Annotated in this window: 54 protein-coding genes and 5 pseudogenes (1 of these 59 running past the window's edge); 34 read left to right on the top strand and 25 right to left on the bottom strand. The window is 70.3% G+C overall.

The genetic code is table 11. The annotated features are described in order from the left end of the window. Positions 1-157: 157 nt before the first annotated feature. The gene (locus tag JE024_RS42035) at positions 158-280 is read right to left on the bottom strand and encodes a hypothetical protein (protein ID WP_280521592.1); all 123 of its coding nucleotides are present in this window, start codon (positions 278-280) and stop codon (positions 158-160) included. A 55-nt stretch (positions 281-335) separates the two neighbouring features. Then, a complete protein-coding gene (locus JE024_RS42030; protein WP_280521591.1) occupies positions 336-458 on the bottom strand; it encodes a hypothetical protein in 123 nt (40 codons plus the stop codon). 542 nt (positions 459-1,000) lie between these two features. Here JE024_RS42030 and JE024_RS38175 point away from each other — a divergent pair. From JE024_RS38175 to JE024_RS41625, 3 genes and pseudogenes are all read left to right on the top strand, one after another. After that, a complete protein-coding gene (locus JE024_RS38175) occupies positions 1,001-1,273 on the top strand; it encodes a hypothetical protein (protein WP_205378392.1) in 273 nt (90 codons plus the stop codon). A gap of 205 nt (positions 1,274-1,478) precedes the next feature. Then, entirely contained in the window at positions 1,479-1,850 is a 372-nt protein-coding gene (locus JE024_RS38170; RefSeq protein WP_205378391.1) for an STAS domain-containing protein, read from the top strand. A gap of 667 nt (positions 1,851-2,517) precedes the next feature. Continuing rightward, a pseudogene (locus JE024_RS41625) lies at positions 2,518-2,728 on the top strand (hypothetical protein). 70 nt (positions 2,729-2,798) lie between these two features. On the opposite strand, the gene JE024_RS38165 reads toward JE024_RS41625, so the two are convergent. Then, on the bottom strand, positions 2,799-3,170 hold the full coding sequence (locus JE024_RS38165) for a DUF8825 domain-containing protein (protein WP_205378390.1): 372 nt from the start codon (positions 3,168-3,170) through the stop codon (positions 2,799-2,801). A 101-nt stretch (positions 3,171-3,271) separates the two neighbouring features. Here JE024_RS38165 and JE024_RS38160 point away from each other — a divergent pair, with 101 nt between their 5' ends. Then, positions 3,272-4,138 carry an ATP-dependent DNA ligase gene (locus JE024_RS38160; RefSeq protein WP_205378389.1) on the top strand — a complete coding sequence of 289 codons (867 nt, stop codon included), beginning with the start codon at positions 3,272-3,274 and terminating at the stop codon, positions 4,136-4,138. Between the two features lie 106 nt (positions 4,139-4,244). Here the strand turns inward: JE024_RS38160 and JE024_RS38155 are convergent, their stop codons facing one another. The 3 genes and pseudogenes from JE024_RS38155 to JE024_RS41615 form a co-directional block, all read right to left on the bottom strand. Next, positions 4,245-5,126: a hypothetical protein gene (locus JE024_RS38155; RefSeq protein WP_244883559.1), complete on the bottom strand. Its 882-nt coding sequence runs from the start codon at positions 5,124-5,126 to the stop codon at positions 4,245-4,247. A 35-nt stretch (positions 5,127-5,161) separates the two neighbouring features. Then, positions 5,162-5,413, bottom strand: coding sequence for a hypothetical protein (locus tag JE024_RS41620; protein ID WP_244883557.1), 252 nt, complete (start codon positions 5,411-5,413; stop codon positions 5,162-5,164). Between the two features lie 574 nt (positions 5,414-5,987). Beyond that, positions 5,988-6,249, bottom strand: a pseudogene (locus tag JE024_RS41615) (hypothetical protein). A 70-nt stretch (positions 6,250-6,319) separates the two neighbouring features. Here JE024_RS41615 and JE024_RS38150 point away from each other — a divergent pair. The 4 genes and pseudogenes from JE024_RS38150 (at position 6,320) to JE024_RS38135 (ending at position 8,840) form a co-directional block, all read left to right on the top strand. Further along, positions 6,320-6,649: a DUF6233 domain-containing protein gene (locus JE024_RS38150; RefSeq protein WP_205378388.1), complete on the top strand. Its 330-nt coding sequence runs from the start codon at positions 6,320-6,322 to the stop codon at positions 6,647-6,649. Between the two features lie 16 nt (positions 6,650-6,665). Then, a complete protein-coding gene (locus tag JE024_RS38145; protein WP_205378387.1) occupies positions 6,666-7,010 on the top strand; it encodes a hypothetical protein in 345 nt (114 codons plus the stop codon). A 157-nt stretch (positions 7,011-7,167) separates the two neighbouring features. After that, positions 7,168-8,070, top strand: a complete 903-nt coding sequence (locus tag JE024_RS38140; RefSeq protein WP_244883555.1) for a DUF3626 domain-containing protein — start codon at positions 7,168-7,170, stop codon at positions 8,068-8,070. Then, positions 8,057-8,840: pseudogene (locus JE024_RS38135) on the top strand (IS5 family transposase). The gene JE024_RS38140 and the pseudogene JE024_RS38135 overlap by 14 nt, the downstream one beginning before the upstream one ends. 31 nt (positions 8,841-8,871) lie before the next feature. Here the strand turns inward: JE024_RS38135 and JE024_RS38130 are convergent. Beyond that, a pseudogene (locus JE024_RS38130) lies at positions 8,872-9,486 on the bottom strand (transposase); the annotation flags it as partial. Between the two features lie 690 nt (positions 9,487-10,176). Further along, positions 10,177-10,620 (bottom strand): ATP-binding protein, encoded by a 444-nt coding sequence (locus tag JE024_RS38120; RefSeq protein WP_205378593.1) that lies wholly within the window; start codon positions 10,618-10,620, stop codon positions 10,177-10,179. A gap of 512 nt (positions 10,621-11,132) precedes the next feature. On the opposite strand from JE024_RS38120, the gene JE024_RS38115 reads away from it, so the two are divergent. Together JE024_RS38115 and JE024_RS38110 are read left to right on the top strand one after the other, a co-directional pair. Then, positions 11,133-11,459, top strand: a complete 327-nt coding sequence (locus JE024_RS38115) for an STAS domain-containing protein (RefSeq protein WP_205378385.1) — start codon at positions 11,133-11,135, stop codon at positions 11,457-11,459. Positions 11,460-12,680: 1,221 nt separating this feature from the next. After that, positions 12,681-12,884, top strand: coding sequence for a hypothetical protein (locus JE024_RS38110; RefSeq protein ID WP_244883551.1), 204 nt, complete (start codon positions 12,681-12,683; stop codon positions 12,882-12,884). A 125-nt stretch (positions 12,885-13,009) separates the two neighbouring features. Here JE024_RS38110 and JE024_RS38105 read toward each other — a convergent pair. Both JE024_RS38105 and JE024_RS38100 read right to left on the bottom strand, forming a co-directional pair. Continuing rightward, positions 13,010-13,979, bottom strand: a pseudogene (locus JE024_RS38105) (NAD(P)/FAD-dependent oxidoreductase). Further along, a complete protein-coding gene (locus JE024_RS38100; protein WP_205378384.1) occupies positions 13,976-14,398 on the bottom strand; it encodes an arsenate reductase ArsC in 423 nt (140 codons plus the stop codon). Before JE024_RS38100 ends, JE024_RS38105 begins: the two are co-directional and overlap by 4 nt. A gap of 93 nt (positions 14,399-14,491) precedes the next feature. Between JE024_RS38100 and JE024_RS38095 the strand changes: the two genes are divergently transcribed. The 3 genes from JE024_RS38095 to JE024_RS38085 are packed head-to-tail and all read left to right on the top strand — an operon-like array spanning position 14,492 to position 16,964. Further along, complete coding sequence (locus JE024_RS38095) at positions 14,492-14,800, top strand: ArsR/SmtB family transcription factor (protein ID WP_205378383.1); 309 nt, start codon at positions 14,492-14,494, stop codon at positions 14,798-14,800. Further along, positions 14,797-15,909, top strand: a complete 1,113-nt coding sequence (gene arsB / locus JE024_RS38090) for an ACR3 family arsenite efflux transporter (protein ID WP_205378382.1) — start codon at positions 14,797-14,799, stop codon at positions 15,907-15,909. The genes JE024_RS38095 and arsB overlap by 4 nt, the downstream gene beginning before the upstream one ends. Next, a complete protein-coding gene (locus tag JE024_RS38085; protein WP_205378381.1) occupies positions 15,906-16,964 on the top strand; it encodes an ArsO family NAD(P)H-dependent flavin-containing monooxygenase in 1,059 nt (352 codons plus the stop codon). Before arsB ends, JE024_RS38085 begins: the two co-directional genes overlap by 4 nt. A gap of 4 nt (positions 16,965-16,968) precedes the next feature. Here the strand turns inward: JE024_RS38085 and JE024_RS38080 are convergent, their stop codons facing one another. Genes JE024_RS38080 through JE024_RS38070 form a run of 3 tightly spaced genes read right to left on the bottom strand, consistent with a single transcriptional unit; the run spans position 16,969 to position 18,983 of the window. Then, complete coding sequence (locus JE024_RS38080; RefSeq protein WP_244883549.1) at positions 16,969-17,478, bottom strand: GNAT family N-acetyltransferase; 510 nt, start codon at positions 17,476-17,478, stop codon at positions 16,969-16,971. A gap of 26 nt (positions 17,479-17,504) precedes the next feature. Next, positions 17,505-17,879: an ArsR/SmtB family transcription factor gene (locus JE024_RS38075; RefSeq protein WP_205378380.1), complete on the bottom strand. Its 375-nt coding sequence runs from the start codon at positions 17,877-17,879 to the stop codon at positions 17,505-17,507. A 42-nt stretch (positions 17,880-17,921) separates the two neighbouring features. Continuing rightward, the gene (locus JE024_RS38070) at positions 17,922-18,983 is read right to left on the bottom strand and encodes a flavin-containing monooxygenase (RefSeq protein WP_205378379.1); all 1,062 of its coding nucleotides are present in this window, start codon (positions 18,981-18,983) and stop codon (positions 17,922-17,924) included. Positions 18,984-19,091: 108 nt separating this feature from the next. Here JE024_RS38070 and JE024_RS38065 point away from each other — a divergent pair, with 108 nt between their 5' ends. From JE024_RS38065 to JE024_RS38045, 5 genes are all read left to right on the top strand, one after another. After that, positions 19,092-20,465 carry an NAD(P)-binding domain-containing protein gene (locus tag JE024_RS38065; RefSeq protein ID WP_205378378.1) on the top strand — a complete coding sequence of 458 codons (1,374 nt, stop codon included), beginning with the start codon at positions 19,092-19,094 and terminating at the stop codon, positions 20,463-20,465. Positions 20,466-21,630: 1,165 nt separating this feature from the next. Continuing rightward, positions 21,631-22,458, top strand: coding sequence for an alpha/beta fold hydrolase (locus tag JE024_RS38060; protein ID WP_205378590.1), 828 nt, complete (start codon positions 21,631-21,633; stop codon positions 22,456-22,458). Positions 22,459-22,590: 132 nt separating this feature from the next. Then, on the top strand, positions 22,591-23,187 hold the full coding sequence (locus tag JE024_RS38055; RefSeq protein ID WP_205378377.1) for a sulfite oxidase-like oxidoreductase: 597 nt from the start codon (positions 22,591-22,593) through the stop codon (positions 23,185-23,187). Positions 23,188-23,189: 2 nt separating this feature from the next. Then, complete coding sequence (locus JE024_RS38050; RefSeq protein ID WP_205378376.1) at positions 23,190-23,900, top strand: FAD-binding oxidoreductase; 711 nt, start codon at positions 23,190-23,192, stop codon at positions 23,898-23,900. A gap of 31 nt (positions 23,901-23,931) precedes the next feature. Beyond that, positions 23,932-24,201, top strand: coding sequence for a DUF6510 family protein (locus tag JE024_RS38045; RefSeq protein WP_205378375.1), 270 nt, complete (start codon positions 23,932-23,934; stop codon positions 24,199-24,201). Positions 24,202-25,051: 850 nt separating this feature from the next. Here the strand turns inward: JE024_RS38045 and JE024_RS38040 are convergent. Together JE024_RS38040 and JE024_RS38035 are read right to left on the bottom strand one after the other, a co-directional pair. Continuing rightward, on the bottom strand, positions 25,052-25,381 hold the full coding sequence (locus JE024_RS38040; RefSeq protein WP_205378374.1) for a nucleoside triphosphate pyrophosphohydrolase: 330 nt from the start codon (positions 25,379-25,381) through the stop codon (positions 25,052-25,054). A gap of 681 nt (positions 25,382-26,062) precedes the next feature. Continuing rightward, a complete protein-coding gene (locus JE024_RS38035) occupies positions 26,063-28,237 on the bottom strand; it encodes a HEAT repeat domain-containing protein (protein WP_205378373.1) in 2,175 nt (724 codons plus the stop codon). Between the two features lie 309 nt (positions 28,238-28,546). Between JE024_RS38035 and JE024_RS41600 the strand changes: the two genes are divergently transcribed. Continuing rightward, positions 28,547-28,756 (top strand): hypothetical protein, encoded by a 210-nt coding sequence (locus JE024_RS41600; protein WP_244883548.1) that lies wholly within the window; start codon positions 28,547-28,549, stop codon positions 28,754-28,756. Between the two features lie 230 nt (positions 28,757-28,986). Here JE024_RS41600 and JE024_RS38025 read toward each other — a convergent pair whose 3' ends face one another. Further along, the gene (locus tag JE024_RS38025; RefSeq protein WP_205378372.1) at positions 28,987-29,505 is read right to left on the bottom strand and encodes a DUF6879 family protein; all 519 of its coding nucleotides are present in this window, start codon (positions 29,503-29,505) and stop codon (positions 28,987-28,989) included. Between the two features lie 231 nt (positions 29,506-29,736). Here JE024_RS38025 and JE024_RS38020 point away from each other — a divergent pair, with 231 nt between their 5' ends. Further along, entirely contained in the window at positions 29,737-31,374 is a 1,638-nt protein-coding gene (locus JE024_RS38020; protein WP_205378371.1) for a serine/threonine-protein kinase, read from the top strand. Here JE024_RS38020 and JE024_RS38015 read toward each other — a convergent pair. Continuing rightward, positions 31,275-31,853 carry a hypothetical protein gene (locus JE024_RS38015; RefSeq protein ID WP_205378370.1) on the bottom strand — a complete coding sequence of 193 codons (579 nt, stop codon included), beginning with the start codon at positions 31,851-31,853 and terminating at the stop codon, positions 31,275-31,277. The genes JE024_RS38020 and JE024_RS38015 overlap by 100 nt on opposite strands. Continuing rightward, entirely contained in the window at positions 31,835-32,041 is a 207-nt protein-coding gene (locus JE024_RS38010; RefSeq protein WP_205378369.1) for a hypothetical protein, read from the bottom strand. The genes JE024_RS38015 and JE024_RS38010 overlap by 19 nt, the downstream gene beginning before the upstream one ends. Before the next feature lie 481 nt (positions 32,042-32,522). Here JE024_RS38010 and JE024_RS38005 point away from each other — a divergent pair, with 481 nt between their 5' ends. Genes JE024_RS38005 through JE024_RS37990 form a run of 4 tightly spaced genes read left to right on the top strand, consistent with a single transcriptional unit; the run spans position 32,523 to position 33,406 of the window. Next, positions 32,523-32,711, top strand: coding sequence for a hypothetical protein (locus JE024_RS38005; RefSeq protein ID WP_205372895.1), 189 nt, complete (start codon positions 32,523-32,525; stop codon positions 32,709-32,711). Continuing rightward, complete coding sequence (locus JE024_RS38000; RefSeq protein ID WP_205378368.1) at positions 32,708-32,899, top strand: hypothetical protein; 192 nt, start codon at positions 32,708-32,710, stop codon at positions 32,897-32,899. Before JE024_RS38005 ends, JE024_RS38000 begins: the two co-directional genes overlap by 4 nt. Positions 32,900-32,954: 55 nt before the next feature. Continuing rightward, positions 32,955-33,149, top strand: a complete 195-nt coding sequence (locus JE024_RS37995) for a hypothetical protein (protein ID WP_205378367.1) — start codon at positions 32,955-32,957, stop codon at positions 33,147-33,149. Positions 33,150-33,190: 41 nt separating this feature from the next. Further along, positions 33,191-33,406 carry a hypothetical protein gene (locus JE024_RS37990; protein ID WP_205378366.1) on the top strand — a complete coding sequence of 72 codons (216 nt, stop codon included), beginning with the start codon at positions 33,191-33,193 and terminating at the stop codon, positions 33,404-33,406. Between the two features lie 340 nt (positions 33,407-33,746). Here the strand turns inward: JE024_RS37990 and JE024_RS42470 are convergent, their stop codons facing one another. After that, positions 33,747-34,325: a GNAT family N-acetyltransferase gene (locus JE024_RS42470; protein ID WP_205378365.1), complete on the bottom strand. Its 579-nt coding sequence runs from the start codon at positions 34,323-34,325 to the stop codon at positions 33,747-33,749. Positions 34,326-34,564: 239 nt separating this feature from the next. On the opposite strand from JE024_RS42470, the gene JE024_RS37980 reads away from it, so the two are divergent. Continuing rightward, positions 34,565-35,311 (top strand): hypothetical protein, encoded by a 747-nt coding sequence (locus JE024_RS37980; protein ID WP_205378364.1) that lies wholly within the window; start codon positions 34,565-34,567, stop codon positions 35,309-35,311. 266 nt (positions 35,312-35,577) lie between these two features. Here JE024_RS37980 and JE024_RS37975 read toward each other — a convergent pair whose 3' ends face one another. Next, a complete protein-coding gene (locus JE024_RS37975) occupies positions 35,578-35,856 on the bottom strand; it encodes a hypothetical protein (protein WP_205378363.1) in 279 nt (92 codons plus the stop codon). A gap of 1,335 nt (positions 35,857-37,191) precedes the next feature. Here JE024_RS37975 and JE024_RS37970 point away from each other — a divergent pair. Further along, positions 37,192-37,674, top strand: a complete 483-nt coding sequence (locus tag JE024_RS37970) for a hypothetical protein (RefSeq protein ID WP_205378362.1) — start codon at positions 37,192-37,194, stop codon at positions 37,672-37,674. A 149-nt stretch (positions 37,675-37,823) separates the two neighbouring features. Here JE024_RS37970 and JE024_RS37965 read toward each other — a convergent pair whose 3' ends face one another. Then, on the bottom strand, positions 37,824-38,384 hold the full coding sequence (locus JE024_RS37965; protein ID WP_205378361.1) for a hypothetical protein: 561 nt from the start codon (positions 38,382-38,384) through the stop codon (positions 37,824-37,826). Between the two features lie 1,185 nt (positions 38,385-39,569). After that, positions 39,570-41,846 (bottom strand): FG-GAP repeat domain-containing protein, encoded by a 2,277-nt coding sequence (locus tag JE024_RS37960; RefSeq protein WP_205378360.1) that lies wholly within the window; start codon positions 41,844-41,846, stop codon positions 39,570-39,572. Positions 41,847-42,252: 406 nt separating this feature from the next. Between JE024_RS37960 and JE024_RS37955 the strand changes: the two genes are divergently transcribed. The 3 genes from JE024_RS37955 to JE024_RS37945 all read left to right on the top strand — a co-directional run bounded on the left by JE024_RS37955 (position 42,253) and on the right by JE024_RS37945 (position 45,592). Next, complete coding sequence (locus JE024_RS37955; RefSeq protein WP_205378359.1) at positions 42,253-43,035, top strand: hypothetical protein; 783 nt, start codon at positions 42,253-42,255, stop codon at positions 43,033-43,035. 304 nt (positions 43,036-43,339) lie between these two features. Next, the gene (locus JE024_RS37950) at positions 43,340-44,704 is read left to right on the top strand and encodes a tetratricopeptide repeat protein (protein ID WP_205378358.1); all 1,365 of its coding nucleotides are present in this window, start codon (positions 43,340-43,342) and stop codon (positions 44,702-44,704) included. A 207-nt stretch (positions 44,705-44,911) separates the two neighbouring features. Then, positions 44,912-45,592 (top strand): adenylate kinase, encoded by a 681-nt coding sequence (locus JE024_RS37945; protein ID WP_205378357.1) that lies wholly within the window; start codon positions 44,912-44,914, stop codon positions 45,590-45,592. A 489-nt stretch (positions 45,593-46,081) separates the two neighbouring features. Here the strand turns inward: JE024_RS37945 and JE024_RS41595 are convergent, their stop codons facing one another. Next, positions 46,082-46,324, bottom strand: coding sequence for a hypothetical protein (locus JE024_RS41595; RefSeq protein ID WP_244883546.1), 243 nt, complete (start codon positions 46,322-46,324; stop codon positions 46,082-46,084). A 342-nt stretch (positions 46,325-46,666) separates the two neighbouring features. Between JE024_RS41595 and JE024_RS37935 the strand changes: the two genes are divergently transcribed. After that, complete coding sequence (locus JE024_RS37935; protein ID WP_372449905.1) at positions 46,667-46,951, top strand: DUF7003 family protein; 285 nt, start codon at positions 46,667-46,669, stop codon at positions 46,949-46,951. On the opposite strand, the gene JE024_RS37930 is transcribed toward JE024_RS37935, so the two are convergent. Continuing rightward, positions 46,948-47,493: a ferredoxin gene (locus JE024_RS37930; RefSeq protein ID WP_205378355.1), complete on the bottom strand. Its 546-nt coding sequence runs from the start codon at positions 47,491-47,493 to the stop codon at positions 46,948-46,950. The two genes, JE024_RS37935 and JE024_RS37930, sit on opposite strands and share 4 nt — an antisense overlap. 329 nt (positions 47,494-47,822) lie before the next feature. On the opposite strand from JE024_RS37930, the gene JE024_RS37925 reads away from it, so the two are divergent. Continuing rightward, the gene (locus tag JE024_RS37925) at positions 47,823-48,287 is read left to right on the top strand and encodes a hypothetical protein (RefSeq protein ID WP_205378354.1); all 465 of its coding nucleotides are present in this window, start codon (positions 47,823-47,825) and stop codon (positions 48,285-48,287) included. Positions 48,288-49,284: 997 nt separating this feature from the next. Further along, positions 49,285-49,611, top strand: a complete 327-nt coding sequence (locus JE024_RS37920; protein ID WP_205378353.1) for a hypothetical protein — start codon at positions 49,285-49,287, stop codon at positions 49,609-49,611. A 191-nt stretch (positions 49,612-49,802) separates the two neighbouring features. On the opposite strand, the gene JE024_RS37915 is transcribed toward JE024_RS37920, so the two are convergent. Then, positions 49,803-53,840 (bottom strand): GDSL-type esterase/lipase family protein, encoded by a 4,038-nt coding sequence (locus JE024_RS37915; RefSeq protein ID WP_205378352.1) that lies wholly within the window; start codon positions 53,838-53,840, stop codon positions 49,803-49,805. Between the two features lie 342 nt (positions 53,841-54,182). Between JE024_RS37915 and JE024_RS37910 the strand changes: the two genes are divergently transcribed. Beyond that, a complete protein-coding gene (locus JE024_RS37910; protein ID WP_205378351.1) occupies positions 54,183-54,590 on the top strand; it encodes a peptidase inhibitor family I36 protein in 408 nt (135 codons plus the stop codon). Positions 54,591-55,037: 447 nt separating this feature from the next. Beyond that, positions 55,038-55,351: the start of a DUF7003 family protein gene (locus tag JE024_RS37905; protein WP_372449915.1), read on the top strand. Its footprint extends 322 nt past the window's final position; only the first 314 of its 636 coding nucleotides appear in the window; it begins with the start codon at positions 55,038-55,040; its stop codon lies off the right edge, out of view.

Below are 55,351 nucleotides of genomic sequence, written 5' to 3'. Positions count from 1 at the left end.
TTGGCAGCCCGGTTCCGGGCTGCTTGCTGTCGCATGCTGGCAGACTCCGAGCTTGTTGCGGGAAATGAGCTTCCGTCTCGGCACCGTTCTGCACGACGGGGAGGGCCCGCCAGCGAGCTGACGGGCCCATATCAGTCGACCTACCGGCGAGTGACCTCTACGGGAAGCCGGGCGTGCCACCGCAGCAGGCGACGGTCTGGGTCTGGTCGGCGCCGGCGAGCGGTGCCACCGCGAGCACCGCCGCCAGTGCCACGAACAAGCCGAGTACGGCTTTGCGCATTACTTCTCCTTATCGAAGGGGAACGTGGTTTAGCTCTTCGGCTGGCGTCTGCCCTTTACGGGAAGCCGGGGCCGCCGCCGCAGCAGGCGACGGTCTGGGTCTGGTCGGCGCCGGCGAGCGGTGCCACCGCGAGCACCGCTGCCAGTGCCACGAACAAGCCGAGTACGGCTTTGCGCATTTTCTCCTCCTGATCGCCGTAATCCGGTGCCGCTTGAAGCGGTCACCGATTGAGATGCGCGAAGCAGAGATTCGGTTGTGCGGGAGTTGTGGCTCATGCAAGAGCGCGCCGGAGTCGCGTTGGTCCCAAGGGGGAGTCCCAGTGCCGCCTCGGTCTCGCCGACCGCACAGTGGCGTCGGCAGCCGGGCCGCAGTCACCCACAGCGCCAGGAAGAAGACACCTGCTAAGGGCCTGAAGGTCGAAGAGCGGGCCCCGCTGGGCACACAGGACGGGACCCGCGCCGAAATGAGGGCATCAGCGGGACTCCTGGTGCGCCCCCACAGGAACAAGCGCACCAGTCACACCCAAAGGGACACGGAAGGGTGCGGCACGCGAGCAACGGCAAAACCGCTGACGCTCTCGTCTCCATGTGCCGCATGCCCACACACGGCACACCTCTATTATCATCCCGCAACCCAGGACATAGCGCCATTATTCTTGCTCTCAGTCCGAGCGCGGGGCGCCGGACGCTGTCCCTATTCCAGCCGAGTGCGGCATAGGAGATGAACGCTATGGAGGCCGTGGTGGTGGGCTACACCGGCCCCTCGGCACAGCCCCGCAAGCTCGTGCTGCGGCTGCCCAGCGAGCGGCTCGTGCTCTCCGCTGACTTGCCCAAGTCGCTGGCCCGGGCCGTAGCGACCTACCTGCCCGACCCCGGACCGGTCAGACGTCTCGCAAACGGCACCATCTACGCCAGCATCCACGAGTCGCTCATCGCCGAACTGGCGGACCGATCCCGCATCAACGGCACGGTCGAGGTCCTGCGCGTCTACTGACCGCACACCGCCGCCGGTGCGCTGCGGGAGTGAACACGACTGCGCCGCACCCCGGAATGGTCCTCATCTGTGACTTCACGCGGCACGATGGCGGCGCTGTCACATCAAACGTCTCCCCGGGTGACGTGACACGTCCCGAGGGTGCCCGCACCTCCCCGTGCGGGCATCCCGGGCACCCGGCCTGTGCGAGCAGCTTGTCCCGAAAGTGCAGAACACGATGGCCCTGGCCAGCGTCCCTCTCCCGCAGGAACCCGTCCTCGACGCCTACACCGAACACGGCGTCCAAGTCCTCATCCTCTACGGCGCCGCCGACCACGCCCACCGCCGCGCCCTGGAAACCGTCTTCACTGCCGCTTGGGACACGCGGCGCAGGCTCGTCGTCGACGTCACCCGGCTCACCTACGCCGACGAAACCCTCCACGGCCTACTGCTGGCCACCCGCACCCGCACCCGGCTCGTCCTCGCCGGCACCCTCCCACCCGTCCTGCGCCAGCGGATCGCCATCGCCGGAACGGAGCGCTTCCTGCCCACCGCCCCGAGCATCGCCACCGCCATCACCCTGGTCCGCGGCCTGTGAACCCCCGGCGGCAGACGAGCGGCTGGCGCCCGCACCGGACCGGGTGACGCGCAACCAGCCTCCAGGGCGCGGCTCGACACGAAAGCCCCCGCTGGTCAAGACAGCGGTCAGCGCGATACCGAAAGCCCGGTGCAGACCCTCCAGCTCCTCCGAGGCCAGATGGGCCTCGGCCTTCAGATCACGCGAAGGACGCAGCAGATCGTCCGGCTCCCAGCCCACCAGCAAACCCTCGCCGTCGGCATCGTCGTCGGCCAGCAGACGCAGGACGTCCGTCCCCGGCGCCGGCTCCTCGAAACCCGCCCGCTCCAGCGCCCGGGCCACAGCAGTCCTCAGATCAGACCCCACACCAGCACCCTAGGCACACGACCACGCTCCCCCGCGGCGGCATGCCCAGCACCGGCACCGGCCGGACAGCCAGAGCACTTGAAGAGGTGCGCAGCAGGATGTAGAGCATGTCCTCGATGACGAGGGGCGACCGCTGCCCTTGTCCTCACGGGCCAGCGCCACAGATGCCACAGGACAGTGCCGTGCCGGACATGGTCTGGCCCGATGTCCCGGCCTACATCGGCAGGGCCGGGCACCGGGCCAGACCGGGGCATCAGCCATCACCTGCGCGTGTACCAGCTGTCGGGATGCCCGGGCAGCTCGCCGGCCGCACCCTGGAGCTATGGCGACGCCGATAGTCGTGCACCGGCTGTCCCGGACGGGCGGCCGCAGAGTGACGCTCTCCCGCGCGGGCTGGACTGAAATCCTGGGACTCGCACACAGCGATCACGACGTGAGGCCGCGCCGGGATCCTCTATCCGGAGACCATTCTCGACAACCCACGATGGGTGGAGTGGCGTGGCGGCCGCGCCCACCAGTGGGACGCCGCGTAGGAGCGCCTGCCCTCCCGCCCCCGGCAAGGGGGCCGAGCGGGTCCGACAAGCCGGCCCGGGCCCGTGAGCCCTACGCCGCGGTGACCACGTCCACGGCCGGTGCCGCCTCAAGCCGGGTGGCGGCCTTGAGACGCATACGGGCCCTGTAGACGTCCTCGCCGCTCAGCGTCTGCCAGTACGGGTGGGTGGTGACGGTCACCGAGAGCGCGAGGCACTCCTGGCGGAGCTGGGCGACGGCAGCCTTCTGCTCGTCGCTCCACCCGGGGCTGGGCTCCCGGCCGCCGCTGATCTGGCCCGTGTGCGGGTGCTCGGTGCCGGGCCAGCCGTCATGCGGCTCTACCGACCAGGGCAGGGTGCGCACGAGGGCGGCGTGCTCGGCGGTGGCCTGGTGCAGGCGGGTCTGGGCAGCCGTGAGGTCGTCGGGGAAGTCGGAATCAGCCATACCAAGAACCCTACGCATGTTCGATTCCGTGACGCGGGTGACGCGCCGCCCAAGGGCCCCGCTCGGGTGCAGCCCCGCCGGGCCGGGGTGAGGGTAAGCGCATGGAGGCTGTCATCTCGCTCGCGCTGGCCCGGGCCGTGCCGCAGCTCCCACGCGGGCCCGGCTGGTGGTACGAGCCGAAAATGGACGGGCACCGGGTCGCGATGATCCGCACCGCGGAGTCGGTGATCCTCCAGGCGCGGTCCGGCCGGATCGTCACCTCGGTGTGGATGGACCTGGCGGTGGCCGGCATGCGGCTGCCGGCGGGGACCGTGCTGGACGGCGAGGCGGTGATCTGGCGGGACGGGCGCCTGGACTTCTCCGCCGTCCAGGCGCGGGCCAAATCCTCGGTCCCCCGGGCCCGGGCACTCGCCGAGCAGCTGCCGGCGTCCTACCCGGTCTGGGACGTCCTCGTGCACCCCCAGCACGGGAACGTCCGAGGACGCCGGTACGCGGAGAGGCGCGGTTTGTTGCTGGATCTGGTCGGCGATCTCGGGCCGCCGATCCAGGCCGTGCCGGCCACGGACGACTACGAGACGGCGATGGTCTGGTACGAGACCCTCCAGGCCCAGGGCGTCGAGGGCATCGTGGCCAAGCGGGCCGGCGGGACGTACCGGGGCGGTACGCGCGAGTGGCGCAAGATCCGGCACGCGGAGACCGAGGACCTGACCGTCGCCGGCTACACCGGCGCCCGCTCCCGGCCCCGGGCGCTCGCCGTACGCCGCCCGGACGGGGCCGTCGCCCTCTCCCAGCGGTTGACCGGACCGCTCGCGGCCGCGGCCGCGCACTACCTCCAGCCCGCCGGCGCCGGCCCCCGGGGACGCACCCACGACGGCCAGACCTACACCAGCACCCCGGCCGGCTTCCTCGTCGAAGCGCTGACCGGGACCACCCGGCACGCCGTCGTGACGATCACGCGCGTCCGGTAGGCAGCGGGACGACGGCGCCCCGACAGTTGTCGAAGCCGGGCGGGACCCCGTCGCGGCACGGCCGGCCAGAGGGAGCACGTCGGGAACTGCCCGGCGCCTGGTGGGGTCACCGGGCCGGTGGCCAGGCGGCTGGGCTCTGCCGCCGCCGCAGGCTGTTGGAGCGCTGGGCGTACCAGCGGGTGCAGTAGGTGCGGGGGCGGCCTGTGGAGTCGGGTAGTGGCTGGGCGCAGACGGGGCAGTGGCCGGTTTCGATGACGGGGGCCAGGCGGTCGAGGAGTCGGCGGACCTTGGTCTCTTCGTCTGGTCCGTAGGGGATGGCGTCGGCTTGGCAGTTGGTGAGGAGGTCGGCGGTGACGGCGCGTAGGTCGGTCAGGTTGCGTCGGCAGGTGCCGAGGAGGTCGAGGTAGTCCTCCACGGGCCAGGTGGCGAGGACGGCGGAGCGGGTGAGGTAGAGGCCGAGGGTGTCGATGCGGTAGTGGTCGGCGGTGTCGAGGAGGAGGTAGCCGAGGAGTTGGTTCGCGGTCGCCTTGGACATGCCCCGGGCGAAGGGGTGCTTCGTGCTCTTGAAGTCGACCAGCAGGCCGTCGGCCACGAGGTCGGCGTCCGCGGTGATCTGGGCGCCGGGGAAGGTCGGTCCGCCGGTGCAGTCCTCGGCCCGGGTGCGGGTGCGGAGCGTCTCCAGGGGGCTGGTGGTGGCCAGGTAGAGCTGGTGGACGACGTCGTCGACCATGTCCTGGTGCGGCAGCTCCAGGAGCCGTGCGAGGGTGAAGCCGACGGGATCCTCCATGGCGGCGAGGTAGAGCGGGGTGTCGGTGAATCCGTAGGAATTGCGGGCCATCACCTGGTACCAGGCGGCGGCGAGCAGCATGCGGGCCAGGTGCGTCTCTTCGTCGTGGGCGCGGTCCATCGGCAGCCCGCGGCTGTCGAGGTCCAGGGCGCGCACGGTCTGGGTGAGGCGTGCGGCGAGTTCGTTGCCGACCGCGCGCATACGCAGCCCTTCGCCGCCCCAACCGAGCCGGCCGGTCAGGTCGATCCCGGCCTCCGAGGCCAGGTCGACGGGCGCGGCCCGGTGAAGGCGAGGCGCAGGCGTTGGTCGATCGCGGTACCGACCGTGCCTGCCTCGGTGCCGACCCCAGGTCCTGGCAGCAGGACTTGGTCGCTGCGGTGCTGGGCGCGGAAGGACTCGCGCAGCGGCCGGGGGCCGGCCGACAGTTCTCGGTCCAGGAACCGGCGCAGCGGGGTGCGAGGACTGTGCAGCCCCGATGTCAGGCTCATGTGTGGAGCACCGCCCTTGCTGAGGAGGTACCGCCCGAGCGGGGCGGTAGAAGTCGTCAGGCAGGACGCTATGAACGCGCGCTGACACCGTGTCGCCCACACGAGGGACATGCGAGGCGCCGAGGGCGCAGGATTCACCTGGGCGAAGGACAATGCGGCAGCATGCGCCCGCCGTAGCCGTCACGGGCAGGCGTCACCGCGTGACGCCTGCTGAACGCGAACGGCGGCGCCAGGCCCTGGTGCGGCAGCGCAGTGAGCAGTACCGGCTGTCCGCTCTCTTCCGGGGTTGGAGCGGGGCGTCGCTCGCGTACCAGGTGCGGCCGCACTCCGGGCAGCGGGAGCGGGGCCAGGGGTGCCGGCGCCCTTCAATGAGCGCGGCCAGGGCCTCGCCGCCCGCGTCGATCGCCGCCCGGCAGGCCCGGTCCTGACGCCAGGCCCTGCTCCTGCACGCCGCCGACAGTACAGGCGGCTGCGCCGTGCCCCGGCAGGCAGACGCTCACCGCACTTGGCGCAGCGCGGGACGTGTCGTGTGGCCACCCCTCCAGCGTGCTCCCAGCGGCGCCCTGCCGAAGGGTCAGGGGGTGTCGCCGGTCCAGTGGAACCGGTCGGGGTCGGCAGGGCGGGGTTCGTAGTGGGCGCGCCCGCCGGGTCCGTGCAGCCCGTGGGGAGCAATGAGGGCGGCGCCGGTGGCGCGGTCGTCGGCGCTCCAGCCGGTGACGTCCAGGAGCAGGCCGTCGAAGGGCCGCCGGCAGTTCGGCGTAGTCGTGCCCGGGGCGGGGCCCGGATCGGGGGTCGTCGGGATCCGCGCCGTAGACGCGGGGGTGCGGGTCGCTCATGGGCGTCAGAGTGGCAGCCGGGCGCGGCAGGCGGGGCAAGATTCAGCAGCCCTCACCCATCTTCGAATGCGTGAACGACTCCCTGCCGCCTGATCTTGCCCGGTTGCGCGTGGTCGAGACCTTCCTCGATCTCCAGCTCCAGGCGGTCCGCGCGGAGAGCGCCCGCCAGGAGGGCACAGCGGATCCCGTCTCGCCCCCGACTGCGCCCGCCCGGCCGCCGTGGCTTGTCGAGTACGACATCAGCACCGCCCGGCGCCCTCTCCAGGTGCACGTGGAGGACTGCGCCGTCACCGGGCCGCGCACCCGCCGGGTCTCACAGGGTGAGGCGCAGCGGTGGGTGGTCGAGGTGGGGGCGTGCCAGTTCTGCCGGCCGGACGCACTGCTGGGGGTGCCGGAGTAGGCCCGCGGCGCGGGGGATGGTGGGCAGGGTCGTCCTGCGCTCGCCGTGGCCCTGCGGCCCGCTGGTGTTCGGCAGCGGCGGAGGGCTTCTGTCGCGCCTGGCACGAGCGTCGAGTCAGCGGCACGCGGACCGGCATCGGGATGCTGCGGCCGAGACTCTGTTCAAGGCGCGTCTGGAGCAGCACGATCCGGCCCTCGTCTGGGTGAAGCCGGAGGAGTTCGGCGAACGGCTACACCGTCAGGGCGCCATGACGAGCGTGGGAACGAAGTTTGCGCTCAAGCGGTTACGCGACAAGGTGAAGGTGGCAAACCCGATCGACCCGCCGGCCGAACAGCTCACCGACACCCCGCACGAGCGCTGACCTGCCCGACCGCGCGCGCCGGCAGCACTGCCCGGGTGCCGCCGCACCTTAAGAGATCGTCGCGCTTGGTGATCAATCAACGCTCCGTCACGCTGGAAAGGGCTGTCGGTGGACAATCCGCGTGCGCCAGTTGATCAGGGTGCGGAACACTGTGCTGATGAGCTCTGCAGCCTCCCAGACAGCGCAGGAACGGGCCCTTCGGCATGTCGCGGAACTGGCGTCGGGCCCTCCGATGGACCCGGCATTGCGGGTGACCCTCAACTTCCACCCGGACCGTCTGCTGCACGGCAAGCCGATCCTGGACGCTATGGCCGAGGGCGGCGTCTACCACTCGCAGTTCGTCACGGGGACCAGCAACGGCGGCCTGACCGCGCATCCAGGCGGCGACCGGTGGCGCTGGGAGAGCCGGATCTTCGACGGGGCGTACGACGAAGCGACCGCTCATGAGCGGCCCGTCTACGGGGCGTTGAACTTCCGTCGCAAGCCGGTCGGCGGGGCACCGCGGTTCGGCTCGGCCCACTTCCGCCTGACGGCCCAGACGCTGACGCGGAGCACGTTCTGCTACCCGGACAGCTTCCTCGAACCGTCGGATTTCGGTGTCGCGGCCCGCATGGGGCTTATCGAGCTTGCTTGCGCCGATCGTCAGGACGAGCTTGACGACTACATCGAGGCGCAGGTGCACGCTTCGGTCCAGCTGCCATGCGATGTGGAGGCGCTGGTGCTGGACCCCTGTTACCGAGGCACGCGGGTCGAGGACGCGGCTCTGCGCCTTGGCTGCCCGGTGGAGTGGCACCCCGGATTCCGACTTGCGGTGGAAGAACTCCGACGTCACCCCGACTACCGCGGCCAGGAATACGTCGACTTGGGCATGCAGATCGCGGTCGACGGCATGCTCGATCCTCGGATCATAGGAGACTCCGCACGCGCCGGCCTCTATGACCCCCAGGCGGTCAAGAAGGTGTGGCACTACCTGGCGCGATTCGGGGCCCTCTGGAAGGCCACGGACAGGTCGGTGGCTCCGGCACGGACGGAGGAGGCTGTACTCGATGGCCTTCGTTGAGGGGCTGGTGCGGGAGGCGCTGTGGGAGTTGTTCCGGGCTGTGGGACCGCAGCTCCCCACGAGGCTACAAGGCGGGGGCCGTCGACGGGGCGACGATCGTGCTGTGCTCGCCGCGATCATCTTTGTCGCTACGTCAGGGTGCACCTGGCGGCAGCTGCCGCCAGTCTTCGGAACCTCATGGCAGACAGTCCATCGGCGGTTCTCCGAGTGGACCGCGGCGCGGGTGTGGGCGAAGCTCCATCGTCTGGTGCTGGACGAGCTCGGCGCCCGCGGGGAGCTGGCGGGTCGAGGTGCGCGATCGACTCCGTGAACATGCGAGCCCTCAAAGGTGGGAGCTGACAGGCCCGAATTCTGTCGATCGCGGCAAGAAAGGCTCAAAGATCCACTTGATTGCAGAACGGACGGGTCTGCCCATCTCCATCGACATCTCTGCCGCCAACACCCACGACAGCCAGGGTCTCGAACCCCCTGTCCGAGGCATACCGCCCATCCGCTCTCGCCGTGGGCCGCGTCGCCGCCGTCCAGCCAAACTGCACGACGACAAGGGCTACGACTACGACCACCTGCGGAAATGGCTCCGCTCTCGGAACATCACGCCGCGCATGGCGCGCGAAGGCATCGAATCCTCCCGGCGTCTCGGCCGTCACCGCTAAACCGTGGAGCGGACGGTGGCCCGGCTAAACGGGTGCCGTCGTCTGCACCGCCGTTACGAACGCAAGGCCGAACACTTCCTCGCCTTCGCCGGCATCGCCGCCACCCTCATCTGCTAACGCAGATTAACCAACTGAGACGACCTCTGGGGCGGTGGCGATGAGTGCGGCCGGAGGACGCGGGGATCGGGGCGACGCCGGCCAGGTGCGCGAACGCCCCCTCGGACCGCATGCGCTCGGGGTTGTCGCCCGCCGATGCGAGGAGCTGGCCGGCGGTCTCGGGGCCGACGCCGAACAGCTCCAGCAGCTTCGGGGCCGCTTGCCTGACCAGGGGGCTGATCTCGGTGTCCAGCTCGGTGATCTCCTCGTCCAGGGCCTGGTGGCGGCGGGCCAGGCGCCGTAGTGCCGCCCGGGTCGCCGCCAGCGGACGGGACAGGTCGTCGCCGGGACGCAGCCGGGCCAGGGTGCGTATCAATGCGGCCCTCTCCAGCCCCGCGACCTGCTCGCGCAGCATCGCGGGGGCCGACACCAGCAGGCCCCGGATCTGGTTCATCGCCTGCGTGCGGGCCTTGATCGCGCTGCGGCGGGCGGTCCGCAGCACTCGCACCGCCTCGACCACGCCCTCACGGCTCTTCGGTATGCCGGTGGCCCGCCCGGACAGCACGGCCGTCGCGGCGCCGTAGGCGTCGATCGGGTCGGACTTGCCCTTCATCCGCCGGGTCCTGCGGCCCGGCCGGTCCACGTCCACGACCGTGACTCCTGCCGCGGGAGGCGACCTCGGCCTTGCCGCATGAGCCGTTCGCGGTGACCAGGACGAACGACAGCAGCAGCACGGTCATGGTGAGCAGCGGGCCGACGAGGTTCTTGACCGCCATGCCCTCGTCATCGTCGGCGTTGACTAGCCGCGGGCGCAGCCAGCGGTTGGCCGCAAGTCCCGCGAGCAGGGCCAGGGCGGCGACAACGATGACGAGAACCACAGGGGCACCTTCGGCAAGAGGCAGGCAGATTCCTGCGTGCCGGTGCGGCACCCGGAAGGAGGGAAACGTTCACTCGCCCCCACACGAGGGACACCCCATCGCCCAGGCAGCCCACCGAACACGACGGGCCACATGCCGCAACCGGCTACCACTGAGTCCCGGGCCGCCATCACAGACGGAGCGGTCAGGGCCGTCGCTGGGGTGATGCTCTCGGGCCCCTTCCCACCGGGGGATCCTCGCTGCTGGTGGGTGCGTCACTTTGCTTCTCGGCCCTCCCGTGCATCGCGTGGGCTGCCCGGCCGGTCGTCGACATGGAAACCCGGTCGTCTCACCGTGCCAGCGGCGGCGATCCGCGGGCGGGAGGAGGCGGTACGGCCGGCAGGAAGGGCGTCTCGCCGTCGGCAGGGCGGCGCGGCGCCGGACGTCGCGTGTGTGGTGCCGGTCGGCACCGGCTCACCGGAGGCCCGCGAGTCCTCTGCCTAGTGGGGCAGGCGTCCGGTGAGGGCTCCGTCCGGGTCGTCGGGGAGGGCGATGCGGGCGGTGACGCTCTTGCCGACGGTTTGGCGTCGCACCTCGAAGGCCCGGGTGACAGCCATCACGATCTCCAGGCCGTGCTGGCCGACGCGGGTGGGGTCGGGGGCGCACGGTGTCGGCAAGACGGGTTCGCTGTCCCAGACGGTGATTTCGACCAGGTCGCCGAGGATCCGAAGCCCGAGCATCACCGGTCCCGGTGCGTACTTGCAGGAGTTGGTGACCAGTTCGCTGACGATCAGCTGGGTGAGGTCCATCGCCCGGTCCGACACCGGCAGGCCGTGCACGGCCTGGACCCGGGTGAGGAAGTCGGCGGCCAGACGGCGGGCGGTGGCGATGCAGCCCGACTTCCCGTCCAGGGCGGCGCTGAAAGCGGGCTCGCTGGTGGCCATCTCACTGTCGCCGGCTGGTATGGGTGTCGTGTCGTCCATGATCCTCCCCGATCGTGTCTCGGCGTCTACCTGCGCCGAGCCGGAGCAGGCGGGGAGCGGTCCGCGCCGTTGTGCAGCACGAGGAGGCATCCTACGGCCAGGCTGCGCGGCGGTGCGCATGTCGGGGATGGCGTAGTGCGCTGGCAGGGCCGTCTGTCTCGCCTGCGGCCGATGGCGGCAGGACGGCTTCAGCCTCGGGTAACGGCTGCGAGGGGCCCGCGCTTCACAAGAACATGCTGGTCAGGCGGCAGTGGATGTCAGGGAACGGCACCGGCCTGGCGTTCGCGGCGGGGGGTGTGCCACGCTGGGCGGACAAGAGACCGAGTCGGCGCCGCAAGGCCCGGCTCTTTTGGGTTCGTGGACGTTGCCCCCACCCCGGGCATCCACGGCCCGCCATAGTCGTCGGCCCCGGACGTACGGGCCGCCTCGTCTGTGGGCTCACCAACCCCCCGCCGGAAGGGGGCTCGCCCACCATGAACATCACCACCGACATCCACGGCACCAGCGCCACGTTAACGCCGCACGGCGACATCGACTTCCAGCACCTCGACCAGCTGCGCGCCACCCTGCACCGGCTCCCGCCCGCGGTGACCGCCGTCGCCTGGGACCTGCGCGACGCACACTTCGTCGACGTCGCCGGCCTCCACCTGCTCAACACCGCAGACGCCCCCGCACGCGCGACCAGCCTCACCCACCTGCACCCCCAGCCCCGCAGGCTGCTCACCATCGCCTGCGAACTCTTCCCCGACGCGGACTTCGACCGCTACCTCCCGGACGCCGGCGCACCGCACGCTGCCTGACGACGCCGGCAGCCCTCACCTGACCACCCGCCCCGGCCCTGGCCGCGCCGGAAGCAGTTCCGGTTGGCGGGGCGTTCTTGAAGCGGCAGGCCCGCAACGGGCGCGGCCGGAGTGCGGCACGCTGTGGTGCTGGGCTACACCGGGCCCGCGGGCAGTCCGCGGCAACTCGTCCTGCAGCTCCCCAGCGGGAAGCTTGTCCTGTCCTATGTACTCACCGAGACGCTGGTCCGAGCCCTGGCAACCTACCTGACCGGCCCCGGACCCCACGCCGCTCCCCGACGGCAGCACCTACACCAGCATCAAAGCCTCACTCATCGCCGAAGTCGACCTCCGATAGCCGAGCGGCGACATTGTCGACGTGCTGCCCCTGTACTGAACTGGCCCCATCCTCTGCGGTGGCTGCGCCGTGGGGGTGAACACCACCGTGCGTCCCTCCGCGGCTCGCGTCTTCACGCGGCACGATGGCGGCCACATCAGACCTCTCCCGAGTGACGTGACCGCGCCCCGGGGCTCCCCGACCCCCGTGCGGAGGCCCCGGGCACCCATCCTTGTGCGAGCAGACCGTCCCGAAGGCGCAGGACACGATGGCCCTGGCCGGCTTCCCCCTCCCCCATGGACCCGTCCTCGAGGCCTACACCGAACACGGCGTCCAGGTCCTCGTCCTCTACGGCGCGCCGACCACGCCCACCGCCACGTCCTGGAAGCCGCGTTCACCGCCGTCCGGGCCACCGGACGGCGCCTGGTCGTCGACGTCACCCAGCTCACCTAAGCCGGCGAGACCCTCCACGGCCTACTGCTCACCACCCGCACCCGCACCCGGCTCGTCCTCGTCAACACCCTGCCACCCGTCCTGCACCAGCGGATCGCCATCGCCGGCACCCACCGCTTCCGGCCCACCGGCCCCAGCATCGCCGCCGCCCTCTTCCTCGTCCGCACCCTCTGAACCCCCAGCGGCAGACGAGCGGCTGGACCCCGCGCCGCACCGGGTGACGCGCAACCGGCCCCCGGGACGCGACTCCCAAGACCACGGTCAGCGCGATACCGAAAGCCCGGTGCAGACCCTCCAGCCCCTCCGAGACCAGATGGGCCTCGGCCTCCAGATCACGCGAACCACGCAGCAGACCATCCGGCTGCCAGCCCACCAGCACACCCTCGCCATCGGCATCGTCGCCGGTCGACCCGTTCAACCGGCCGCCCCATCGTGGTGACTTCGGGTTGCGGGTGCCTCTTTACACCGGCATGCGCACCGCGTTCGACCAGATCGGCCTCCTGCCCCGCCAACTGTGGACCAACCGGGTGCTCGACGAAGCCCGCGAGACGGCCGACCCGATCTGCCTCGTCCGGCTCTTCGGCATCCACCCCAGGATCGCCGTGAAGTACGTACAGACGGCGCACCCCGACAAGGCGCTGCCGCGGATCCGCTGAAGCTGGGCGCCCCGTTTGGTAACCCGGCGCAAGCGGCCGCGCCCTAGGTTGACGCGGCCCGGCAGCGACAGCGACAGCAACGGGGAGGTCTGGAACATCCGGACGGTCCCGCTCGCGGATGTCGCTCAGGCCGGGACGGTTTCCGTCGCCCTATCCGTCGTGGCCGCGCTCCCGGCGGCGAGGTAGCGCTCGGCGTCCAGGACTGCGGCCGCACCGGTGACCGCGGCCGTGATGGCCTGGCGGTAGGTGTGGTCGACGACGTCGCCGGCGGCGAACACCCCGGGCAGGCTCGTTCGCGTCGTCGGGGACGCGACGGTGACGTAGCCCTCGGTGTCCAGGGCGAGCTGGTCCTTGAAGAGCTCGGTGCGCGGGTCGTGCCCGATGGCGATGAACAGCCCCGTCTCGCTCAGTTTGCGTGTGGTGCCGGTGAAGACGTCGCGCAGGACGACGCCGCCGAGCATGCGTTCGTCTCCTTGATCTCTGTGATCTCGCTGTCGAAGGCGAAGGAGATCTTGTCGTCGGAGAAGGCCCGGTCCTGCATCACCTTGGAGGCGCGCAGGGTGGAGCGGCGGTGGACGACGGTGACGGAGCGGGCGAAGCGGGTGAGGGAGGTGGCCTCTTGCATGGCGGCGTCGCCGCCGAGCACGACGATGTCGCGGTCGCGGAAGAAGAACCCGTCACAGGTCGCGCACCAGGACACGCCCCGGCCGGACAGCTCATCCTCCTTCGGCAGGTTGAGCTTGCGGTAGCCGGACCCGGTCGCGATGATCACGGTCCTGGCGCGGTGCACGGTGCCCGCGGAGTCGGTGAGGAGCTTGATGTCGCCGGTGAGGTCCGCCTCGATGACGTCGTCGTCGACCGTCTCGGCGCCGAACTTCTCGGCTTGGGCCTGCATGTTCTCCATCAGGACCGGGCCGTAGACGCCTTCGGGGAAGCCGGGGAAGTTCTCCACCTCTGTGGTGGTCGTGAGTGATCCGCCGACGAAGATGGAGCTGCCGAACACCAGGGGCCTGAGCTGGGCGCGGGCGGTGTAGAGGGCGGCGGTGTATCCGGCGAGGGTGGAGCCGATGTGACGACCTCGCGTATCTCGCTCACGCCGTCGCCTCCGGCTTCGCCGGGGCGATCTCGGCGATCAGGCCCTCGACGAGGGTCTTGATCTCGTCGCGGATCGGGCGCACGGCTTCGACGCCCTGGCCGGCCGGGTCGTCGAGCTTCCAGTCGAGGTAGCGCTTGCCGGGGAAGACGGGGCAGGTGTCGCCGCAGCCCATGGTGATGCACACGTCCGACTCCTTCACCGCGTCGATGGTGAGGATCTTCGGCGTCTGGGCGGAGATGTCGATGCCGACTTCGGCCATGGCCTCGACGGCGGCCGGGTTGACCTTGTCGCCCGGGTTGGAGCCGGCGGAGCGGACCTCGACGCGGTCGCCGGCCAGGTGGGTCAGCCACGCGGCGGCCATCTGGGAGCGGCCGGCGTTGTGGACGCAGACGAACAGGACGGACGGCTCGTCGGCCATGGTGATCGTTCTCTTTCGTCGCAGGGCGGACCCAGCCGCCATGACTTCAGCCCTCGCTGGTATCAGCGAGCGATGATGTGACAGTATCAGCGCATGCTGACTTCAGTCGATCCTGATGTGATCCGGGTGCTGGGCGATCCGCTCCGCCTTCAGATCGTGACCCTGCTGGCGCGCGAGACGCTCTGCACGACGCATCTGGTCGAGGAGACTGGAGCCAAGCAGACCAACCTGTCCAACCACATGAAGGTGCTGCGCGAGGCCGGGATCGTGGAGACCGAGCCGTGCGGCCGCTTCACGTACTACAAGCTCAAGCCCGAGGTCCTGGCCGGCCTGTCCGAGCAGTTCGCCGCACTCGCCGCCTCCGCCCGCACCGCCGCCGAGAACAAGAGGGCCTGCCCGTGACTTCCACCGAGCCCACCACCGCCTCCGCCCCGGCGGGCGGCGGGGACGCCTCGATCGTCAAGAAGCTTTCCACCCTCGACCGGTATCTCGCCGTGTGGATCCTGCTCGCCATGGGCGTCGGGCTCGGCCTGGGCCGGTTGATCCCGGGTCTGGGCGACGCGCTGTCGAAGGTCGAGGTTGGCGGCATCTCGCTGCCGATCGCGATCGGTCTGCTCGTGATGATGTATCCGGTGCTCGCCAAGGTCCGCTACGACCGGCTCGACTCGGTCACCGGCGACAAGAAGCTGATGGTCTCGTCGCTGGTCGTCAACTGGGTCGTCGGCCCGGCCGTGATGTTCGCGCTGGCCTGGATCTTCCTGCCGGACCTGCCCGAGTACCGCACCGGCCTGATCATCGTCGGGCTGGCCCGCTGCATCGCCATGGTGATCATCTGGAACGACCTGGCCTGCGGCGACCGCGAGGCCGCCGCCGTCCTGGTCGCCCTCAACTCCGTCTTCCAGGTCATCGCCTTCAGCCTGCTCGGATGGTTCTACCTCGACCTGCTGCCGCAGTGGCTGGGCCTCGGCAACGGCCAGGGACTCGACGTGCCGGTCTGGCATGTCGCCCTGAACGTGATCGTCTTCCTCGGCATCCCGCTGGTCGCCGGATTCCTCACCCGCCGCATCGGCGAGAAGAAGCTGGGCCGCGAGCGCTACGAGTCCAACTTCCTGCCCAAGATCGGGCCGTGGGCGCTGTACGGGCTGCTCTTCACGATCGTCATCCTCTTCGCCCTCCAGGGCGACGCGATCACCTCGAAGCCGCTGGACGTCGTCCGGATCGCGCTTCCGCTGCTGGTCTACTTCGCGGTGCTGTTCTTCGGGAGCTTTCTGCTGGGCAAGGCCATCGGCTTGACCTACGAGCGCACCACCACGCTCGCCTTCACGGCCGCGGGCAACAACTTCGAGCTGGCCATCGCCGTTGCCATCGCGACGTTCGGCGTCACCTCCGGCCAGGCCCTGGCCGGGGTCGTCGGTCCGCTCATCGAGGTACCGGTCCTGATCGGCCTGGTCTACGTCGCGCTCGCCTGGCGCAGTAAGTTCGCCCCGGACAGGGTGACGACGGCTCCGTGACACAGCACGCGGATGTGGTGGTGGTCGGCGGCGGCCAGGCAGGGCTCGCCGCCGGCTACCACCTGCGCCGCCAGAGCCTCGACTTCGTGATCCTGGACGCGGAGGCGGCGCCGGGCGGGTCCTGGCAGCACATGTGGGACTCCCTGCACCTGTTCTCCCCCGCGGAGCACTCCTCGCTGCCCGGCCGCCTCATGCCCGCCCAGCCGGGCGGGACGTATCCGGGCGCCGGGCACGTGGTGGACTACCTCGCCGACTACGAGAAGCGCTACGACCTGCCCGTGGCGCACGGCACCCGCGTGCACGCCGTACGCCGTGACGCGGACCGGCTCCTGGTCGAGGCGGACTCTGGCAGCTGGCGGGCACGTGCGGTCGTCAGCGCAACCGGCACCTGGTCGCGGCCGTTCCTGCCCGCCGTCCCAGGCCTTAGCGTCTTCACCGGCCGGCAGCTGCACACGGTGAACTACCGCTGTCCGGCCGACTTCGCCGGGCAGCGCGTGATCGTGGTCGGCGGCGGGAACTCCGGCGCGCAGATCGCCGCCGACCTCGCCCTGGACGGCCGTGTCGAGGTGACGTGGGTGACCCAGCGCGAGCCGCGGTTCCTGGCCGATGACATCGACGGCCGGGCCCTGTTCGATGTCGCCACCGCCCGCCGCCGCGCCCTGGACGCCGGCCACACCGACACCGGCGGGGTCGCCTCCCTCGGCGACATCGTGGCCGTGCCGCCCGTCCGCGCAGCCCGCGGCGCCGGGCTCCTGACCGCGAAGCCGATGTTCGCCCAGCTCACGGCAGCCGGTGTCCGGTGGGCCGACGGCAGCCGGAGCGACGCGGACGCGGTGATCTGGTGCACCGGTTTCCGCCCGGCCCTGTCCCACCTTGCCCCGCTGAACCTGCGGGGTCCGCGCGGACACATCACCACCGACGGCACGCGGGCGCTGGGTGAGCCGCGGCTGCACCTGCTCGGCTACGGCGACTGGACCGGCCCGGCCTCGGCCACTCTCATCGGCGTCGGCCGCACCGCCCGCGACGCCGCCCGCGCCATCGCACAGCTGCCCTGACGGGTCAGGTGATGGCGGGGCTGCGGCGCTCGACGAGGACGACGTCGCGCCAGAGGCCGTGATGGCGCCCGATGCGCTCCCGCGTACCGATGACACGGAAGCCGGCCCGCTGGTGCACGGCGAGGCTGGCGGTGTTCTCGGGGAAGATCCCCGACTGGATCGTCCAGATCCCGGCCCGTTCCGTGGAATCCACCAGCGCCTTCAGCAGGGCGGAGGCGACGCCGCGGCCCCGGGCGGCCGGGTGGACGTAGACGGAGTGCTCGACCACGCCCGCGTAGGCGCACCGGTCGGAGACCCGGCTCGCAGCCACCCAGCCCAGCAAAGTCCCGTCGGCGTCGACGGCGGCGAAGCGGTGCTCGGGCAGCTTCGCCGCGTCGAATGCTTCCCAGGTGGGCGCGACGGTCTCGAAGGTGGCGTTCCCCTCGTCGATCCCGGCCTGGTAGACGGCCAGCACCTGCCCCGCGTGCTCCGGCAGCAGCGGCACGATCACCGCGCTCGCAGATCCGCTCCCCACGACGTTCCCCTCTGGTCCTGGTTCGCTCAGGCCGCGGCCGGCAGGGCCAGCAGCTTGCCCATCGCCGCCAGCACGGACGGCTCGACGCGGTAGTAGACCCAGGTGGCACGCCGCTCGGAGGTGAGCAGCCCGGCCTCCTTGAGCTTCTTCAGGTGGTGGGACACGGTGGGCTGGGAGACGCCGACGTCGGAGATGTCGCACACGCACGCCTCGCCTCCCTCGTGGGAGGCCACGGCCGAGAAGAGACGCAGGCGGACCGGGTCGCCGAGCGCCTTGAACATCCGCGCGGCGGTCTCGGCCTCCTCGGCGGTCATCGGCCGCTCGGTCAGCGGCGGGCAGCACGGCACCACGCCCTGGGCGTCGGCGGGTGCGAGCAGCGGCAACACCTTCGTGTTCGACATGCGTCTATGTTGACACATGTCGAACCAGTGCGGGGAGGCCCGTCACCGGCGCGCGAGGTGGGCGGCCAGGTGCCGGGCGATCCGCCGTGCGTCCCGTCCGACGCCGCGCAGCGAGTTCGACGACAGGCTGCGCTGCCACTCCAGCCCGACGAACGCCAGCCCCGGCACACCGGTGGCGAGGCCCTCGCGGTGCCGGCGATTCCCGTCGGCGTCGAGAGCGCCGTCGAGGCCGGCGAGGTAGGGCAGGTCTGGGCGGTAGCCGGTGGCGAGCACGATCGCGTCGACCTCCTCCCGCTGCCCGTCCGACCAGACGAGCTCGGCCCCGTCGGCGCCGGTGAACACCGCCCGCCGGTCCGGCCGGCCTGCGGCCAGGGCGGCCCGGTAGCGGCCGTCATCGAGGACCGGCTGCGCCGGCGGGCGTAGCAGGAGGCGGCCGAGAGGTGCGGTGTCCAGGCCGGTGCGGGCCGTCCAGAAGTGCAGGTCGCGACCGAGGATGCGCTGGGGCACGAACTTCACCGGGGCGCGGGTGGCGAGCGTGACCCGTGTCGCCTCGGTGAGCTCGGCGGCGATCTGCACCGCGGAGTTCCCGGCCCCGACCACCACCACCCGGCGGCCGGAGAAGGGGGCCTGGCTGCGGTAGTCGGCGGCGTGCAGCACCTGCCCGGTGAACTCCCGAAGGCCCGGCAGCGCGGGGCGGTGCGGGTGTCCGAACGTCCCGGAGGCCGCCACGGCGGCTCGCGCGGAAAGCCGGCCGCCGCCTTCCAGCTCCACTGCGAAGACATCCCCGGTGCGGCGGACCGCGGTGACGCGGCAGCCGGTGCGGATCTCGGCGTCCAGGCGGTCGGCGCAGGCGGTGAGGTAGGCGACGACCTCGCCCCGGTGGGGGTAGCGGTCCCGGTCCGCGCCGGGGAACGGCATCCCGGGCAGGGAGCTGTACCGGGCCGGCGAGAACAGCGTGAGGCTGTCGTAGTAGTGCGGCCACGACCCGGCCGCCCGGTCGGACGCCTCCAGCACCACCAGCCGCAGCCCGCGCCGGAGCAGCGCATGGGCGGTGGCGAGGCCGGACTGGCCGCCGCCGATCACAGCAACATCGATGGGCTCCATCAGCATACCTCTGGTTCGACAAATGTCTATGTTGACGCTCATCAATACAGGTGCCATGCTGGGCCGCGCAAGCCATCGACAGATGTCGAAACACGCAAGGAGTTCGCCGTGAACGCGCCCGCCACCACCGAGCTGCCCGTCCTCGTGATCGGAGCCGGCCCCGCCGGACTGGCCGCCGCCGCCCACCTCCTCGACCAGGGCATCGAACCCCTGGTCCTGGAAGCCGGGCCCACCGCCGGCGCCGCGGTGCGCCAGTGGTCCCACGTGCGGCTGTTCTCCACCTGGGGCGAGGTCGTCGACCCGGCCGCCGAGAAGCTCCTGGCCCCCACCGGCTGGACGCGGCCCGACCCGGCCACCTACCCCTCCGGCGGCGACTGGGCCGAGCAGTACCTGCAGCCGCTGGCCGATGTCCTCGGCGACCGCGTGCGCACCGGCGCCACCGTCACCGGTGTCTCCCGGGCGGGCCGGGACCGGATCGTCGATGCCGACCGCGACGCCCAGCCCTTCGTCGTCCACGTGACCCACGCCGACGGAGCCGAGGAGCGGCTGTTTGCCCGCGCGGTCATCGACGCCTCCGGCACATGGACCACCCCCAGCCCCGCCGGCGCCAGCGGACTGGCCGCACTTGGCGAGCGCGCGGCCGCCGACCGCATCACCTACCGCGTCCCCGACATGAAGGATCCGGCCGTCCGGGCCCGGTACGCGGGCCAGCGCACCGCCGTCATCGGCTCCGGCGCCTCCGCCTTCACCGCCCTCGCCTACCTTGCCGACCTGGCCAAGTCCAAGGACGGCGCGGGGACGAAGGGCGTATGGATCCTGCGCCGCGGCATCTCCGGCTCCACCTTCGGCGGCGGCGAAGCCGACCAACTCCCCGCCCGCGGCGCCCTCGGCCTGGCGGCGAAGGCCGCCGTCGACGAGGGCCACGCGGACGCGGTCACGGGCTTTCGCACCGAGACGATCGAGCGGGCGGACGACGGCCGACTAATCCTCATCGGCGAGGACGGGCGCCGCCTGGACCCGGTGGACGAAGTGATCGTGCTGACCGGCTTCCGCCCCAACCTGTCCTTCCTCGACGAGCTCCGCCTCGGGCTCGACGAACGCCTCCAGGCCCCCGTCGAGCTGGCCCCGCTGATCGACCCCAACCAGCACTCCTGCGGCACCGTCTACCCCCACGGCCACCGCGAGCTGTCCCACCCCGAACAGGGCATCTACCTGGTCGGCATGAAGTCCTACGGCCGCGCCCCCACCTTCCTCGCCATGACCGGCTACGAACAGGTCCGCTCCGTCGCCGCCGCCATCGCCGGCGACCTCGAGGACGCCGACCGCGTCGAGCTCACCCTGCCCGAGACGGGAGTGTGCGGCGGAGCCGGGCTGTTCGACACCGCCGACGCTCAGGAGGGCGATGGTGGTGGCTGCTGCGTGCCCGCACCGCAACTCGTCCGGCTCGGCGCCCCCACCGCGGTCGGGGCGTCGGCCGAGTAGACCCCTGCGGGCGGCTGCTGCGGCTCGTGACCGACCTCAGCACCCCCGCCGGGGCCGCGACCGGAACAGGGGACCGGCCGCGGCCCCGTGCCGTCCTGCCCGCCCTCTGCGCAACGCAGATCGTGAGCTGGGGCATCCTCTACTACGCATTTCCCGTCCTCAATCCCCCCGGTTCCTCAGCATGCTCGTCGCGTGGGTCGCCACGCCCAGGCGCTCGCCCCACACTCCCTGCGCCGAGCCGTCGGGGCGGTGATGGTGCTGGTCACCGCACCTGCCGTCTGCGCCACCCCTGGAGACAACGGGATGAAGGGAGAAGATCCTCGTTCCGGTGCCGGGGGCGGTCACCATCTGCGTAGTACTGATCCCTCTCGTCGCGACGATCGTCTCCTCCTGGGCGTGGCCGACATGGGCAGCGATCATGGTGACGGCCCTGGCCGCAACAAGTCTGTTCCCCGAGCAGCCCCGCTGGCGCAGCCTGCTCGCCGGGTAGGTGTCCAACGACGAGAAGGGGCGCAGCAAGACGCGAAGGAAGACGCACTGGCCTCGGATCACGGTCAGGAACCGGACGATGAGGGCGGCGCGGCGGCGGGGGACGATCGAGCCAAACGTCGAACACTCAGCCGGAGAACCACGCTCCTTCCGCCACTCGGTACGTCGGCGAGAAAGCGCAGGTAGGAGGCATAAACACGATCCGACCGCGTCCCGCACAACGGACATGGCGCGCCCGGGACCGTGCACCGGACGTCGACGCGCACTATCGCGATGTTCACGTCCACCGACAGCACCGCCACATGTCGGACGCGGTCGGTGTGCCTGCCGGCGCAGTGGGCGGCTGAGAGTTCGTCGGCGGTCGTTGCTGCCATCGGTGGGCATGCGCCCCGAGCGGCACTCTGGCTCATGCGCGTGAGGTAGAGCGGAGCGGCTGGTCGTCGCGGGGTTGTGGAGCGGCCTGTCCGGGCTGCTGCGACGTTGGGTGCGGTGGTCGGGGTCGCTGGGCCGCGTGGTCGAGGTGCGGCGCGCGCGGACCCGTGGAAGATGAGAGAGGCGGGAAAGCTGGCTCCGCTGCTGCTGAGTATCCGTGGAGCGGATTCTGTGCCTTCGGGGAGGCCCTTCTCGTCCGACTTCCACCCCCCACTGGTGATTCGCGCACTGAGAGGGATTAGCCATCCCCGTATGCACGACGCGTGACGGTGTCGAGATCTTCTACAAGGACTGGGGTCAGGGACGGCCTGTGGTCTTCATCCACGGCTGGCCGCTGAACGGCGACGCCTGGCAGGACCAGCTGAAGGCCGTCGCGGACGCCGGGTACCGCGGCATCGCGCACGACCGTCGGGGCCACGGCCGGTCTACTCCCGTGTGGGACGGCTACGACTTCGACACCTTCGCCGACGACCTCAACGACCTGATCACCCAGCTCGACCTGCGGGACGTCACGTTGGTGGCGCACTCCATGGGCGGCGGTGAGCTGGCCCGCTACATCGGCCGTCACGGCACCGACCGGATCAGGTCCGCCGTCCTGCTCTCCGCGATCCCGCCGCTGATGCTCCAGGGCCCGAACAACCCGGAGGGCGTCCCGCAGAGCGTGTTCGATGACATCAAGAAGGGCATCCTGACGGAACGTTCCCAGTTCTGGAAGGACACTGCGGTGGGGTTCCACTCCGCCAACCGCGAGGGCAACAAGGTCACTCAGGGCAACAAGGACGCCTTCTGGCAGATGGCCATGGCCGAGACCATCGAAGGCGGAGTCGCCTGTGTCGACGCCTTCGCCGCGACGGACTTCCATGAGGATCTGAAGAAGTTCGACGTCCCGACCCTCGTCGTGCACGGTGACGACGATCAGGTCGTCCCGATCGACGCCACCGGCCGCAAGACCGCGAAGCTGGTGAAGGACGCCACCTTCAAGGTCTATGAGGGCGGCTCGCACGGCATCGCGCTGGTGCCAGGCGACAAGGAGAAGTTCAACAAGGACCTCCTGGACTTCCTCAAGAACTGACTCCGCCACGCACGGCCGTGCCCCGTACCGGCCGTACGCGGCCGGTACGGGGGATCGTCAGGTCGGGCGAGGGTCTTCCCCCACCCTGCGGTTTCTCAGCGGGTCCATGACCCCAAGTCGGACGGACAGAGCATGAGTATCACGCCAGGTTTCCAGGGCCGCAGCCACCGTTTCGAGGGGCGGCTTCCGCCGGGACAGTATCCGACCGAGTCGTTCCCCGTTCTGTCGGCCGGGCCCACGCCCCATATCCGTGCCGAGGACTGGTCTTTCACCGTCACCACGGAGGGCGGGGGGACCCACCGCTGGGACTGGGAAGAGATGATGGCGCTCCCGCAGGAGGACGTCACCGTCGATATCCACTGCGTGACGCGGTGGTCGAAGTTCGACACCGCCTGGCGCGGTGTCTCCCTCGACGCGTTCCTTTCCGGTGTGGAGAGCGCGGCGGACTTCGCGGTCGTACACGGCGAGGGCGGCTACACCACCAATATGCCGCTCGAGGACCTCCAGGAAGGCAAGGCGTGGCTCGTCCACACCTATGACGGCTTCGATCTGTCGCCCGAGCATGGTGGCCCTGTCCGGCTCCTGGTCCCGCATCTGTACTTCTGGAAATCTGCGAAGTGGGTCAACGGGCTCCGCCTGACTCTCCAGGACGAGCCCGGCTTCTGGGAGTCGGTGGGATATCACAACTACGGCGATCCCTGGCGCGAGCAACGAGCGTGGAGCGACTGACCATGAGCGCGTGGCGCAGGGCCCGCCTCGTCAGGCGGCAGGAGCAGTCACGAACGGGCCGGACGCTCCTGTTCGACGTTCCCCAGTGGCCCGGTCACCTCGCCGGCCAGCACGTGGACGTACGGCTGAGCGCGGACGACGGCTATCAGGCCATACGCAGTTATTCCCTGGCCGCGCCGACCGAGGGGGACGGGATAGAGCTGGGTGTGCAGACCGTGCCCGGCGGCGAGGTCTCCCCCTATCTTGCGCGGGACCTGCCGGTGGGTGCCGATGTCGAGGTGCGGGGACCGCTGGGCGGGTGGTTCGTATGGCGACCCGAGCAGAGGGAGTCGGTCCTTCTCGTGGCGGGGGGCTGCGGCATCGTGCCGCTGATGGCCATGATCCGGGCCCACCGGCTGGAGCGGTCGACCGCCCCGATGCGGCTGGTCTACTCGGTCCGCGATCCAGCCCAGGTCTGGTACCGGGACGAACTCGCGGGCGGTGCCGCTGGTGCCACCGTCCCCCGGATCGTCTATACGCGACGCGCGCCACCGGGCTCGTCCCGGCCGCCCGGGCACATCAGCGCCCACGACCTGCAGACGCCCGAGGAGGCCGGGGCAAGTCCGGCACTGTGCTTCGTCTGCGGCCCCACCGGATTCGTGGAGCACGCCGCCGAGGTCCTGACGGGCATCGGCCACGACCCCAGCCGCATCCGCACGGAACGATTCGGCTGACCTTCCTACTCTGCTGTCTCAGGAGAACCCCATGGCCTCTCCGTCCCACCGCGACGGCAACGCTCTCGCCGGACCACTTTCGCGGGTCTTCTCCCTGGACCCGACCACCGCATGGCGGCGCTGTCCGCACTGCGGCCTCGCAGGATCACTTGCCCAACTGCGCGTCTACGGACCGGAACCAGGTTTCACCGGGCGCTGCCCGGGCTGCGAGGCGATGGCGATGCGCCTGGTTGAGCAGCCGGGGCACCTCTGGCTTCAGATGGGCGACGGCGCAGGAGCCTTCCGCTTCCCCTCCCGCTGAGGACCACCGTGGCGCAGCCCTGCGGGGCGTCAGCGTCCGCAGAGCGCGTTCCCCTGTGCCAGGCATCGGGCGAGACGTCTAGCCCGATACCCGGCAGGCATTGCTGCTGCCCCTACGAGGTGGTGGAGTACGGCGGCCGTCGTCGCTGCGATCTCTCGGGTTGGTGTCGGTGGTGGTGAGGGTCGGTCGCGCTTGTCCAGGAGTGGGTGTAGCGGGTCGGCATCCTCGCCGACGGCCCCGACTCCCCGTCCCTCGCGGTCCTGCGCGACTGGCTCACCGCCTGGGAGAACGCCGGCCGCCCCGCGGCCAGAGACCTACACGCCCGCCCTCGCTCAAGGTGCCGACGGCTGGCACCTGCGCCTGACCCGGTAGAAACCGGAAGGCCCACAGGCTCAGGGGTGGGTCTGCGGCAGGCCAGGCAACGGCGGTCGGCCTGCTGCTTGGAGTGCGGGCGAAGGAGCGCACCCTGGTGGTTGGCGGCTACACCGGCAACGGTCGGATCTGGACGTTCCAGCGCGTGAGCACCCCGTCTACCGCGCCAGCAGCCAATGCATCACCGCGTTGGCACCCCGTAGGGCACTGCACCCTGCCGTGGCCATAGCGCCAGGTATCGGATCGTGGTCCAGCCAGGCCAAGGGGACCTTCCAGCGCGGCATCACCCCGGGCGAGATCACCGCTCTCGCCCGCCATGCCGGCCTCCAGCCGACCCGAAATGCCCCCCGTGCTGCCGCTGCCTGGAGTCTGTCACGCCGTCCTGTCCAAGTCAGCGGCGTAGGACGTAGCCGCATACGCCCCCGGCCGCCCGCGGCCAGGTACACGAAGGCGCGTACCCGCCCTCTCGCCGAGAAGACTAGCGAATGCCGGTCCACACGATGCGGTCCGAGAAACCGCCGCGTTCATTCGCCTTGGCCTCGCGGATCTTCTCCAACTGGTCCGTGTCAATTCCCAGGTCCGCAGCGAGCGCACGCACAACCTCGAGCACGTCCGCTAGTTCCTCCGGCGCCCTATCATCGTCGGCCTCCCGAACCTCGGCGGCCTCCTCGCAGAGCTTGTCCCGGAGCCGTTCGCGGTACTCCTGCGAACTTGCGATGTAGGTGAGCGGCTCGGCCCCGCCCTCACGGATGATCTGCGGAATACGGTCCCGCACCAACTTGCCGCGCTTGCCGCCGTAGTGGTCCACCGGTTTGATCTCCCGCGCCTATCTCCACAAAGCGGCCCCGGGCGGCCGCCCCTCATGACAAGGAAGCCTAGGCAAGCGCCTCACCACTCGCCCAGCAAATCGCAACTTGCACCCGATCGGATTCCACCGCGTCTAGGGGCTCGCAGAGACAACGTGTTGCTTCCAGTGGTTCGGCTCTTTGGCGTGGTATGCGCATATAGGGAGAGGTCCGACTCCCGGCCTGACGTTAGTGGTGTTGTTGCCGCACTAGGGCGAGAGAGACACCGTCTGCTGAGGGAGGCTGAGGCCCGGATCCCGGCCACGGCGGGATCCGGGCGGTTGCCCAGGCAGCCCAAGTCAGCGAGACCACGGTCCGCAAGGGCGTGGGCGAGCTGGAGGCCGGACGGAACTCCTGCGCCGGGTCCGCCCCGGCCGTAGCCAGGTGCTCCTCGGTCTCGCCCTCCCCGCCGACGCGGCGGTGTTCCGCTGATTGGCTACGAGGCCGATGTCACCGCCGAGTCCTCCCCGCACGTTCGCGGGGGTATTTCTCCCCGCCGACGCGGGGGTGCCGGCTGACCCGGGTGGGTTCGCCCGGTGGCGCGGTGGGCGAGGGCTGGGGCTGATTCAGGTGACTGTAGGTCAGACAAACAGCAGGGGGCGTCGCCCGTCGAGAATGTACTTCAGGCCGCGGGTCTCGCGTGTTCACCGCTCCGGGCGCGGCCGGTCTGTGAGGCGGGTGAGGATGGCGCGGCAGGCGTGCTCGATTTCGAGGTCGCGGGTGATGGTGTCTGACCATCGAGGGTCGCCGCGGTGGGGTTGCTCGAGTGCTGCGTGGATGTGGGGCAGGGCGGGGTGGGCGGCCGGGCCCATGCGGTTGAGGCAGGCGAGGACGTCGCGTGCGGTGAAGTCGTTGTCCTTCCAGGCGGCCAGCAGGGCCGGTACGACGGTGTCGGCGTCGCTCGTGCCGCCTATGTCCCACAGGGCGGTTGCGACGTGGACGAGGGTCCAGGAGTCGTTCAGGCCCGGCGATCCGTTCTGCTCGTTGCGCGTGTTCTGCTCGATCTGTTCGTGCAGGATTTGTCGCAGGCGCGGCAGGAGGGCTGCTGCGGGCGGGCCGATGCGGCCGGCGAGGTCGATCGCGTCGAAGTTCCGGTGGTTGTCGAGGAGGCGTTCCACGAGCGGAACGACACTCTCGGGGCGCCGCTCGAGTTCCCAGAGGGCGCTGGCCGCGGCGGTGCGCAGGAAGGCGTCGTCTGCGGTGGTGAGGGGGCGGACGATGTCCAGGGCCGTGCCGGCGCGGGGGCCGAACGAGGCAAGCGCCTTCAAGACAGGCTGTGCGGTGTGCGGTTGCTTGTGCCGGACGGCGGATTGGAGGGTCTCGGTCAGCGCGGGTATAGCGGCCGGGTCTTTGAGTTCGGCGAGAGCGGCGGCGAGAGTCTCTGGGCTGATGTCGGGCCATTCCCGGGAGTGGTCGATGTCGGCGAGGCGCTGGATCAGCCGGGGCGTGAGCTGCGCGGCGCACTGGGGCAGATGGGCGACGACGCTCATGGCGCGCCATGCGTCGGTGTCGGTGTCCAGTGCGGTGAGCAGGCTGGGCAGGGCGCGTTCGTCGTTGAGCCTGGCCAGTGCCACGGCGGCCTGCTGGTGGGCACGGCGCACGACATGGTGCGGGCTCGCCCACGTATCGGGCCGGTGCGCGGTGACGTAGGCGGCGAGGGGTTCTCGGGCCGGTTCGGCGAGGGTGGCCAGTGATCCGAGCGCCTCGGCCGCGGCTGCGGCGGTGTAGGCGTCGTCGGGCAGCAGGCAGTCGGCGATGAGGCGCACCAGTGCGGTGTGTTCGCCCCGCAGCGAGGTGATCAGGCTGCGTGCCATGGTGATGGCGTCGTAGCGGGTTCCCGGGTCCGGGCTTCTCAGCTGCTCGGTGAGCAGGGCGGTGCGGTCCTCGGCGCGGGTGTCCAGGGCGGTGTGGAAGGCCGTCAGCAAGGGGGTGGTGGCTGCGTGGCGGCGTCCGTGCCGTTCAAGGTCGGCAAAGACGGCCGCGATGTGCCCGGGGACGTTCGGGTCGGATTCGGGCTCCGCCTCGCACGCGCACGGAGCAGACGCATCCGGGCCGGGCCGCGTCTGATCCTCCTCGGGCCGTGGGGCGGGGGTGACCTGGCGGAGCAGTGCGATCGCGGTCACCACCGTCTGGTCGTCGATGGCTTCGGGAGCGCAGCGGGCCCGGTGGACGAGCGCCGCCAGACGGGTGTCCGGATCGGTAGCGGTGCTCTCCGCCAGTGCGTCCAGCCACGCCCGCGCCTGCGTCGCGGCCTCGGACGGACGCAGCGCCAGGTCGGCCATCGTCCGCACCACCAGCTCCCGCTCAGCAGTTCCGCTCTCCTCGACGAGCCGGTTGTCGAGGAGCGCCATTGCGCGTTCGGCGTCGTCCAGGAAGAGTCCCAGGCTCTCGATCGACGCAGCGCGCACCCGCGGGTCGGCATCGCGGGTGAAGGCGACGAGGTCGGCGGCGTGCTCGCGCATCAGGCGGGCGGTGTCCGGGTAGATCGACGACTCTTCACCGTCCTCGCCGACGATGACGGCGTAGGTTTCTTCGGCGTCGGCCGCTTCCCGCCCGATGTTCAGCAGCAGCGTGACGACTCGCGCGCGGTCGGGAGTCGCAGGATCGTGGGCCATCGCGAACAGGAACGGCAGGCTGGCCACCGTGCTCGAATAGATGCTCCCCTGGTGCAGCGCCGCACTGTAGAAGTCGGCGAACGCCTTCTCGCGTACATCAGAGTCGGGTGACACCATGCCGCGCAGCCATCCCGGTACGTCGCCGGCCGCCCCGTAGGCGTGCCCCAGGGACGCCCAGTCGAATCCGTCCAAGTCGTTGATCATGACCGGCATCATGCAGGCTGGCACTGACACCCGGCACAGGACCGAGCAGGGCATGCCCCTGTGGCAGGGACGAACTTCGCTCAGCAGCCCGGAGAAGCCGGGGGCCGGCCGGGACCGCGGAACAGACCTGCTCGTATGGGCCAAACTTCCGCCTGCAACGATGCGCCTGTGAGCTATGACCTTGTTGTATGGGACGGCGATCGTCCAGCCGATGACCGCCAAGCGGGCTCCAGGTAGGACGAGCTCTACGAGCGCTACCTGGAGTCGGACGATGCCGTCGTGCCTCCGGCGCCGCGCATCGTGGCGTACGTGGAGACCCTCGTCGCGCGGTACCCGGATGACGTCGACCGCAACGTCGTATGGGCCTCACCCCCGGTCATCGATGAGGCATCAGGCCAGACCGTGTACTTGCTCATGTCCTACGGCAAGGCCGAGGAAGTGTCCGAGTACGCCGCTGAACTGGCTCGCGAGCGTGGCCTCGTCTGGTTCGATCCGCAAGCAGAGAGCCTGTACCCCTGAGCCGACTGCTCCTTCAGGGGCAGGGCAGCAGTCGCCGACAGTCGCCGAGAACGAGTCACCAGGCGGCCTGGTGAACTGGCTGCGAGGCGCAGCGACACCCGCTCACAGTCTGCTGGAATGTGTGACTCGTGACTGAGCGGCCTACTTTGCCCGTGCGGCCAACTGCGGCGCTGAGCCTCCGCCGCGTCAGGTACGCCCCAGCACTGCACCGAACCGCTCTCGTCCCGCTGTCACGCTGGCCTCCCAAAGACCTGCGGCGTCGCCGGTCGCCGAGCGGGACTGAAGCCGCTGCTCCTCGGCACTGATGCCGGCACCCGTGAGGTTCTGGTCCAGCATCCCCACCGCGGTGAGTGCCGCGTGGCCATAGGCCACGCTGGGCAAGGCGAGGGTGGAGGCGTGGCGGCGGGGCAGCCAGCGGACCTGTTCGTCGGCGCGGCAGTGGCGTCGGTGATGGCGTGCTCGAAGCGGATGTAGTCGGTGACCGGCTCGGACACGATCCGGGCCCGGCGGACCTGCACGCCGCGGGCGACGGTCCGTTCCACCAGCGGCAGCCAGCCGCTCCAGAACGCCGAGTCGTCGGCAGGCACGCTCCCGTCCCTCTGGAAGGTGTCGTAGACCTCGCGCTCCTCCCCCACGGCGTAGACATCGCGGAGCTCCAGGTGCAGGGCGTGGGTCTGGGCGGAGTCGAGGAGGTCCTCAAAGCTGGGTGCTGGCGGCCTCCGTTGCTCGCCCGCCTGCTGCACTGCCATCGGAACCTCCCGGTCGCGAACGCGGCCTCCCATCGTGGCGCCACGACCTCACCCGGTCGCGGTCGGCGATCGGAGTCTGGGGGGCGTTATGGGGTTCGGCCGCCGTCCGCCGCCGTGTCCGACACGCCGCGGCGACGGCCCCGTTGCCGCGCCACGGGACCTTGGTTTGAATGACCGGCGGGGTGGTGGTGACCAGGTGCCGCGCGTGCGCGTGGCGGACGAGGGGGAACCGTGCGCGGGCAGTTGCTCAACGGGCGGTACCGGATCGGGGAGCGCCTCGGTGCCGGTGGCATGGGCGTCGTCTGGGAGGCCCATGACGACCGGCTGCACCGCACGGTGGCGGTCAAGGTGCTGAGGGACGGCCTCGGGTCGGCCGACGCGGTCGCCCGGCTGACGCGGGAGGCCAGGGCGGCGGCCGGGCTGTCCGAGAACCGGCACGTCGTGACGGTGCACGACGTGGGCCGCGACGGCGACACCGTCTACGTCGTCATGGAACGCGTGCGCGGCCGCACTCTGGACAAGGTGCTCGGGGAGTCCTCCGCGCCACCGCCTCCCGTCCGCGCGGTGGAGTGGGCCGGCCAGGTGTGCGCGGGCCTCGCGGCGGCCCACGAGGCGGGGGTCGTGCACCGGGACATCAAGCCGGCGAACGTCATCCTCACGGACGATCTGAGCGTCAAGGTGCTGGACTTCGGCATCGCCTGGTTCGACCCGGCTCTCGGGCTGGACCGGCTCACCGAGGGCGTTCTCATGGGCACCGCCCCGTGGATGTCCCCCGAGCAGATACGAAGCGGCCCCGTCGACCACCGGAGCGACCTGTATGCGGTCGGCTGCCTGCTGTACGAACTCCTCACCGGACAGCCGCCGTTCGGAAGCCGCTCACGGGAGGCGCATTTCGACGGGCATCTCTACGAGACCCCGGCCGCTCCAAGCACGCTCCGCCCCGGGCTGCCGGCCGCGCTCGACGCGCTCACCCTTCAACTCCTCGCCAAGGACCCCGCCGACCGCCCGCAGCGCGCCGCCGATGTCGCCGCCCGCCTCGGCGACATCGCGACCGGGCTGCGTCCGGCGGCCCCTCCGCCCGATGCTGCGGCTGCCGCCGCCACGCGGGCGGCGGCAGCCCCGAACGCCTCGCCCCGGACCGTCCGGCTGGTGGCCGCCGCGGTGGCGGTCGTCCTGCTCGCCGGGGGACTGGTGACCGCCCTGGTGTGGGCGAACGGCCGCGGCGGCACCCCACCGGGCGCCGGTGCGTCCGACCGGGCCGGCGCCTCCCGCACGGCGTCGCCCGGCACCACACCCCCCGCACGGGCCGGCGGGGCGGGGCCGTCACCGTCGGTCGAGGCGTCCCCGGTCGCCGGTGCCCGCTTCCCCCGCGCGGCGAAGGCGTCCGGACCGCTGCCCCCGGGCTGGCGCGAGGTCCGGGAGGCGGAGCTCCGCTTCACCGTCGCCGTCCCCGCGGACTACGAGCGTTCCCGTGAGCGCGCCGGTGTCCTCTACACGGGGCCGGGCGGTCAGATCGTCGTCTCCGTCTACCACGAGTTCGGCGTCGGGAAGCCGGTCGACGACGACATGCGTGACCAGCTGGGGTGGTACCGCGCGGGCGCCGACGGCACGGTGGACGAGGTCCGCGGCGACGGGCCGGCACCGGCCGACGTGCTCGGTGTGCCCGGCTGGACCATCGAGGCCGACTACCACAAGACCGACTCCGGCGACCCGGGCTCACGGCACCGCCGCGTCGAACTCGCCGCCACCGACGCGGCCCGCGAACAGGTCTACTTCCGCGTCGAGTTCCCCGACGTCCCCGAGCAGGAGCGCCGCGCCCGGAGCGTCCTGGCCACGATGCTGGAGCGCATCGCCCTCCAGGGACGCTGACCGGCCGCCGCCCCGCAGCGCGTGCTGTCCCGCACCACGGGCGCCGCCCCGCGGTCCGGGACGGCACGCGAGTCAGACCGGTGACGCGTCCCACGCGTCGGCTGGAAGCTGCGCAGCAGGGCGATGAGCGCGGCCCCGAGCCGCCAGTCCACACCGGGGGCGTGGAGGAGCAGCTTGTTGCCCCGGGACCGGAACTCCAGCGGGACCTGCCCTTCGGCACGCCACCGGATGCGCCGGGGTGCGCGTGCGAGGCCGCCCTCGTTGCCCGGGACGGTGGCTAGGAGGACCAGCGCCATGAAGGGCAGCAGGGGCGACCACAGCCACCACCAGACGATCCTGCCCTTGTAGTCGACGGCCTCCGGGGCGCCGGCCGGGTGCACCGTCCAGCGGGTGCGCAGGCCCTTGCCGCGGAGCGCCTTCTCGCGGGTGAGGGTGCCGACGGCCTCGCCGTGGGCGCCGATCACCTGGTATCTCGACACGCCGCCCCCGCCGACAGGGTCACCACGGCGGCCGTCCGTTCCCGGCGCCGGTCGTCGGACCACAGGGCGAACGAGCGGACCCCGCTGCGCCGCGCCGCGAGGTACGCGGGCACTCCTCCCCGCGGGAGTTCGCGCTCCACGTACACGGCGGCCGGCGCCGGGGCCGAGCTGTCGGAGAAGGTGACCATCTCGGTCACCTTCGTGGCGTCCGGGCCTCTCGTCCGCTTCACCGCGGAGTGCAGGGTCAGTGTGTTGCCGCTCAGGGGGTGTGCTCCCGGTGTGCTCGTGCGATCAGGGCCGCCCCAGTGTGTCCCGCCCGCATCATGCCGACGTTCGCGCGCTGTGGCCTCCGGGACGGCTGTGACGACAGCCGACTCTCACTCCCACACGCCGGCTGGAGGGGAACGGTTCCCCGACGTTCCGTCAGGTGCCCCTCCCGGGGCGCCCGGACGGCACCGGCGCCGGCGGTGCCGCGCCTGCACCATCCTGCGGGCCGCCGTGCAGCCTCGTGCCAGCCGACGGCCTTCCCCCGGGCCGGTGGCCCGGCCATCGTTGACGCCACAGACGCCAGCGTTCCGGCCGGGCCCCCCGGGGTCCGGTGGGCCGCGCTGCCGTACCGACCTGCGGCGGCAGTCTCCGGGTGCCGTCCAGGCTGACAGAGGAGGGAACGTGCAACAGGTCGGAACACCGGGCTGGGCCGCCGTCGGCCCGCTCGACGAGAGAACCGAGGGGCAGACCTTCGGCGGCGCGGCGCCGATCGCCGCCACCCAGGTCATCGCGACGGTCGCCGCCGCCGTGGTCATCGCCTACGCGGCCGGGGCGATCATCGGCGAGACCACCGAACCCCAGCTCCAGTGACCGGCACCCGCCGGGCGGCGGCCTCCGCCTGCCCCGCCACCCCGGTCACCACGCGAGCCCTGTCCGAGGGCGACGGCGGGCACACCGGACCGGCCACGGGCCCGATGGCCTCGGTGGTCGTCGTCCCGCAGGTCGCCATCGGTCCGGCGATCGGCGACATCGGCGGCACCCAGGAGCCGGGGCTATGAACGGCCCCGCGACATCGCCCCACCACTCTTCACACCCACCACCAGGAGGAAGTCCATGCACGCTCCCGTCTTCCAGGCCGTCCCGGCCACAGCACGCCCCCTGACCGAGCAGGACCCCGGTCACACCGCCACGGGCACGGTCCCCGTCGCGGCCACGCCCATGATCGTGGCGACGGTGTTCGCCGCCGGCGTCGCGGTCGGTGTGACCCTCTGCGACGCCGGCGGCGAGACCGGGCCCATCCAGGCCTGACCGCGCACCACTCCACGAGGAACACGGACAAGGAGAATCAGATGACCGACATCTCCTTCCTGACCAGACCCGGTGCCCTCACCGACATCTCGATCGACGACTCCGAGGGCCAGTACGTCAGCACCCGCACACCGGTCACGGCGACGCCCGCCGTGGTGGCGGGCGTGATCATCGGAGTGGCCCTGGTGAACGCGTTCCAGGCCGGACGTGACGGCGGGACCATGGAGCCCCCCATCGAGGTCGAGATCCCGCGCTGACGCAGACGTCCGGTCTCGTCCGGTGCATGCACCGGACGAGACCGGACGGGGACGGCCAACGTCCTCCAGGCCGAGGCCGGAAGCCGAACGAGCACACCAGAGAGTGCGCATCCGCCTTCGTCTGGAGCTACATCACGGGAAGCGAGTTCGCCCTCGCCGCCCAGGTCGTAGCAGCATGCCGGTGGACGTCCTGGCCAGCCCTGCAAGGCCTGCGTGCGTGGCGCGACACCCGCCCCGGCGTCACCCCACCCCGCCACCGCCCGGACGAACACGAACCCAGCTGGCTTACCAGCCCTCGCCCAGTACGAACACCTCACAGTCCAGATCACCACCACCAGCACTATCCGGCGCACCGGCATCGCCCACAGCCTGCAACACGCAACACAAGGCACCCGCCCAACCAGCCGGGCACCCTCGTCGAGGGCCACAGCCAGCGGCGCCTCTCCCCGGCGACAAGCCAACGCGCCTTCTCGGCCCCCGGCAGGGATACGGCGGCTTCCACCACCAGGATCAACGGGCAGGCGAAGGCAACAGCAGATGCGCCCCCGCTCGCCGCCGTCAGTCGAGGGTAGCGGCGGTCGGTCAGCTCCCGGCGGGTGACCAGCGCAGGCGCAGAACCTTCGGCGCGCTCTGTTCGCTGTCCGGCAGGACGGTGCACTGCATGTGCCGGGTCCAGCCGCACGGCGTCCACACGCTCGTGCTCGACCTCGACAGTGACCCCGTCCGCGCCGCGGGCTGCCTCGTTGAGGACGTGCCGGGCCAGTTGACGTCCCAGACCCGTGCCCCGAGCCCGCCGGTCGATCACCAGATACTCGAGAACCGGCTTGTAAGGGCGCGGCTCATCAGCCGCCTGAACCCCTCTGAAACCATTCGCGACCACAGCCAGCCCGGCCAGGCCGTCGACACCGCCGCACGTCATGATCCAAAACTGCGGCTCGTTGACACTCGACGGCAGATCAGCCCCCTGCTCTCAAGGCGAGGAGCCACCCGGACCGGACTGGGAGTTCATCGGCAACGCCCTGCGGGCCACCGCGGTGTACGAGTAAGCCGTACTCGCGGACCACAGTCTGTGTGTCCCAACGTGCCCGATCAGCCCATGCCGAACGGGAAGCCAGGGCGAGACGGCCACTGCTCTCAAGTCTGGTCTAGGTTTGGCCTGTGAGCCACAGCAGCCTCAAGACCGTAGCGCCTCGCGAGCCTTGCTTGCCTCCTTATCAGGCAGTCCTGGCGGAGACTGACTGGGGTTCGCTCCAGACGGCTTTCGGAAACGGTGAATGCCTTCCCGAAGTCCTGGCGCGGTTGCTGGAGCCTGATCCCAAGGTGCAGGTCACCGCCTTGTCGGAACTGAGTGAGCTGGTCGGCCACCAGAACAGCATCTACGAAGCCACCGCCCCCGTCGCCATGTATGTCGCCGGCATCCTTACTCACCCGGCGGCCATGACGCTTCGGCCATATCGCAACGTCCCCATCCGAGCGACCCTGTTGAACTGGTTGCTTTCCACGGCCTACGACGCCTCGGACGAGACTGTCGACCGCATTAAGTCGTATTGCCCCGGCCTGCTCACCCCAGGCACGCTCGTGGCGGACTTCCGGGACCTGCGCCCGATGCTCTATCGAGCCGTCGCGCCCTTCCTGCAGGACGGTCACGAGGACGTGCGCGAAGCCGCCGTCCTCGCCGCGCTCATCCTTGCCGAACACCCTGCGCTCGCCGAGCACCGCGATCACCTTGCCGTGCACGCGCGCCGCGTCCTGGACACCAGCAGCGACGACCCCAACCGGCGCGTTGCCAGGAAGGTCCTCGAGGCATGGGGCCACGATGTCACCGACATCGAACCCTTTCAGGAGGAGCCCTGGGACTGCGGGCCGCACAGCGATGGCCGCGGCGATCTCGAAACTCCCTTCTGATTGATTGACGCACGACCCAGTGGCCCAAGGACGCGCGGCCAGCGGAGATGCTTCGGAACGAACAGCGGTCGTGCCGCATCCGTGCCAGGTCGTGCGGGCAGCCACGGGGAGCGAGGGGCGTCAGCGCGGGTGCCGGCAGTTCGAAGCCCGTTCGCGCCTATGTGCGTCAAGCGTGGCGCAGGCCACAGGCCACCGCTGGGCAACCGGGGGCGGGCATTCGCCAGTTCGTTTCCGTGCGCGCGTAAGGGCCAGGGGGCCCGTAGGCCTCAGCCTGTTGCGAGCTCCCAAGCGGTGGCCACGAAAGCCCCGCCGCCCACGAGGACCAGCCAGACTCCCCCGAGGCGCTGGAGGTCGTAGGACGACTGGAAACCTGTTCGGCGGTGGGCCGTCTGCCGCTGGTGAAGTCGCTCGGGGATCCCCTTGAAGTTGAAGGTCAAGGCCAGGCCCAGGAGGACCAGGACGGCGCACAGCGGTAGCACCAGCCACGCCGGTGCCCCGCCACGGCTGGCCGTGATCATCGCGTCGTGTCCCACCTCGGGCTGCATGGGCCGATGATGTCACCCACGTGCCCGGCGAAGCAGACTTCGCGGTGCGTTAGTTCGGGCCGCTGCTTCCCCTGCCACATTGATCCCGGTCGTCGAAGTGCGGTGTGCAAGGGGGTGGGCCGTGGGAGCGGCTTTTGGGGGTGGGGTGCTCGGGGTGGCGCTCATAGCGGGCGCGCTTGCGCTGACGGCTGTCGCACTCGGCATCCATGCGCTGATCCTCGGCCGCCTTCCCGGCCATCGGCTTCATCGGCACGTCAGGCGGCCCAGGATCTGGGGGATGGGTGCCCTCCTGCTCGCGAGTGGTGCGTTCTGGTCGCCAAGTCGACTATCAGGCCCGCCGCACACAGTTCGCCGCCTGGCACCTCGACGAGGAGACATGGGACGAACTCTGCCGGCAACACGCCCCCCGAAGGGGCAGAAGACCGACCGACCGGACCCGGGAGTCAGCCTCCGCCCGGTCTGGAGCCGCATCACCGGCAGCGAGCCCTCCCTCGCGCCGATCTTCCACCCACCGACGTCGCCGTCCGACCGACACCTCAGCAGCAGCTCGCCGCAGATAGCACTCATCAGCCTATGGGAACGGCAGACCCACTACACGTCCTACCCCCAGCTCTTCGTCGCCCTCGGAGCCCTCGCCGTTCAGATCGTACGCAAGATGGCTCACACAGCGTGACCAACCTGGGGACACAGCATCGCCGACCCCACCATCCACACCGCCGTCCCCCGTGCTCCGGTGACGCCGGCGGCGCTGCTGGAGGCCGGACGGCAGACCGTTCCCTTCCACGGCCGCGAGGACCTGCTCGTCGACCTGCAGGGGTGGTGCTGTCGGGGCGGGCTGCGCCGGCGGCGACGGTGGGGTCAGGCCCGTCGAAGGAGTTCGGAGGCTTTCGCGGCCTCGTCGTTCTCGTCGTTCTCGTCGTCGTCTTCCTCCCCGAAGGGCTTACCGCCCTTGGGGAGCGCCTTGATGGCGGGTCACGGGGCGGGATGAACAGGCAGCCCGGCTTGTGTCGTTGGCTGGCCGCAACCGTCTCCTTCGGAAGTCACGTCTGTGCGGTCAGGACCTAGGAATTGTGAGGCCGTATGCCCCGTTCACGCCCGCCACGCTTACGCATTCAGCAGATACCGCGGCGCCCGCCGATTCGCCTGCGGCGGCCGGATGTGGCGACACCAGTGCCGACGAGTAACCGACTGCGACGCTGGGTCACGCATCTCGGTCGCACGGCCGCAAGGTGGTACCACCAGGCGGACTGGGTCAGGCACACCACGGTGATCGCGGCCCTTGTGGCAGCCGCAGGGCTTGCCGTCACGGCCTGGGGAACACTGAAGTCTGCTCAGGTGGCCGACGATCAGCTTGCCCAGTCCAAGCAGCGTCAACAACAGGAAGACCGCAGACTGGCGTCCCGGATCACGACGTGGGTCGACGGGTACCACTCGTCTGAGGGCTGGGTGCGAGTCGTGGTGAACCGGAGTCTTGATCCGGCCGCTGTCTACCTACAACTTTTCACGCCAGGAACGCCCAGAAGTGACGACACAGTCGAGTTCCTCGGCACGGTTCCGCCCTGCACCCGTGTGGACATCCCCGGTTCCGTGTTCGAGAACATCTATGCCTCAAGCGACTCGTCCCGTCCTGTCGGCGGCACTAACGGCCTGATCGTGGCCGAGCCTTCGGGTGTGTTGTGGGTGCGGCAGGACGGTGGCGAACTCAGGACCCCGTCGTCAGTGGAACGCGCCAGAGTCGCCCTCGCCGGGCCGGAGTTCTTGATGATGTGGAAGGCGGTGAAGCCGTCCTCCTTGGAAGGGTGCTCGTCCGCGACCTAACCAAGATCATTCTCGCCCAATTGGGCAAGAGGCCATTTACCGCTTCGGCACGCGGGCGACCTTCGGCGCGGGGCCGGTCTCCTCGATGACAGTGGTGAAGTGCCGCAGCACTGCAAGGACGGACGCCTCGTCGGCGCGGGCGACGGTCGTCATCGGGCCGGTGGTGCGGTACGCCCCAGCACTGCACGGAACCGCTCCCGTCCCGCTGTCACGCTGGCCTCCCAAAGACCTGCGGCGTCGCCGGTCGCCGAGCGGGACTGAAGCTGCTGCTCCTCGGCACTGAAGCCCGCACCCGCGAGGTTCTGGTCCAGCATCCCCACCGCGGTGAGTGCCGCATGGCCACAGGCCACCGCGTCACGGGCATCCCCGGTGCTGTTGGCCAGCAGGGCGTGCCGCAGGACGAGGGCGCCGAAGAAGGCATAGGTATCGGCGACGTGGGTGGTCCCCTCTTCGCCCGGTTGCAGTTCGGGGAACCGCTCCAGCGCGCTTACACGCTCTGCAGCGTCGACCAGGGGCTGGCCGGTATGCCAGAGGTCGCGTACGGACCGCACGCACAAGTCCAGGTCGGCTTCGCGCCCGGGCGCCCCCGCCCGCAGGCCTATGAACAGCGGCGCCATGCGTTCCGCGCAGGCCGCGACGTACAGACGGATCACCCCGCCGCCCCTGTCGCGCAGTGCCTCCGCGACAGCCCCCTCCACCAGCGTTTGCATCCACACCCGCTTCGCTCGTCAGCCCGTCGGCCGGCTTCGATCGCGCGCTTGCCCGCGTGCGTGCCAACCGTCCTGCCCACACATCGTCGCAGGGCCACCGCTTTCTGTGCTGAGCGGGCCTCGTCCTCAGCAAATCATGGCCCGCCCGGCCCCTCCAACCCGTCCGGCTTCGCATCACGGGTGGTCTGGACTTACCCCGCCCGTATACGGCGCCTGGAGGGCGATTTCATGCCGTGACGTGTGCGCCGGCTCGTGGACGTCGACGGGGTGGAGGCGGTGGCGGTCTCCGGGCTGCCGTGCCGGGGACGGTGTCCCGCTGGCCAGCGTCCAGCATCGACTCGCGTCTGCCGGTAGGGCCCTGCATCGCAGACGCGGAGCGGCGTATCACCAACCTCAAGATGGGCAATCGGTGTCCGCCAGGCTCGATGTCCCTCGGGCCGATACGACCGTCCCAGCCAGCTCGGGGACGGCGAACCGGCACAGCGGCACACGTTCGTCTTCGGCCGTACGACGCCCGGACTCGGCAACGCATCTCTCCAAGGACACCCAGGGGCCTACCAGCCCCTGGTCCCAGGCCCGGCGAACTCTGGTGGCTCATCGGTGGGAAATCACCGGATGGGGTGCAGCGGCAGGTGCCTCAAGGCCGTCTCCTGTGCCCGGGCCCGGAAGGCGGCCGCACGGTTCGCCGGCACGCCTCTTCCGGTCGATGCCCGCGACCTCGGTCCACGCGATCGAGCGTCGGCTGACAAAGGTGCAGAACTGCATGCCGTCCATGGTGAGGAGTGTCCGGCCGTAGCTGCGGTTCACTTCTTCGCCGCAGGCCACCTGATCACCACGGGCCGCCGCCGCTACGTGTGCTTCGCTCAGCACCACAGGGCCGGCTGGTGCGCCTCGCCGAGGTTTAGGATCCGCTGAAGTGTTGTGGTGCAGGAGACGTTGGCCCCACGGCGAGGCCCGCCGGACGATCCTTGCATGGGTGGCTGGGGAGGTCCTGGATGTGCGTGAGGGGCAGCGGGTACGGACCAGCCAGGACGCGCACCGGCCGGGCCGGGCCGGAAGGTGGTGCGCGGCTGCCGGGACGCTTGATCGGCCCCTGTGCCTTGCCCGGAGACCTGCCGTGCGCCTCCGCGCCCGGGCCCTCCCATGGTCTGCGGGAGGGCCCGGGGGTGGTTGCCTAGGAATGGGTCAGGAGACGTGGTTGTACGAGGAGTTCGTGGGGAGTACCGAGCTTGTGGCCCGGGGTGCGAAGGGGGTTCTCCACGCGCCGGTTCCGGCGTAGTACCAGCTCTTGTTGCCGGGTCCGTAGGCGTACAGGTCGGGGTGGCCGTCGTCGTTGGCGTCGCCGATGCCGATGGTGTCGGTGTACGCCTGCCAGCCGCCGCCGATCTGCGTGCGGGCGGCGAAGGTGCCGTCGCCCTTGCCCAGGTAGAGCCAGAGGACGCCGTCCTTGTCCCGGGCGACCAGGTCGCCGCCAGGGGCGCCGCCGATGTCGCCGGTGGCGGTGATCTGGTTGTAGATGCCCCAGCCGCCGTTGCCGATCTTCTGCCGCGCCCCGAAAGGTGCGCTGACGTCGCCGGTGCCGGGGTGCATCCACAGGACGCCGGCCGTGTCGGCGGTGACCAGGTCGGGGCGGCCGTCGCTGTTCAGGTCGCTGCCGCCGGTGATGTGGGTGTAGGTGTTCCAGCCGCCGCCCAGGGACTTGCGTGCCGCCCACTTCGTCGCGTACCCGTTGCCGGTCACGTCGTACAGCCACAGGACGCCGCTCTTGTCCCGGGCGACGAAGTCGGCGGCGCCGGAGCCGATGCCGCCGACCGTCTCGATCCGGTCGTAGATTCCCCAGCCGGGGCCGACCACGTCCGGCCCGTACTGCGGCACGAGGGTCTTCTGCGTGGCGTCGTACCGGGTGTCGAGCTGCCACAGCCCTCCCTGGGCGTCACGGGCCAGCAGGTCGGGGGTGCCGTTCCAGTCGAGGTCGTGCGCCGTGGGAAGGCCCTTGGCGCCGACGAAACTTCCGCTCGCTTCCACGGCGGGGCCGACGCCGTTCTGCGGGCGGGCCACGAAGGACCACTCGTACTCCCCCGCCTCGGCTTCCTTGCCCGTCACGGCCTCGATCTGCTCCCAGCGGATGCCGAAGACCCCGTCACCGTAGTAGTACTCGCTGCCGGCGGACTCGCTGTACAGGTGCAGCGTCTTCTCGAAGACCTCGCCGGTGGCGCGGTGCCGGATCGTCAGGTCCACGTCGGCGTTCTCGCGGGACAGCTTCCACTTCAGCGAGATCGGCGAGGTGACGTCGACCGTGGGCGGGATCTGCTGCCCGAGGTAGACGAGCTGCGTCGGCTCACCGGTGGAGGCGACCAGTTCGGCAGCCGGTGTGCCGTCCGCGCCCTGGAAGATCCGGTAGAGCCCTTCACCCTGCTCCACGGTCCCGCCGCGGGCGAGCAGGGTGTTGTCGGCGCCGGGCTTCACGTCCTCGACGTAGTCGAGAAGCTCCACCGTCTCGCCCGAGGTCAGCGACTTCGCCGTGAGGGGGATGAGCTTGCGGGTGTCACCCGTGCCGTTGCCCGCCAGGGTCGCCGGGGTGCCGTACATCGCCCACGAACCCAGCAGAGCGACGACGCTGCGATCGCCCTCGTAGAAGTCGAAGTCGATGTCGATCCGGCTCTCCGCGCCGGTCGCCCGGTCCACCGTGACGTATGTGCCGCCTTCCGCCGCCCAGGCCAGATGGGTGGCGGAGAGTGCGCCGGCCCATCTGCCGTAGCTGTTGCCGTCGGTCTCGTGCGTGGAGACGACCTTGGCGGCGGCGAGGTCCACCACGGCGAACTGGCTCCGCCACTGCGTGGGAGTGCCGCTTCCGAGGTAGTAGTCGACGAGGACCGAGCCGTCGCGCGCGGGAGTGGCGGCGATGGACGAGGCCCCGGCCGGGATGCCCTCGACCTTCCGCTGCGTCACGGTGTCGCCGGTGCGGGTGACGAGGCGCAGCTCGACGGTGCCGTCCGCCTTCGGGAACTCCGCCAGGACCGTGTCCTTGGAGACGGCCTGTACGTAGACGCCGTTCAGTGGGCCGAGGTCGATGGTGACGGTGCTGCCGCCGGCGGCCATGTCGTGGAGCTTGACAACCAGGGAACGCGGGAGGCTCTGCCCCATCCCGGTCATGATCACGTCCGTGCCGGTGGAGTCGGCCACCGAGGCGTCGAGCATGGTGGACGAGCCGTCCGCGAAGCGGGTCCACCGGAACTTCTGGCTCGGGGATCGCTCGCTGGTGAGGAAGCCGGTCTTGCCGGCCGCTGTGAAGAATCCGTCCTCGGGGTAGCTCACGGGCGCCTGGCGCGTGCCCGCTTCGTCCGCCACGGTGGCGGGCAGCGGTGCGGCGGTGGCCGGGACGGACAGGGCGCCGGCGCCGAGCGTGACGGCGAGCACGGTGGCGATCGCGGCCGAGACACGGGTCGTGCGTGCGGAGATCAAAAGTTCCTCCCAGGGAACGGTGCATGAACACGAGGTGGTGCTGGCGCCGCTTCCTGAGACTCGCCTCCCCATCAGAAGGTTGTACGGGCAACGGGCGGTGCGTCGCGCCCCGCTGGTGACGACCACAGTGAGCTTCCGGCCACTGACGGCCAGTCAACTCACGACAGCGATGCGGGCATTGCTGGCCCCCGGACTGCTTCGGTGCAGGTCCCGCGCTGATGCCTGACCCCCCGCCCTGTGCTCTGCAAGCCCGGGGCGGGCGGCGTGTGGATTGCGGCGAGCGCCGTCGCGTGTTCGGCAGGTTCGGGTGTCGTCACCGGACCAGAGCACCGGCAGGGGCATGTGCAGGAGCGGGTGGCCGGTCCTCGCAGGCTGGGGAGTGTGAGGCCGGTTCTACGATGCAGCCATGATCGAGATGTCCGTCGACACCACATCCACGTCCTGGGCGGCAGGCCAGGCCATGGGCACCCTGCTCATGACCGCGGCGATCTCCGCCATCGTCTGGCGCTGCACCCGCGGTTGGCGGCGTGCCGACCTGCACGTCGCAGCCGCGGCGAAGACACCATTGGCGGAGCTTCGGGTGCGGCGTCGAAGAACCGTGGCTGCGGTCCTGGCAGGGATCGCGGTGCTCGGTCTGGTCAAGGTGGGGTTCGACTACCGTCCCGAAGCACGCTCCGCCGTCTCAGGCACCGACCCCGGCGTAGCTGCGGGGGCCTGGCCCGATCGCCGTATCGATCCACCTGGCGCCCTGGGGCAATACCGGCTCAAGACCGGTGAGGAAGCCGCCCTGTACGCGGCTTTGGCCCGGGGTGGTGAAACGGAGGAGTCCGGCCGGCGGACCTGGTACTACGGAACCGCCGGGCAGGAGGTCGCCGCGGTGCTGAGCGTGAACACCGTCGAAGGCGACCCGGGGCTCGCCCGGGAGAAGCAGCAGCACTCCCCCACCAACGAGTTCCGCAACTTCTTCGCCGGCGCCGAAGCCCGCGAGACGGCGTTCTTCGACGCCGGCCCCCTGCCCGGGCGCCTGGGCTGCGGCCTGATCGACACACCCGACGGCGCCGACGCCAGCCTCTGCGCCTGGACCGACGCCTACACCTTCGGAACCCTCATGCTCACCGACACTCTCGACCTCGGCGCAGCGGCCCGCGTCACGCGAGACCTCAGGGCAGCAACCGACCACCGCTCCTGACCACCGAACCGAACACCGCACCCCCCGGACAAACGGCCGCTGTCGCCAGGCCGCTCACCCTCGCGTGCCCTTCCACTTCCCGTCTCCCGTCTCCCGACTGCCTGATGGCAGCGCCTCGCGCTGGAGGGCGAACCGACGCTGGGTGTGAAGGTCGGGAGCAAAGGAGTGGACGGTGTACGCCCTCCGGGCAGCCGGGGCCGGCCCTGGCTCGCGCGGTGGCGCGGGCGTCCGTGAGCGTGGTGCGCCGTTCGGCCGGGTCACCGTGTCGCGGACGGTGTCAGCGGATGGGGCTACGGTCTGCGCTGTGGACTCTGCCGATCTTGACTACCGGGCCCGGACCCAGTCGGGCTGTATACCGCCGCATCTGGCCGTGCGGCTCCTCGAACTCGTTCCTGAGAGAGCGGGGTTCTGGGCGTGTCACGGGGAGTGGTTCTGTGCGCGTGAGTGGGCGCGGCTGCTCGGTGAGAGGGGCCGGCAGGCGCAGGCGCTGGACGTGCTCGCCCCGTATGTCGCGACGGGCTGGTGGACGGCTGTTGTGGCCGCGGCTGGGCTGCTGGAGGGCTGGGGGCGGGCCGATGAGGCGATCACGCTGACCCGCATGCGCATGGAGGCCGGGCATCCGCTGGCGCTGGAGTCCTACGCCCGGCTGCTCGCCCGGCACGGCCGCAGCGGGGAAGCGTTCACGCTGCTCCAACCTCACATCGACGACCGCTCTCTCGCCACGGCCTTGGTCGATGTCGCCGCCGATGCCGGGCGCGACGACGACGTCGCGGCCCTTCTCGCGGCCCGGGTCCCGGACGGCCACCGGTGCGACAGCCCGTGGTGCTGCCGCGGCCTGGACCCCGACACCGCGATCGGACTGCTCGCCACCCTCCACGAACGCCACGGGCGCATCGACGACGCCATCGCCCTGCTCCACACCCGGGACAAGGCTTCCCTCAACAACCGTGACCAACTGGCCGACCTGCTCGCCCGGCACAACCGGATCGACGAACTGCGCGCCTACGCCGCGACCGAGCCCCTGGGGATCGCCACGCGGCGCCTGGCCGAAGTGCTGGAGGAGCGCGGCGACATCGAGGGCGCGATCGCCGCGTACCGGCAAGCCGGCGACGACTCCCTTCGCCGCTACCAGACGGCGGGGCCCCTGGCGGACCTTCTGGCGCGCCACAGCCGCAACGACGAAGCGATCGACGTGATGCGGGCCCTGGCCGATGCCCCTGGCGGTGCCGAGGACTGGATCCTCCACCAGCTCTGCACCCTGTACGCCGACCAGGGACGTCCCGAGGACGGCCTCGCCTACCTCGACGCGCGCACAGGACACCCCGGAGAGGTGGAGTGGGAGCTGCTCTGGATGCGGCTTCCGCTGATGGCGGCCTGTGGCCGTGTCGACGAGGCGTACGAGCAGGTCCGCGCCCACCCCGAGGGCGGCACCCCCTATGCGGCGCCGCACATCGCCGAACTGCTCGCCGGTGCCGGACGTACCGAAGAGGCTGTCGCGGTCCTGCGGCCCCACGCCCGCGAGAACAGGCACGACCTCGCCGGGTACCTCATGGATCTCGGCCGCATTGACGAGGCCGTGGCCGTCCTGCAGCAGGGCGCGCCGTGCCCGCCACAGTCCGAGCCAGTGGGCTGGAACGAGCGGCCACCGTTCCGAAATTCCGTAGCGTGATCCGGCCAGGACGGGACTCACCGAATCTGCCGAGCAGGTGCGGCTGCTGTCATCGTGGAGGCGGCACCGCGACGCTGCCGTCTTGCGAGGCACGGTTCCGCCGCACGGGGATGGATCACCGGATGGGCAAGGTCATCGGGTAGGCGGCGATCGCGTGTCGCCCGGAGACGAGTTCGATGGCCATCATGACGAAGGGACACCGCATCGATGCGCATCCTCCTCCTCGGACCGCCCGGAGCTGGCAAGGGCACGCAGGCCGTGCTTCTCGCCGCGCATCTGTCGATCCGGCACGTCTCCACCGGTGATCTCTTCCGTGAGCACCTCGACCATGGCACCCTGCTCGGGCAGCACGACCGGGCGCGCTTACGGGCCGGGCTTCTGGTGTCGGACGAGGTCACCATCCGCGTGATCCAGGAGCGCCTCACCCGTGCCGACACCCGGGGCGGATTCCTGCTGGACGGCTTCCCCCGCAGCCTTGCCCAGGCGAAGGCGCTGGACGGCATGCTGGCCGCATCGCAGTCGAGGCTGGATGCTGTGCTCGGCCTGGAGATCGCAGAGGCCGAGGTGGTCAGACGGATCGCCGGACGGCGGTTGTGCCGAAACGAGCCCGCACACATCTTCCACACCGAGTTCAGCCCGCCCGACGTGCCGGGACTCTGCGACATCTGCGGCGGGGAGCTTTACCAGCGCCCTGACGACAGCGAGGCGACGGTCCGACAGCGACTGGAGGTATACGGCAGCGAGACGGCTCCGGTCCTCGACCACTACCAGGCGCAAGGGATCGCAACCATGATCTCGGCCCTCGGCCAGGTCACAGAGGTTCTCAACCGCGCGCTCCTCGCCCTCGGCAAGGACCGAGCAGGCGGACCCGGCGGGGATGACCACTGACGGGCAGCAGGTGTTCACTCGAAACACCCCCAACTGGGACGGCGTTCAGCACCTACGGGACGCGAAGTACTGCGCGCCCATCCGTATCCCGGCTGGAGACGGCGTGGCCATCAAGCACGACTTGAACGGCTATGCCCGCCGGCGGCAGGCCGAGCTGCGCGCAAGCTGCCCACCTGACGTGTAGCCCTGCTCTGACAGCCGGCAGACAGGCGCCGGGGTAGCTCAGTGCGCGGAATCCGCGGTGCCGTGCGGATGGATCAGGTCGACCAGTCGGTGCCCAGGTCTCGGGCCAGCCGCGGCGGCAAACCGTCTAGGGCGATGGCGCGCGGCCGCCGTCGCTGAAGACGCAGGAGATGCCGAGCGGTTCGTCGATGAGCATCGTCGGCGTCAGGCTTCCCCGTCCTCGGTGCCGTCGCCGAACTCCCCCGCATCCTCGCGGTCAGCCTCCGCGTCGCAGCTCAGTAGCGTCGATGGCACTGGGCGGCGGCGTCAGTCGTCAGCTGCGACGAAGAGAGTGAGTGTCGCTCCCGGGCGGTCGATGAGGACGCGTTCCTGGTAATCTATGTGGATCGGGCCGTAGTCGTGGAAGGCGTTCTCGGGAAGCTGTCCCAGCAGGTATCTGCTGGTTGCCTTGCGGATCGGGGTGTAGATCTCCTGACGCAGGCGTGATGCGAGTGATTTCGGGATGTCTCCATGCTGGTTGGCCCAGGAGTGGACGACATCGATTGCCATCTCGCCATCGACGGCCTCGTAGGCGTCAGGGGTGATGCGGTCAAGCCACCACTGGCCGTGCCGTGGCCAGTCTTGAACGCCGGCTCGTCGTACGTGTCCCGAAACTGAGGATGTGCGATCAAGGCGACCAGAACGTCTCGGTCGTCTTGCGCCTCGGACGACAGTTGGAAACGCTTGGCGTCAATCCAGCGGTACCGTGGGAGCCCTCGCTGAAGTCGAAGTCACGGAAGTTGATGAAAGGGCTATCCAGGTGGACGAGGGCGGGCACGGGTTCCATGGTGGTCATCGACGCTACTCAACCCCCTCGACGATCTGTGGCCTGACCAGTGACTATTCCTCCCCGTGCCTCGGTCCGGGACCGGTCCTTCCTCTGGGCGGCCGAGTTCCTGGGTCGAAGCGCGGATGCGCTTGTTCGGCGACAACACGCGGTGGGCCGTGGTCGTCGAGCTACTGGATTACGCCCCGCGCGGCGGCAACCTCATCGACGTGATGCACGGTTTCAACAATTGCCTGATGCGCGGCGAGCCCGGGTTTGGCGACTTCCTGGCGCGGGTGGACAGCATGGCGGAGATCGATCCCGACGGCGCCGAGGTCTATGCGGCAGGAGTTCGGTGTATATCGGTCTAGAGCTCGGGCAGTCGGTTGGCCGGGGTGGGAGAGCGGCGTTCCTGTAGCCAGTAGAGGTAGATCTGCAGGTCCGTCTCCAGGCTTCCGGAGTGGGTGCCACCAGAGATGTAGGCCGCGAAGTCCAGGGCGCCCTCCACTGCTCGCTGGTTCGGGATCCACCGGTCGTACCGCTCCCACTCGTGCACCTGGTCTCTCAGGTACTCCAGGATCCGCTTGCGGTCGCGCCACCACTCCCGGACCAACTCCGGTGTCCACCGCTGGTCTCCGTCCCAGGCATAGCCGTCCATGGGGTCCGCCTCGATGGCACTGAGGACCTCCCTCGCCTCGTCGGGTGTGCCCGGCTGGCGGTATACGTACTCAGTGAAGTACTGACCGCCGTAGTGGATGTGATGCGGGGCTTCGAGTCGACCTGTCGCGCAGTTATCGGTCTCGGCGCCGTACACCGGCCCCGGGACGTTGAGCCACAGGCGGTCCTCCCAGCGACCGTTACAGCTCGGGTGCACCTGGAACAGCACCGCCGCCGCGTCGAAGTAGAGCGTCATGAGGGCAGAGTACTTCTGCCCGAAGAGCTGAGAGTCGCAGCCTGCGGATCGCGATCGTGACCTGGATCGAGCGGACCCATCACCCCCGCCCCCAAGCCGCCGCCTCACTCCCGTCGAATACGAGACCGTCACAATCACACCGGCCCTCAAGGCCGCATGACCGAACCTGTCGTCCGCACCTGCACCAGGCTCATTTGGTACGGCCCGCTCGGTGTGTCTGCATCAATCTCGGCCGTGTGGGCGAACTACGGGCGGAGGGGCAGCGGCCCGCAGCTACGGTGGCGTCCAGGCTGATGAGCGAGTGCGGTGTGCCGCAACGAGGAGTTGGTGTGGCGAACCTGACGCGGCGTGTGCGATGCGGGGCCGATGTGGGCTATCACAGCTTCTGCCTCCAGGAGTCGGACGATGCCACCCTGCCGGTGCCCTATCCGGACGACTCCGTCTTCGGGCAGTTCCTCACGCTGTTCCCCGGCCGGATCGACATCTTCAGCGCCGGCCACACCCACACCGCCGCGGTGACCGTCGAGGTGTGGGACGGCCGACCGCCGGACGAGGGTCGCGGACAGTGGGATGAATACGCAGAGGGCGAGTACGTCTCCACGAGTGGCATCGTGGCCGTCTGGTCGATGAGCCTCGGGCGGACCGATCAGGACATCCCGCTGTCGGACGGGGCAGGCCGCTGGAACGTGCAGGTGCACTCGGCGGGCCGGTCGGAGGCCGAGCGCCAGTCTGCCGAGACGGGCACCGCAGACAGCGTGGAGCGCTACCTTGTCCGCTTCTGGCCTGCGGAGTAGCAGGGCGCCGTGCACACGGTGGTGGGGGCGTGACCCGTCGCCGTCCGGCGTCACGCCCCCGGCCGAGGCCAGTCGCGGCCTCGACCACGACAGGCCGACGCCCACGAGCAGCGGTACGCCGCACCGGGCGAGGACCCGGGTGCGCATCATCCGCGCCACCTCTGCGGGGCAGCGCCGGTGGGAGCGCAGCCTGCCAGCGATCAGCGCGGCGGCCGGCAGGACACGGCGTGGCCGGTGTCGCGGCGGCACCTGACGTGCAGCAGCACGGAGCTGCGGTGGAACTCCGTCATGGCGATGCGCCTCCGACAGGTGGATGACCCGCCGCCGCAGCGCCGTGCTGCCACCCGGCCCGGCGGGCCCGGGACGTGCGTACGCCCGGTCCAGATACTGCTGGGTCTCGATCAGCTCGTGCGGGTACCGGGTCTGCGTCATACCCCGAGGGAATACCGGGATGTTCTCTGGTGGGGTCTGGAGTGCTGGGCGCGTGACCGGGTCCCTGTCCCCCGGCGAACGCGCGCAGTCACTCCGTCGTCTCCCAAGCGCCAGAACGGGCGTGGCTCCGTTCACAAGGCCGGGTTCCGACTCAGGTCCGTGGACGGGGATCGGTGCAAAGCCGTGTGGTCGAGTGAAGTGGCAGCCAGGGACGGTGGACTGATGTCACGATGGGTAGCAGCATCAGATCAGTGTGTGAGGAGGTCTTCGGTGAACGAGCCGACGGAGAGCAAGGGCCCGAAGGTCCCGCCGAGTTCTCCGCCTCGCACGCCGCCTCCGCGGAAGATGCCGGTTGAGCCCCCGCGTCCGGATCCGCGGACCGAGTACGCCAGCACGGTGCTCCCTGTCCCGGGGGCGGGTCGGGCGCGTGTGGAGACGCGGCGCCCGCGGATGGCTGTCCAGAACCGGCGGGTGCACAACTGGGTTCTGGCCGCGGACTCCTGGGCTGCGGGCAAGGCGGTGCGCGGGGTGACCGATGCCGTGCGTGGCTGGGGGCAGCCGGCCCGTGGACAGTGTCCTGGAGGAGACGGTGCGTCTTCTTGTCGAGGCGGCGGTCATCAATGCGGGCAAGCGCGTCAGCGTCCATCTGGCCGGTCAGGACGGGCTGCTCCTGGTTGTCGTCCTCAGCCACACCGGGGCCCTGGACGACGGGGCCGTCCTGGCTTCGCTGGCGGCTGTCGACGGCACGGCGAGCTGCGGGACCGACGCCGGCGACGAGGGCCGCAGGATCTGGTCGCTGCTGTCCACCGAGCCGCCGCGAAGTCGCGAACTGGCAGCGTGCAACGGAAAGACTGCTGGCTGTCGTTCCTTTCACTCCTTCTGGCGAGCTTGAACGAGCCTGCCTGGGTGAGACGAGTCCCAGGCCAGCAAGCCATCGACAGCGCACCATGGGTGCAGGCCCCGGCCTATATGCCCAGGTCCGCACTCATTGGTCGTCTGGGACCGTGACCGCAAGGCGCCCCGGACCCGCCCCAGCGGACCGCGCGGATGCAGGGTTGGGGCGGAGGCCCGGGGCGCCACGGGTCAGGAGCGGTAGTCGCGCAGGAACAGCGAGGGGCTGGAGTCCGTACGGGAAGCGTTGACGCCGTCTCCGCGGGAGTAGTCCACGCCCTCGTTCGTGGCCCAGTCCTGGATCGGGCCGGCCGCGCTTCTCAGGTGCTGGAAGGTGCTCGCGTCACCTGCGGCGGAGCCGAACTGGTACAGCCGGGAGGTGTCGCCGTAGGGATGGTAGGGCTCGTACGGGCCTCCGGGGGTGCGTTGTTTGGCCAGGGTGTTGTGGAAGAAGACGTTCTGCGGGCCGGTGGAACCCGACCAGCCGATGCCCTTGCTGCCGGCGGCCCAGTAGATCGGCCACCAGGTGCCGTCGTCGCCGGCGCCGCCCTCGCCGCCGCAGTTGGTGTCGCACTCGCCCGAGGAGTGGTTGTACGGCACGCGGACGGTGTTGTTCTCGAACAGGTTCCGGCGTTCCCAGCCGCCGTGCAGATTGAGGTCGGAGTCGAAGTCGTTGCCGATCGCGACGTTGCCCGACGCCGACCACTGGAAGGTGAAGTGGCGCAGGTTCCGGCTGGTGTTGGAGGCGTACAGCGAGTCCCAGACCCGTGATCCCCGCAGGTAGCCGTTGCCGCCCTTGCCCTTGTTCCAGGAGCCGTCGAAGACGTTGCGCTCGATCTGGATGTTCCGGGCGACTTCGGTGACGACGGGGTGCGAGCCGACCATGTCGGCGTGCACGCCGCGCACCCAGGAGTCGCGGGCCCACTTAAAGACGATGCCGTGCATGGCGTACTCGGGGGCCAGGTTGCCGTAGTTGTGGACTGCCTGGGCGGGGTCGAGCTGGTAGGTGCCGCCGCCGAGCTTCGGCAGGCCGTTCAGGTCCTCGGTGAAGGAGAAGTCCTCGAAGCCCACATCGGTGATCATCTTCAGCGCGGTGACCTTGCTGGCGTACGCCTTGCCGCTCACCCCCAGGGGTGGCGAGCCGTCGGAGGTGGAGTCCACCGGGAGGTCGTACTCCAGCGGCTTGTCGAGGGTGACGGTGCGCTTCGCGGTGTCCACGGCGGTGATGGTGAACACCTGCTGGCGCATGTGCAGGTTCTCCAGCCGGCCGTCGTTCTCAGCGTCCGCGATCTCCTGCGACTGGTAGAACTTCAGGCTGTTGGCGGCGCCCACCCACAGGTCACCGCCCGGCTTGAAGGCGTCCATCTTCGCGTTGGCGTTCAGCTGGACGACCCGGTCGCCCTGGCGCGCGGCGTAGTTGGCGTCGCCGGGGGAACCGCCGACGGCGACCCCCGACTCCCAGTGCTGGTTGATCGACCCCTCGAAGAGGTCCCGCCGGTTCTCCGGGATCTTGGAAGGAAAGCCGCAGATGCTGGCGTACTTCTCGGCGGCCTCCCTGGTCTGGACCCGGAACAGGCCGCGGCCCGGCCAGATCCAGCCGCCGGTGCCGACGTTGTTGCCGGTGGTGAACTGGCACTTGTGCTGCATGCCGGCCTGGTCCCAGCGCTCGCCCCTGGCGGTGAGGACGTCGTACCGCGTGTTCTCGTCGGGGCGGAAGACGATCCGTGAGCCGTTCTCCGGGTCCGCTCCCTGCCCCCGTACGAGCAGGTAGGAAGCGTCCACGGAGAGCTGCTTGCTCACGTTGAGCACACCCTTGGGCAGCTCGATCACCGACAGCCGGCCGGCACTCGCATGCGGAGTGCAGTGATCACGGATCCGGTCGATGGCCTTCTGGAGGCCCGCCGTGTCGTCCTGCCCGTCATCGGCCTTCACCTGGAACTGCGACTCCAGTGCGGAGGGGCCGAAGTGGCAGGCGGAGTCGGGGGTGCGGGCGGCGGCGGACGGCAGCAGTTCACCGCCGCGGTACCCGGCCCGGCTCCAGTCGGGCAGCCCGGCCACGGGGCCGCGGCGATTGCCGCGCCCGAGGTCCTGGTCCGGGTTGACCGAGCCGTCCACGGCGCCGGGCAGGGAGTTCGGGGTGCCCACGCAGGAGGAGGCCACCGGGTGGTCACCGAGCTGGGCGGCGATCTTCGTCAGGCAGGCGGCGAGCGCCTGCTGGCCGTAGCGGTTCGGGTGGATCGCCTCCTGCTGATGGCCTTGGGCCTGCCACGGCAGGTCCTTCGACCCCTCGAACAGGTACGGGACCCAGCGCACCCATTCCGCGTGGTGGGCGCTCAGCGGAGCCGTCAGCCGGTGGCTCGAATCCGCCTGCCTCGTCGTCGTGCTGCACAGCTCGTGCCCGGCGAACGCGCTCTGCAGGTCCAGGAAGGAGACACCCGCCTCGTTGGCCGCGCCCCGCAGCATGTCACTGATCCGGGGCACCACGGAGGTGTGCGCCCAGTCGCTGTCGGCGTCGAGGAAGGGGCAGCCGCCGTTGATGTAGCGGCCGTAATTGGCGGGCGGCACGGGAGCGTTCTCCGCGTCGCGGTAGTTGTGGCCCCTCGGCAGCGGGTTGGCGTAGGACTGGAGGACGATCTGGTACGTGCCGTCCTCCTGCCCCGCCTCGCGCAGCACCGTCCGGATCGTCTCGACCGCCCCCACGACCTTGGCCCGCACGGGGCCGAGGCTCTCGGCGAACTCCCCCTCCTTGGCCCCCCGGCAGCCCTTGTTGAACACCGACGGGTAGAAGTACGCCTTGACGCAGTCCTGGAGGATCTCGGAGAACTTCAGGTCGTTGCCGCCGACGGAGAGCACCACCATGCGCACGTCGTTGTTCTGCGCGATGTCGCGGAGGTCCTCGACCTGGGGCCGCTGCCCCTTGAACCCGGTCGTGGTCACGTTGTCGGTGGTGGCTCCCGAGCAGGCGATGTTGAAGCGCCGCTCCAGCGGCACGCCCTCCAGTGCGAGGCCCCGGATCTCGGCGGAGTCGGACCTGTCGCAGGCGTCGGCGCCCCGGTCGTACCCGGTGTCGCCGTAGATCCGCGACACGTCGTGGTCACACGTGCTCTCGTCGGCGTTGCAGTTCACCGCCGCCCGGTCGGTGCCCCAGGCCGAACCGGTCGCCGAGGCGGCCGCGTTGCCCGCCCAGCGTCCGCCCTCGCCGGAGATGTAGCTGTCGCCCATGGAGACCACGGCGGGAGGCAGGCCGCAGGAGCCGTCGTCCGCGGCGCGGGCGGCACGAGATGCCGGGTTGTAGACGGTGATGCTGCCCCAGCTGTCGCCGCACGTGGGCCCGCCCGCGGGGGCGAACCGCACCGGCCAGTGGTCGGAGGTACCGTTGCGGCCGTTGAGGGACACCGAGAGGTTCTCCAGCTGGTCACTGGCGATCATGTAGTCCAGTGCGTAGCCGGAGAGCTGGGTGGTCGCGGGAGGGCCGTCGGGACGGCCGTTGCTGGTGGCGTAGAAGGTGTTCGGGAACCGGCCGCGGGTGGGAGCGGCGGAGGAGTTGAAGTCGCCCAGGGCACGCCAGCTCTGCCCGGCCATGGTCTGGGAGATGGTGTCGATCAGGGCGACGGCGTGCGGATTGGGGGTCTCCCCGGAGCGGATCGACGCGGCGTGGATGTTGAAGTACCAGGTGTCGCCCAGTTGTACGCCGAAAGCGGGGCGGGTCCTGATCCACTTGTTGGCCGGGTCGGCGGCGGGCAGCACTCGGATGCGCGGGGCGAGGGTGCCGAGGTCCTCGGGGGCGTCCTTCAGCCAGATGGCCATGGACTTCTGGGTGTTGCCCTCGGTGCCGGCGTCGGGGTCGTCCGTGCCGGTGGTCTGACCCCAGGCCGTCTTGTCCAGGATCTTCAGGTAGATCAGGACGCCGGGGGCCGCACGCGTGCCGGGCTTGCCCCAACGAGCGGCACTCACACGGTATTTGAGACTGGGCAGCCCGGTCGGGGTCTGCGTGGTGTCGGTGCTGTTGTCGAGGAGCACCTGCTCACCCGTGAAGTCGCTCGGCGGCTTCACGGTCTCCTGGAGGGCGATCACGTCGGCGGTCTTGAGCAGGGACGACCTGACGAGGTCCCAGCGGGTGCCGCCCTGGGTGTTGAACGTGATGGACGACTCGGTGACGTCCTCGGCGGCCTGCGCCGGCGTGGGTGCGACCAGGGTGACGAGGGAGGCGAGCAACGCGGTGCAAAGCACCTGCACGAGTGTGCGCCGGGGTCCGGGGCCGGGTCTGTGCCGGGTGGCGCGGCCCGGAATGTGAAGGAAATGCAGGGACACGGTGGTCTCTCTTTTGGGGCCGCTGACGCGGCGTCTCCTCAGCCGCGGGATGCGGCCTTCTGCCCGTGGGAGGCGGCGGGCAACAGCGAGAGACTACAAATCCGATCTGACGCGCGGGCTCAACACCCCATGTATGGCTCGTTGTTGACTATCCCAAACCTACACCTGACACACACGATGGGGCTTTGCCGTGAAGATCGCGGAGCGTCGCTCCGTGCGGTCCTGACCGAGCCGCACCGGCGGTTCAGAAGGTGGTAGGTCATGGGAACGAGATCACTCAAGGCAGCTCTCGCGACGGGCGTGGTCGCCGGTGCGGCGCTGCTGTCCGCCGCGGCCCCGGCCTCCGCGGCCAACCCGCCGTATGCCGACTGCCCGAGCTGGGCCCTGTGCCTCTACCAGCACGGCGGGGGCACGGGCTCCAAGGCGATCATCACCCCGACCCCCGGCATGATCACCCTCTACAGCGTCCGCTTCCTGAACGGGGACCCGGCCAACAATCAGGTGTCCTCCTGGCTGAACAACTCCACCTGCCAGGTGAAGTTCGTCGACGACCCGTACAACCACTCGGACCTGGACTTCACCCCGAGCCATCAGTACGGCGCCACGGGTGACTGGGCCGGCCAATTCGCCAACGACAGGCTGACCGGGGTGCACTTCTACTGCCCCTGAGCGGGCTTCTGTTCCGGGGGACCCGACCGGTTCTTCCCGCCAGCCTCGAAGCACGTCACTGCTTGGCACCGGACTCGCTCCCGCGCGTCTCTTTTCGACGTCGGTCAAGCTGCCGCCCCTGCGGATGTCTCACCGAAGGGGGACTAACAAGGTCGCCTTCACGCTGTCTGGCGAACAGCCCGACAGCACCGGACCCAAGTTCAGTAGCGTGCTCAAGCGACCCTCTATCGCGCTCAGTCACAGTTCGCGTTGGCCTATCCGGTCCATCGGGGGGCGTTGCTGATGCTGGTCGCGGTCAAGTCGGCGAGGACGGATGCAGGCAGGTCGGTGGCCAGGGCCAGGCGGGAGCTGTTGCGGCCGGCACGGGGTGACTCGTCTGCCTCTGGCACTGGTCCGCACATACCCACCAGCGAGCAGCCGAGAGCCCGGTCCTAGCCTGGAGCCGTGATGACAACCTCGTCGATCCTCGGGCAGTTCGATCTCTGCGCGGACAAGGCCGAGCTTCCCGATCTGGACAACGGCTACTACTACCCGGTCGATGCGCGGATGCGCTTGTTCGGCGACAACACGCGCTGGGCCGTGGTCGTCGAGCTACTAGGTTACGCCCCGCGCAGCGGCAACCTCATCGACGTGATGCAGTGGTTCGGCAATTGCCTGACGCGCGGCGATCCCGGGTTCGGCGACTTCCTGGCGCGGGTGGACAACATGGAGGAGATCGATCCCGACGGCGCCGAGGTCTATGCGGGCGGAGCGCCGGTGGT

It is taken from the genome of Streptomyces zhihengii (assembly GCF_016919245.1).
In the GTDB taxonomy this organism is placed as follows: Bacteria; Actinomycetota; Actinomycetes; order Streptomycetales; family Streptomycetaceae; genus Streptomyces; species Streptomyces zhihengii.
Note: the sequence above shows the minus strand (reverse complement) of the source record. Positions and strands in the feature narration are given on the sequence as shown.

Excerpts from the sequence above, each read along its gene's own strand:
- JE024_RS37995 (WP_205378367.1), top strand. The coding sequence starts at position 32,955 with ATGCACGCTCCCGTCTTCCAGGCCGTCCCGGCCACAGCACGCCCCCTG.
- JE024_RS38075 (WP_205378380.1), bottom strand. The coding sequence starts at position 17,879 with ATGTCGAACACGAAGGTGTTGCCGCTGCTCGCACCCGCCGACGCCCAG.
- JE024_RS37930 (WP_205378355.1), bottom strand. The coding sequence starts at position 47,493 with ATGACGCTCTACTTCGACGCGGCGGCGGTGCTGTTCCAGGTGCACCCG.
- JE024_RS37945 (WP_205378357.1), top strand. The coding sequence starts at position 44,912 with ATGCGCATCCTCCTCCTCGGACCGCCCGGAGCTGGCAAGGGCACGCAG.
- JE024_RS37910 (WP_205378351.1), top strand. The coding sequence starts at position 54,183 with ATGGGAACGAGATCACTCAAGGCAGCTCTCGCGACGGGCGTGGTCGCC.
- JE024_RS38050 (WP_205378376.1), top strand. The coding sequence starts at position 23,190 with ATGAGCGCGTGGCGCAGGGCCCGCCTCGTCAGGCGGCAGGAGCAGTCA.
- JE024_RS38035 (WP_205378373.1), bottom strand. The coding sequence starts at position 28,237 with ATGATCAACGACTTGGACGGATTCGACTGGGCGTCCCTGGGGCACGCC.
- JE024_RS37955 (WP_205378359.1), top strand. The coding sequence starts at position 42,253 with ATGATCGAGATGTCCGTCGACACCACATCCACGTCCTGGGCGGCAGGC.
- JE024_RS38145 (WP_205378387.1), top strand. The coding sequence starts at position 6,666 with ATGGTGGGCAGGGTCGTCCTGCGCTCGCCGTGGCCCTGCGGCCCGCTG.
- JE024_RS38155 (WP_244883559.1), bottom strand. The coding sequence starts at position 5,126 with ATGCGCGCGGTCGGCAACGAACTCGCCGCACGCCTCACCCAGACCGTG.
- JE024_RS38165 (WP_205378390.1), bottom strand. The coding sequence starts at position 3,170 with ATGGCTGATTCCGACTTCCCCGACGACCTCACGGCTGCCCAGACCCGC.
- JE024_RS42470 (WP_205378365.1), bottom strand. The coding sequence starts at position 34,325 with ATGACGTGCGGCGGTGTCGACGGCCTGGCCGGGCTGGCTGTGGTCGCG.
- JE024_RS38120 (WP_205378593.1), bottom strand. The coding sequence starts at position 10,620 with ATGGCCACCAGCGAGCCCGCTTTCAGCGCCGCCCTGGACGGGAAGTCG.
- JE024_RS38100 (WP_205378384.1), bottom strand. The coding sequence starts at position 14,398 with ATGGCCGACGAGCCGTCCGTCCTGTTCGTCTGCGTCCACAACGCCGGC.
- JE024_RS38175 (WP_205378392.1), top strand. The coding sequence starts at position 1,001 with ATGAACGCTATGGAGGCCGTGGTGGTGGGCTACACCGGCCCCTCGGCA.
- JE024_RS38140 (WP_244883555.1), top strand. The coding sequence starts at position 7,168 with ATGAGCTCTGCAGCCTCCCAGACAGCGCAGGAACGGGCCCTTCGGCAT.
- JE024_RS38160 (WP_205378389.1), top strand. The coding sequence starts at position 3,272 with ATGGAGGCTGTCATCTCGCTCGCGCTGGCCCGGGCCGTGCCGCAGCTC.
- JE024_RS42035 (WP_280521592.1), bottom strand. The coding sequence starts at position 280 with ATGCGCAAAGCCGTACTCGGCTTGTTCGTGGCACTGGCGGCGGTGCTC.
- JE024_RS38045 (WP_205378375.1), top strand. The coding sequence starts at position 23,932 with ATGGCCTCTCCGTCCCACCGCGACGGCAACGCTCTCGCCGGACCACTT.
- JE024_RS38055 (WP_205378377.1), top strand. The coding sequence starts at position 22,591 with ATGAGTATCACGCCAGGTTTCCAGGGCCGCAGCCACCGTTTCGAGGGG.
- JE024_RS41620 (WP_244883557.1), bottom strand. The coding sequence starts at position 5,413 with ATGAGCCTGACATCGGGGCTGCACAGTCCTCGCACCCCGCTGCGCCGG.
- JE024_RS38025 (WP_205378372.1), bottom strand. The coding sequence starts at position 29,505 with ATGGCAGTGCAGCAGGCGGGCGAGCAACGGAGGCCGCCAGCACCCAGC.
- JE024_RS37975 (WP_205378363.1), bottom strand. The coding sequence starts at position 35,856 with ATGCAGCCCGAGGTGGGACACGACGCGATGATCACGGCCAGCCGTGGC.
- JE024_RS38070 (WP_205378379.1), bottom strand. The coding sequence starts at position 18,983 with ATGGAGCCCATCGATGTTGCTGTGATCGGCGGCGGCCAGTCCGGCCTC.
- JE024_RS41595 (WP_244883546.1), bottom strand. The coding sequence starts at position 46,324 with ATGGCAATCGATGTCGTCCACTCCTGGGCCAACCAGCATGGAGACATC.
- JE024_RS38095 (WP_205378383.1), top strand. The coding sequence starts at position 14,492 with ATGCTGACTTCAGTCGATCCTGATGTGATCCGGGTGCTGGGCGATCCG.
- JE024_RS37965 (WP_205378361.1), bottom strand. The coding sequence starts at position 38,384 with ATGCAAACGCTGGTGGAGGGGGCTGTCGCGGAGGCACTGCGCGACAGG.
- JE024_RS42030 (WP_280521591.1), bottom strand. The coding sequence starts at position 458 with ATGCGCAAAGCCGTACTCGGCTTGTTCGTGGCACTGGCAGCGGTGCTC.
- JE024_RS38115 (WP_205378385.1), top strand. The coding sequence starts at position 11,133 with ATGAACATCACCACCGACATCCACGGCACCAGCGCCACGTTAACGCCG.
- JE024_RS37990 (WP_205378366.1), top strand. The coding sequence starts at position 33,191 with ATGACCGACATCTCCTTCCTGACCAGACCCGGTGCCCTCACCGACATC.
- JE024_RS38010 (WP_205378369.1), bottom strand. The coding sequence starts at position 32,041 with ATGGTCACCTTCTCCGACAGCTCGGCCCCGGCGCCGGCCGCCGTGTAC.